Annotated in this window: 56 protein-coding genes and 3 tRNA genes (2 of these 59 running past the window's edge); 29 read left to right on the forward strand and 30 right to left on the reverse strand. The window is 71.7% G+C overall.

The features are described 5' to 3' along the window. A protein-coding gene (locus NZH93_RS39855) for an SDR family NAD(P)-dependent oxidoreductase (protein WP_259628501.1) crosses the window boundary here: on the forward strand, nt 1-698 show its 3' portion. Its footprint begins 91 nt before the window's first position; 698 of the gene's 789 nt are visible here — the last part of the coding sequence; its start codon lies beyond the left edge, outside the window; its stop codon occupies nt 696-698. Here NZH93_RS39855 and NZH93_RS39860 read toward each other — a convergent pair. Then, complete coding sequence (locus tag NZH93_RS39860; protein WP_259628502.1) at nt 695-1,675, reverse strand: chymotrypsin family serine protease; 981 nt, start codon at nt 1,673-1,675, stop codon at nt 695-697. The genes NZH93_RS39855 and NZH93_RS39860 overlap by 4 nt on opposite strands. Nucleotides 1,676-1,767: 92 nt before the next feature. Beyond that, nucleotides 1,768-2,901, reverse strand: a complete 1,134-nt coding sequence (locus tag NZH93_RS39865; protein WP_259628503.1) for a UDP-N-acetylmuramate dehydrogenase — start codon at nt 2,899-2,901, stop codon at nt 1,768-1,770. Between NZH93_RS39865 and NZH93_RS39870 the strand changes: the two genes are divergently transcribed. The 8 genes from NZH93_RS39870 (at nt 2,888) to NZH93_RS39905 (ending at nt 10,032) form a co-directional block, all read left to right on the forward strand. After that, nucleotides 2,888-3,382 carry a DUF2505 domain-containing protein gene (locus tag NZH93_RS39870; protein WP_259628504.1) on the forward strand — a complete coding sequence of 165 codons (495 nt, stop codon included), beginning with the start codon at nt 2,888-2,890 and terminating at the stop codon, nt 3,380-3,382. The genes NZH93_RS39865 and NZH93_RS39870 overlap by 14 nt on opposite strands. After that, nucleotides 3,361-4,179 carry a class I SAM-dependent methyltransferase gene (locus NZH93_RS39875; protein ID WP_259628505.1) on the forward strand — a complete coding sequence of 273 codons (819 nt, stop codon included), beginning with the start codon at nt 3,361-3,363 and terminating at the stop codon, nt 4,177-4,179. The genes NZH93_RS39870 and NZH93_RS39875 overlap by 22 nt, the downstream gene beginning before the upstream one ends. Nucleotides 4,180-4,184: 5 nt before the next feature. Further along, complete coding sequence (locus NZH93_RS39880) at nt 4,185-4,919, forward strand: maleylpyruvate isomerase family mycothiol-dependent enzyme (protein ID WP_259628506.1); 735 nt, start codon at nt 4,185-4,187, stop codon at nt 4,917-4,919. Between the two features lie 19 nt (nt 4,920-4,938). Beyond that, on the forward strand, nt 4,939-5,814 hold the full coding sequence (purU, locus tag NZH93_RS39885; protein WP_259628507.1) for a formyltetrahydrofolate deformylase: 876 nt from the start codon (nt 4,939-4,941) through the stop codon (nt 5,812-5,814). A 108-nt stretch (nt 5,815-5,922) separates the two neighbouring features. Then, nucleotides 5,923-6,816 carry a hypothetical protein gene (locus NZH93_RS39890; protein ID WP_259628508.1) on the forward strand — a complete coding sequence of 298 codons (894 nt, stop codon included), beginning with the start codon at nt 5,923-5,925 and terminating at the stop codon, nt 6,814-6,816. An 11-nt stretch (nt 6,817-6,827) separates the two neighbouring features. Continuing rightward, on the forward strand, nt 6,828-8,177 hold the full coding sequence (locus NZH93_RS39895) for a neutral zinc metallopeptidase (protein ID WP_259628509.1): 1,350 nt from the start codon (nt 6,828-6,830) through the stop codon (nt 8,175-8,177). 39 nt (nt 8,178-8,216) lie between these two features. Continuing rightward, nucleotides 8,217-9,296: an LOG family protein gene (locus NZH93_RS39900; RefSeq protein WP_259628510.1), complete on the forward strand. Its 1,080-nt coding sequence runs from the start codon at nt 8,217-8,219 to the stop codon at nt 9,294-9,296. A 79-nt stretch (nt 9,297-9,375) separates the two neighbouring features. Then, entirely contained in the window at nt 9,376-10,032 is a 657-nt protein-coding gene (locus NZH93_RS39905) for a M15 family metallopeptidase (RefSeq protein ID WP_259628511.1), read from the forward strand. A gap of 4 nt (nt 10,033-10,036) precedes the next feature. Here the strand turns inward: NZH93_RS39905 and NZH93_RS39910 are convergent, their stop codons facing one another. Continuing rightward, the gene (locus tag NZH93_RS39910) at nt 10,037-10,594 is read right to left on the reverse strand and encodes a YbaK/EbsC family protein (RefSeq protein WP_259628512.1); all 558 of its coding nucleotides are present in this window, start codon (nt 10,592-10,594) and stop codon (nt 10,037-10,039) included. An 80-nt stretch (nt 10,595-10,674) separates the two neighbouring features. Here NZH93_RS39910 and NZH93_RS39915 point away from each other — a divergent pair, with 80 nt between their 5' ends. Further along, nucleotides 10,675-11,433 carry a MerR family transcriptional regulator gene (locus NZH93_RS39915; RefSeq protein ID WP_259628513.1) on the forward strand — a complete coding sequence of 253 codons (759 nt, stop codon included), beginning with the start codon at nt 10,675-10,677 and terminating at the stop codon, nt 11,431-11,433. 29 nt (nt 11,434-11,462) lie between these two features. Here the strand turns inward: NZH93_RS39915 and NZH93_RS39920 are convergent, their stop codons facing one another. From NZH93_RS39920 to NZH93_RS39940, 5 genes are all read right to left on the reverse strand, one after another. After that, entirely contained in the window at nt 11,463-12,011 is a 549-nt protein-coding gene (locus tag NZH93_RS39920) for a type 1 glutamine amidotransferase domain-containing protein (RefSeq protein WP_259628514.1), read from the reverse strand. Between the two features lie 28 nt (nt 12,012-12,039). Next, nucleotides 12,040-12,744: an alpha/beta fold hydrolase gene (locus tag NZH93_RS39925; RefSeq protein WP_259628515.1), complete on the reverse strand. Its 705-nt coding sequence runs from the start codon at nt 12,742-12,744 to the stop codon at nt 12,040-12,042. After that, entirely contained in the window at nt 12,741-13,064 is a 324-nt protein-coding gene (locus NZH93_RS39930) for a DUF2516 family protein (RefSeq protein ID WP_259628516.1), read from the reverse strand. The genes NZH93_RS39925 and NZH93_RS39930 overlap by 4 nt, the downstream gene beginning before the upstream one ends. A gap of 358 nt (nt 13,065-13,422) precedes the next feature. After that, complete coding sequence (locus tag NZH93_RS39935) at nt 13,423-14,112, reverse strand: hypothetical protein (protein WP_259628517.1); 690 nt, start codon at nt 14,110-14,112, stop codon at nt 13,423-13,425. 5 nt (nt 14,113-14,117) lie between these two features. Continuing rightward, a complete protein-coding gene (locus tag NZH93_RS39940; RefSeq protein ID WP_259628518.1) occupies nt 14,118-14,522 on the reverse strand; it encodes a helix-turn-helix domain-containing protein in 405 nt (134 codons plus the stop codon). 125 nt (nt 14,523-14,647) lie between these two features. Between NZH93_RS39940 and tgmC the strand changes: the two genes are divergently transcribed. Then, nucleotides 14,648-15,793 (forward strand): ATP-grasp peptide maturase system methyltransferase, encoded by a 1,146-nt coding sequence (tgmC, locus tag NZH93_RS39945; protein ID WP_259628519.1) that lies wholly within the window; start codon nt 14,648-14,650, stop codon nt 15,791-15,793. A gap of 17 nt (nt 15,794-15,810) precedes the next feature. Here tgmC and NZH93_RS39950 read toward each other — a convergent pair whose 3' ends face one another. After that, a complete protein-coding gene (locus tag NZH93_RS39950; RefSeq protein WP_259628520.1) occupies nt 15,811-16,206 on the reverse strand; it encodes a TFIIB-type zinc ribbon-containing protein in 396 nt (131 codons plus the stop codon). Between the two features lie 85 nt (nt 16,207-16,291). Between NZH93_RS39950 and NZH93_RS39955 the strand changes: the two genes are divergently transcribed. Beyond that, nucleotides 16,292-18,307 (forward strand): NACHT domain-containing protein, encoded by a 2,016-nt coding sequence (locus NZH93_RS39955; RefSeq protein ID WP_259628521.1) that lies wholly within the window; start codon nt 16,292-16,294, stop codon nt 18,305-18,307. Here the strand turns inward: NZH93_RS39955 and NZH93_RS39960 are convergent. Genes NZH93_RS39960 through NZH93_RS39970 form a run of 3 tightly spaced genes read right to left on the reverse strand, consistent with a single transcriptional unit; the run spans nt 18,276 to nt 21,753 of the window. Continuing rightward, nucleotides 18,276-20,561: an FtsX-like permease family protein gene (locus NZH93_RS39960; protein ID WP_259628522.1), complete on the reverse strand. Its 2,286-nt coding sequence runs from the start codon at nt 20,559-20,561 to the stop codon at nt 18,276-18,278. The genes NZH93_RS39955 and NZH93_RS39960 overlap by 32 nt on opposite strands. After that, nucleotides 20,558-21,232, reverse strand: a complete 675-nt coding sequence (locus NZH93_RS39965; protein ID WP_259628523.1) for an ABC transporter ATP-binding protein — start codon at nt 21,230-21,232, stop codon at nt 20,558-20,560. Before NZH93_RS39965 ends, NZH93_RS39960 begins: the two co-directional genes overlap by 4 nt. Continuing rightward, the gene (locus tag NZH93_RS39970; RefSeq protein ID WP_259628524.1) at nt 21,229-21,753 is read right to left on the reverse strand and encodes a PadR family transcriptional regulator; all 525 of its coding nucleotides are present in this window, start codon (nt 21,751-21,753) and stop codon (nt 21,229-21,231) included. Before NZH93_RS39970 ends, NZH93_RS39965 begins: the two co-directional genes overlap by 4 nt. A 201-nt stretch (nt 21,754-21,954) precedes the next feature. On the opposite strand from NZH93_RS39970, the gene NZH93_RS39975 reads away from it, so the two are divergent. Then, complete coding sequence (locus tag NZH93_RS39975; RefSeq protein WP_259628525.1) at nt 21,955-22,413, forward strand: CGNR zinc finger domain-containing protein; 459 nt, start codon at nt 21,955-21,957, stop codon at nt 22,411-22,413. 19 nt (nt 22,414-22,432) lie between these two features. Here the strand turns inward: NZH93_RS39975 and NZH93_RS39980 are convergent, their stop codons facing one another. Continuing rightward, nucleotides 22,433-23,686: a DUF445 domain-containing protein gene (locus NZH93_RS39980; protein ID WP_372506978.1), complete on the reverse strand. Its 1,254-nt coding sequence runs from the start codon at nt 23,684-23,686 to the stop codon at nt 22,433-22,435. 29 nt (nt 23,687-23,715) lie between these two features. Here NZH93_RS39980 and NZH93_RS39985 point away from each other — a divergent pair, with 29 nt between their 5' ends. The 4 genes from NZH93_RS39985 to NZH93_RS50305 all read left to right on the forward strand — a co-directional run bounded on the left by NZH93_RS39985 (nt 23,716) and on the right by NZH93_RS50305 (nt 28,292). Continuing rightward, nucleotides 23,716-24,891 carry a pyridoxal phosphate-dependent aminotransferase gene (locus NZH93_RS39985; protein ID WP_259628526.1) on the forward strand — a complete coding sequence of 392 codons (1,176 nt, stop codon included), beginning with the start codon at nt 23,716-23,718 and terminating at the stop codon, nt 24,889-24,891. Nucleotides 24,892-25,249: 358 nt separating this feature from the next. Beyond that, nucleotides 25,250-25,798: an RNA polymerase sigma factor gene (locus NZH93_RS39990; RefSeq protein ID WP_259628527.1), complete on the forward strand. Its 549-nt coding sequence runs from the start codon at nt 25,250-25,252 to the stop codon at nt 25,796-25,798. Further along, nucleotides 25,795-26,223, forward strand: a complete 429-nt coding sequence (locus NZH93_RS39995; RefSeq protein ID WP_259628528.1) for a hypothetical protein — start codon at nt 25,795-25,797, stop codon at nt 26,221-26,223. The genes NZH93_RS39990 and NZH93_RS39995 overlap by 4 nt, the downstream gene beginning before the upstream one ends. Next, complete coding sequence (locus NZH93_RS50305; RefSeq protein WP_308214296.1) at nt 26,220-28,292, forward strand: CHAT domain-containing protein; 2,073 nt, start codon at nt 26,220-26,222, stop codon at nt 28,290-28,292. The genes NZH93_RS39995 and NZH93_RS50305 overlap by 4 nt, the downstream gene beginning before the upstream one ends. Here NZH93_RS50305 and NZH93_RS40005 read toward each other — a convergent pair. Beyond that, nucleotides 28,270-29,400, reverse strand: coding sequence for a S8 family peptidase (locus NZH93_RS40005; protein WP_308214297.1), 1,131 nt, complete (start codon nt 29,398-29,400; stop codon nt 28,270-28,272). The genes NZH93_RS50305 and NZH93_RS40005 overlap by 23 nt on opposite strands. A 246-nt stretch (nt 29,401-29,646) precedes the next feature. Here NZH93_RS40005 and NZH93_RS40010 point away from each other — a divergent pair, with 246 nt between their 5' ends. Further along, entirely contained in the window at nt 29,647-30,519 is an 873-nt protein-coding gene (locus tag NZH93_RS40010; protein WP_259628529.1) for a hypothetical protein, read from the forward strand. A gap of 381 nt (nt 30,520-30,900) precedes the next feature. Here NZH93_RS40010 and yczR read toward each other — a convergent pair whose 3' ends face one another. Continuing rightward, complete coding sequence (gene yczR, locus NZH93_RS40015; RefSeq protein ID WP_259628530.1) at nt 30,901-32,361, reverse strand: MocR-like transcription factor YczR; 1,461 nt, start codon at nt 32,359-32,361, stop codon at nt 30,901-30,903. 61 nt (nt 32,362-32,422) lie between these two features. Between yczR and yczE the strand changes: the two genes are divergently transcribed. Further along, on the forward strand, nt 32,423-33,082 hold the full coding sequence (gene yczE / locus NZH93_RS40020) for a membrane protein YczE (RefSeq protein ID WP_259628531.1): 660 nt from the start codon (nt 32,423-32,425) through the stop codon (nt 33,080-33,082). On the opposite strand, the gene NZH93_RS40025 is transcribed toward yczE, so the two are convergent. Beyond that, the gene (locus NZH93_RS40025) at nt 33,054-33,587 is read right to left on the reverse strand and encodes a Clp protease N-terminal domain-containing protein (protein ID WP_259628532.1); all 534 of its coding nucleotides are present in this window, start codon (nt 33,585-33,587) and stop codon (nt 33,054-33,056) included. The genes yczE and NZH93_RS40025 overlap by 29 nt on opposite strands. Beyond that, entirely contained in the window at nt 33,587-33,799 is a 213-nt protein-coding gene (locus NZH93_RS40030) for a helix-turn-helix domain-containing protein (RefSeq protein ID WP_259628533.1), read from the reverse strand. The genes NZH93_RS40025 and NZH93_RS40030 overlap by 1 nt, the downstream gene beginning before the upstream one ends. A 62-nt stretch (nt 33,800-33,861) precedes the next feature. On the opposite strand from NZH93_RS40030, the gene NZH93_RS40035 reads away from it, so the two are divergent. After that, a complete protein-coding gene (locus tag NZH93_RS40035; protein ID WP_259628534.1) occupies nt 33,862-34,587 on the forward strand; it encodes a protein phosphatase 2C domain-containing protein in 726 nt (241 codons plus the stop codon). A gap of 178 nt (nt 34,588-34,765) precedes the next feature. On the opposite strand, the gene NZH93_RS40040 is transcribed toward NZH93_RS40035, so the two are convergent. The 4 genes from NZH93_RS40040 to NZH93_RS40055 all read right to left on the reverse strand — a co-directional run bounded on the left by NZH93_RS40040 (nt 34,766) and on the right by NZH93_RS40055 (nt 35,504). After that, nucleotides 34,766-34,839 (reverse strand) — tRNA-Phe (locus NZH93_RS40040). A gap of 33 nt (nt 34,840-34,872) precedes the next feature. Continuing rightward, nucleotides 34,873-34,946 (reverse strand) — tRNA-Asp (locus NZH93_RS40045). Nucleotides 34,947-34,997: 51 nt separating this feature from the next. After that, nucleotides 34,998-35,070, reverse strand: a tRNA-Glu gene (locus NZH93_RS40050). Between the two features lie 188 nt (nt 35,071-35,258). Next, nucleotides 35,259-35,504, reverse strand: a complete 246-nt coding sequence (locus tag NZH93_RS40055) for a hypothetical protein (RefSeq protein WP_259628535.1) — start codon at nt 35,502-35,504, stop codon at nt 35,259-35,261. Nucleotides 35,505-35,655: 151 nt separating this feature from the next. On the opposite strand from NZH93_RS40055, the gene NZH93_RS40060 reads away from it, so the two are divergent. The 4 genes from NZH93_RS40060 to NZH93_RS40075 all read left to right on the forward strand — a co-directional run bounded on the left by NZH93_RS40060 (nt 35,656) and on the right by NZH93_RS40075 (nt 39,036). Continuing rightward, nucleotides 35,656-35,904 carry a hypothetical protein gene (locus tag NZH93_RS40060; RefSeq protein WP_259628536.1) on the forward strand — a complete coding sequence of 83 codons (249 nt, stop codon included), beginning with the start codon at nt 35,656-35,658 and terminating at the stop codon, nt 35,902-35,904. Nucleotides 35,905-36,038: 134 nt separating this feature from the next. Further along, entirely contained in the window at nt 36,039-36,248 is a 210-nt protein-coding gene (locus NZH93_RS40065) for a heavy-metal-associated domain-containing protein (protein ID WP_259628537.1), read from the forward strand. A 7-nt stretch (nt 36,249-36,255) separates the two neighbouring features. Next, the gene (locus NZH93_RS40070; protein WP_259628538.1) at nt 36,256-38,496 is read left to right on the forward strand and encodes a heavy metal translocating P-type ATPase; all 2,241 of its coding nucleotides are present in this window, start codon (nt 36,256-36,258) and stop codon (nt 38,494-38,496) included. A 210-nt stretch (nt 38,497-38,706) separates the two neighbouring features. Continuing rightward, a complete protein-coding gene (locus NZH93_RS40075) occupies nt 38,707-39,036 on the forward strand; it encodes a hypothetical protein (protein ID WP_259628539.1) in 330 nt (109 codons plus the stop codon). Between the two features lie 64 nt (nt 39,037-39,100). Here the strand turns inward: NZH93_RS40075 and NZH93_RS40080 are convergent, their stop codons facing one another. Beyond that, nucleotides 39,101-39,304, reverse strand: coding sequence for a cold-shock protein (locus NZH93_RS40080; protein WP_106186934.1), 204 nt, complete (start codon nt 39,302-39,304; stop codon nt 39,101-39,103). Between the two features lie 387 nt (nt 39,305-39,691). Between NZH93_RS40080 and NZH93_RS40085 the strand changes: the two genes are divergently transcribed. Next, nucleotides 39,692-40,867: a L,D-transpeptidase gene (locus NZH93_RS40085; protein WP_372506979.1), complete on the forward strand. Its 1,176-nt coding sequence runs from the start codon at nt 39,692-39,694 to the stop codon at nt 40,865-40,867. A 186-nt stretch (nt 40,868-41,053) separates the two neighbouring features. Here NZH93_RS40085 and NZH93_RS40090 read toward each other — a convergent pair whose 3' ends face one another. Together NZH93_RS40090 and NZH93_RS40095 are read right to left on the reverse strand one after the other, a co-directional pair. Next, the gene (locus NZH93_RS40090; RefSeq protein ID WP_259628541.1) at nt 41,054-41,869 is read right to left on the reverse strand and encodes a glutamate ABC transporter substrate-binding protein; all 816 of its coding nucleotides are present in this window, start codon (nt 41,867-41,869) and stop codon (nt 41,054-41,056) included. A 200-nt stretch (nt 41,870-42,069) separates the two neighbouring features. Further along, complete coding sequence (locus NZH93_RS40095) at nt 42,070-42,894, reverse strand: oxygenase MpaB family protein (RefSeq protein ID WP_259628542.1); 825 nt, start codon at nt 42,892-42,894, stop codon at nt 42,070-42,072. 52 nt (nt 42,895-42,946) lie between these two features. On the opposite strand from NZH93_RS40095, the gene NZH93_RS40100 reads away from it, so the two are divergent. Further along, nucleotides 42,947-43,357: a PPOX class F420-dependent oxidoreductase gene (locus NZH93_RS40100; RefSeq protein ID WP_259628543.1), complete on the forward strand. Its 411-nt coding sequence runs from the start codon at nt 42,947-42,949 to the stop codon at nt 43,355-43,357. Between the two features lie 3 nt (nt 43,358-43,360). Further along, the gene (locus tag NZH93_RS40105) at nt 43,361-45,226 is read left to right on the forward strand and encodes a hypothetical protein (protein WP_259628544.1); all 1,866 of its coding nucleotides are present in this window, start codon (nt 43,361-43,363) and stop codon (nt 45,224-45,226) included. A gap of 36 nt (nt 45,227-45,262) precedes the next feature. Here the strand turns inward: NZH93_RS40105 and NZH93_RS40110 are convergent, their stop codons facing one another. From NZH93_RS40110 to NZH93_RS40120, 3 genes are read right to left on the reverse strand one after another with little or no spacing between them, the layout of a single operon-like run. After that, nucleotides 45,263-46,402 carry a WXG100-like domain-containing protein gene (locus NZH93_RS40110; protein WP_259628545.1) on the reverse strand — a complete coding sequence of 380 codons (1,140 nt, stop codon included), beginning with the start codon at nt 46,400-46,402 and terminating at the stop codon, nt 45,263-45,265. A gap of 8 nt (nt 46,403-46,410) precedes the next feature. Continuing rightward, nucleotides 46,411-46,722 (reverse strand): WXG100 family type VII secretion target, encoded by a 312-nt coding sequence (locus tag NZH93_RS40115; protein WP_259628546.1) that lies wholly within the window; start codon nt 46,720-46,722, stop codon nt 46,411-46,413. Next, a complete protein-coding gene (locus NZH93_RS40120) occupies nt 46,719-47,201 on the reverse strand; it encodes a YbaB/EbfC family nucleoid-associated protein (RefSeq protein WP_259628547.1) in 483 nt (160 codons plus the stop codon). Before NZH93_RS40120 ends, NZH93_RS40115 begins: the two co-directional genes overlap by 4 nt. Before the next feature lie 157 nt (nt 47,202-47,358). On the opposite strand from NZH93_RS40120, the gene NZH93_RS40125 reads away from it, so the two are divergent. Beyond that, nucleotides 47,359-47,871: a hypothetical protein gene (locus NZH93_RS40125; RefSeq protein ID WP_259628548.1), complete on the forward strand. Its 513-nt coding sequence runs from the start codon at nt 47,359-47,361 to the stop codon at nt 47,869-47,871. 147 nt (nt 47,872-48,018) lie between these two features. On the opposite strand, the gene NZH93_RS40130 is transcribed toward NZH93_RS40125, so the two are convergent. The 3 genes from NZH93_RS40130 to NZH93_RS40140 are packed head-to-tail and all read right to left on the reverse strand — an operon-like array spanning nt 48,019 to nt 55,603. Further along, nucleotides 48,019-52,848, reverse strand: coding sequence for a DNA repair ATPase (locus NZH93_RS40130; protein ID WP_259628549.1), 4,830 nt, complete (start codon nt 52,846-52,848; stop codon nt 48,019-48,021). Between the two features lie 7 nt (nt 52,849-52,855). Continuing rightward, nucleotides 52,856-54,991, reverse strand: a complete 2,136-nt coding sequence (locus tag NZH93_RS40135) for a flotillin family protein (RefSeq protein WP_259628550.1) — start codon at nt 54,989-54,991, stop codon at nt 52,856-52,858. 12 nt (nt 54,992-55,003) lie between these two features. Then, nucleotides 55,004-55,603, reverse strand: a complete 600-nt coding sequence (locus tag NZH93_RS40140; protein ID WP_259628551.1) for a hypothetical protein — start codon at nt 55,601-55,603, stop codon at nt 55,004-55,006. A 123-nt stretch (nt 55,604-55,726) separates the two neighbouring features. On the opposite strand from NZH93_RS40140, the gene NZH93_RS40145 reads away from it, so the two are divergent. Further along, nucleotides 55,727-55,932, forward strand: partial view of a CobW family GTP-binding protein gene (locus NZH93_RS40145; RefSeq protein ID WP_259628552.1) — the start only. Its footprint extends 775 nt past the window's final position; 206 of the gene's 981 nt are visible here — the first part of the coding sequence; the start codon lies at nt 55,727-55,729; its stop codon lies off the right edge, out of view.

The raw sequence follows: 55,932 nt of genomic DNA on the forward strand, positions 1-55,932 counted from the left end.
GTGCGGGAATCGGGGAAGCGACCGCTCGCAAGCTCGCGGCCGAGGGATTCCACGTGGTGCTCGGAGCCCGCCGACTGGATCGCCTCCAGCGTATCGCGGATGAGGTCGAGGGGACCGCTGTCGAACTCGACGTGACGGACGCCGACTCCGTCGCCGCGTTCCTCGACCGGGTCCCCGAGGCGAACGTGCTGGTCAACAACGCGGGCGGTGCCCGCGGCATGGCCGGTGTGCTCGACTACCCGGAGGACGACTACCGCTGGATGTGGGAGACGAACGTCCTCGGCACGCTCCGGATGACCAAGGGCCTGCTGCCCAAGCTGATCGCCTCGGGTGACGGCCACGTGGTCACCGTGACCTCGATCGCCGCGTTCGAGGTCTACGACAACGGCTCCGGCTACACCTCCGCCAAGCACGCCCAGTCCGCCCTGCACCGCAGCCTCCGCGGCGAACTGCTCGGCCAGCCCGTCCGGTTCACCGAGATCCTGCCCGGCATGGTCGAGACGGACTTCTCCGTCCTCCGCTTCGACGGCGACACCGACCGCGCCGCGGGCGTCTACCGGGGCATGACCCCCCTGACCGCGGACGACGTGGCCGACACCATCGCCTACGCCGTGACCCGCCCCTCGCACGTCAACCTGGACCAGATCGTGCTCCGCCCGAGGGACCAGGCCAACGCCACGCGCGTCCACCGGACCTAGACCAACAGGTCAACGTCCAGTTGATCCAGCACGTGGTCGATCGGGTTCGCGAACCCGATCGACCCGCTGGGGTTGCCCGCGCAGTACAGCCCGACGACGTGGTTGGTGTCGTCCAGCAGCACCGCGCCGGAGTCGCCGTGGTCGCCGAAGCGGTGGCCGGGCGCGGCCTGGACGCGGACCTGGTCGCGCAGGGTGCGGACGCCCAGGTCGTTGCCGAAGTCGAGCACCACCGTCGCGTCCGTGGACGCCACGAAGGCGTCGGTGAGGCCGGTGGTGCGGCCGCGCTTGCGGATCGCCGTGCCGACGACGGCCGCGGCCCGGCCGCGCACCGGGCCCAGGCCGACGACCTCGGCCCGGCAGTCGAGGTGGCTGCTGAGCAGCAGGGCGGCGCCGTCGACCGAGCCGGACAGCGCGGCGCGGGCGAGCGTGCCGATGCGGTCGTCCCACGGGTGGCCGCCGTCCACGACGCTCGGGTGCGCCATCGCGTCGCCGACGGCCCACGCGTCGTCGACGCAGGCGACGTGGAACGAGGTCAGGGCCATCACCCTGGGGCTGGCCGCGCGCGGTGTCACGAGCGCGCCGAGGGTGCCGACGACGGAGTAGTCGCCGGGCACGGCGACGTCCGGCGGCACGAACCGGATCGCCCGGCACGGGCCGAAGCCGATGCCGCCGACCAGGCACTGGTGCCGCTCGGCCCCGTGGACGCCGTCCGACCACGCCAGTGCCCGGTGCGGCACGAACGCGTCCTCGACCACGTCGGTGGGAACGCCGCCGTACTGGACGGGGATGGCGTAGCGCTGGCTGTGGTGCTTCACGCCGACGTAGACGACGATCGCCGCGCGCCCGGTCGGCTTGCCGCCGGTGGTCTTCTCGCCGATGTCGACGCCGACCACACCTGGTCGGGCCAGCAGTTCGTCCTCGACGCGTCTCTTGATCGGCCGGATCTCCGCACGCACGTGCTCGTCCAGGTAGGTCATGTCGACCTCCGTGAAGTGCTCACCTCAATGAAACACGCATGGTGAGGATCTGGTCACGCAAGGTCACCCATTCGGCCGTCGGCAGTAGAGGACTAGAACTCGCAGCCGACCAGCACGGGCTCCGGGTGCAGCTCGACGCCGAAGGCCACCCGGACGCCGTCGCGCACCTCCCGAGCGAGTTCCAGCAGGTCCTCGGTGGTGGCGCCGCCGCGGTTCGTGAGCGCGAGCGTGTGCTTCGTGGACAGCCCGACCCGGCCGCCGGGACCGGCGTGGCCCTTGCCGAACCCGGCCCGCTCGATCAGCCACGCGGCCGACAGCTTCGAGTAGCCCGCGCCTGCCGGGTAGACCGGCACGTCGACGTGCGGCCCCATCCGCTCGGCGATCCTGATCAGCGCGCCGGCCAGCGTCGAGTCGTCGACCAGCGGGTTCGTGAAGAACGAGCCCGCGCTCCACGTGTCGTGGTCGGCGGCGTCCAGGACCATGCCCTTGCCGCGCCGCAGCTCCAGGACGGCCTGGCGGGCCGCGTCGACCGGCACCCGGTCGCCCTGCGCGACACCGAGGACCCGCGCCAGCTCGGCGTACCGGATCGGCGCGGACAGGCCGCCCGCCGTGAGCGCGAAGCGGGCGCGCAGCACGACCGCGCGGTCCGTGCCCTTCAGCACGCTCGTGCGGTACGCGAGGCCCAGCGAGTCGGCCGAGCGGTGGTGGACGCTCCCGTCCCGCCGCCGGTCCATCAGGTCGACCGAGGTCAGCACCTGGGAGATCTCGACGCCGTACGCGCCGACGTTCTGCACGGGGGTCGCGCCGACCAGGCCGGGGATCCCGGACAGGCACTCCAGCCCGCCGAGGCCCTGCGCGACGGCTTCGGCGACGACGGAGTCCCAGTCCTCGCCCGCCTCGACGGTGAACTGCACCAGCCCGTCGCCGAGCGGGTCGGCGCGGCGGCCGGTCGTGGCCACCCGCACCACGGTCCCGGCGAAGCCCGCCTCGGCGACGACGAGGTTCGACCCGCCGCCGAGCAGCAGCAGCGGCTCACCGGCGGCGTCGGCCGTGCGCACGGCTTCGACCAGGTCAGCGGCGGTGGTGGCCTCCAGGAACGTCGCGGCCGGGCCACCGAGCCGTAGCGTGGTGCGCTCGGCGAGCGGCACAGCGGTGCGCGCCTGGGCACTGGACAGCGGGGTGGTCACAACCGTCAACGGTAACCTCCGCGCCATGGCACGCCGCATCGAGCACCACACCACGTCCACGTGGCCCGTGCAGGACGTCTTCCAGGCGCTGGTCGACGAAAGGTACCTGCGCGACCGGCTCGCCGTCCTCGGCGGCACGGACGCGCAGCTCGTGTCGTTCAGCTCGGCGAACGGGAAGACGTCCTACCAGCTCAAGCAGGGCGTGCCCGCCGAGCACCTGCCGTCGGTCGCGAAGAGCCTGCTCGGCGGCGACCTGGTGATCCACCGCACCGAGGTGTGGACCGCGGCGGGCACGACCGGCACGGTCGAGGTGACGCTCAACGGCGTGCCCGGCAGGCTGGACGGCACGATCGTGCTCGCCGGGGACGCGGGCGGCAGCAGGACGACCCTCACCGGCCAGGTCAAGGTCAGCATCCCGCTCATGGGCGGGAAGCTGGAGGCGATGATCGCCGAACAGGTCTCCGCGCTGCTCGACAAGGAAAACGAGTTCACCACCGAATGGCTCGCAAACCGCGGCTAGCCGCCGGCCGGGCGCGCACGCTCGGCCTGCCCACCAGGGGCACCACCAACCCGAACCGGCTGCGGCGGGTCGACCGCTGGATGGTCGGCACGCCGCTCGTCGTCGACGCACTGACCGCCGCCGACGACCCGCTCGTGGTCGACCTCGGGTACGGCGCCACGCCCGTGACCACGGTCGAGATGGCCGCGCGGCTGCGGGCCGTGCGCGCCGACGTGCGGGTGCTCGGCCTGGAGCTGGACGCCGACCGGGTCGCCGCCGGGGAGGCCGCCGCCGACCCGCCGCGGCTGGAGTTCCGCCGCGGCGGGTTCGAGCTGGCCGGGGCCAGGCCGGTGCTGCTGCGCGCGTTCAACGTGCTGCGGCAGTACACCGAGGAGCAGGCGAACGAGGCGTGGACGACGATGCTCGGCCGCCTCGCGCCGGGCGGGCTGCTGGTCGAGGGCACGTGCGACGAGATCGGCAGGCGCTGCTCGTGGGTCGCGCTGACCGCCGACGGGCCGCTGACGTTCACGCTCGCCTGCCTGCCCGCCGACCTGGAGACCCCCGGCGACCTCGCCGAGCGGCTGCCCAAGTCGCTGATCCACCGCAACGTCGACGGCGAGCGCGTGCACCGGCTGCTGGCCGACCTGGACGCGTGCTGGGCGACCGCCGCCCCGTTCGCCCCCTTCGGTCCGCGGGCCCGCTGGGTCGAGGCCGTGCGGCTGCTCGCGGCCCGCGGCTGGCCGGTGCTCGACACCCGGAAACGCTGGCGGCTCGGGGAGATCACGGTGCCGTGGGACGCCGTCAGCCCCCTAAGCTGATCAGGGTGGAGCACCGCGAGTTCATCGACCACTACACCGCCCAGGCCCGCGCCCTGCGGGCCGCCGCCGTCGAGGCGGGGCCGTCGGCTCCGGTCGACACGTGTCCCCTGTGGACCGTCCACGACCTGGTCCGGCACATCGCCGGGGTGAACGCGTGGGCGGTGGCCGCGCTGCGCTCCGAGTCCGTCGACGAGCGCCCGGACTGGCCGGGTGCGCCGGACGAGTGGGACGACCTGCTGGCGTGGTGGGACGAGCGGGCGCGGGAGCTGGCGGACGAGCTGCGCGCCATCGACCCGGCGACGCCGCGGTGGACCCTCATCGGCACCGAGACCGCGGGCTTCTGGGCCCGCAGGCAGGCGCACGAGGCCGCCATCCACCGGCTCGACGCCGAGCACGCGCGGTCGAGCGCCGACGTGCCGGAGCTGCTGTTCACGCCGGAGTTCGCCGCCGACGGGGTCGACGAGTTCCTGACCCGGATGACGGTCATCGCCTCCCGCCGCAAGCCCGTGGAGCGCGCGGGCGTCCTCGTGCTGCACGCCGCCGACGCCGGACGGGCCTGGGAGGTGCGGCTGGTGCCGGGCGAGGCGCCCGCCGTCGGACCGGTCACCGGGTCCGGCGCGCACGCCGACGCGACCGTCGCGGGAACGGCGGACTCGCTGTTCCGCGCGGTGTGGGGCAGGCCGAGCGGCGCGGTCGTCACGGGCGACACCGCACTCCTGGACGCGCTGCCCAGGGTGTGATCCTGGATACTCCTACCCCGTGCCCCAGCCTGAACGCCGCTACGTCATCACCTTCGGGTGCCCCGACCGGACGGGCATCGTCGCCCGGATCTCGTCGTTCCTCGCCGACAACGGCGGCTGGATCGTGGAGGCGGCCTACCACACCGACCCGGACACGGGCTGGTTCTTCACGCGCCAGGAGGTGCGGGCGGACTCGCTGCCGTTCGGCGTGAGCGAGCTGCGCACCCGGTTCACCGAGATCGCGCGGGAGCTGGGCGGCACCACGAGCTGGCGGATCACCGACACCGGCGAGCGCAAGCGCGTCGTCATCCTGGTGTCGAAGGAGGGCCACTGCCTCTACGACCTGCTCGGCCGGGTCGCCGCGGGCGAGCTGGACGCCGACGTGTCGGCCGTCATCGGCAACCACGCCGACCTCGCGGGCATCACCAGGGCGCACGGCATCCCGTTCCACCACGTGCCGTTCCCGGCGAACGACCCCGAGGGCAAGCAGGCGGCGTTCCGGCAGCTCCGGCAGCTCGTGGACGCCAACGAGCCGCACGCCGTCGTGCTGGCCAGGTTCATGCAGATCCTGCCGCCGGAGCTGTGCGCGGACTGGATCGGCAGGGCGGTCAACATCCACCACAGCTTCCTGCCGTCGTTCGTCGGCGCCCGCCCGTACCACCAGGCGCACCGCCGCGGCGTGAAGCTGGTCGGCGCGACCTGCCACTACGTGACGGCGGACCTGGACGCGGGGCCGATCATCGAGCAGGACGTGATCCGGGTCGACCACGGCGACTCCATCGGCGACATGGTCCGAAAAGGACGGGACGTCGAGAAGGCCGTGCTGGCAAGGGGATTGCGGTGGCACCTGGAGGACAGGGTGCTGGTGCACGGGAACCAGACCGTCATCTTCTGAGAGCGCGGGTCCGGGGTTCGCCGGAATTCGGTTGAACCGATGTCCCGCCGGATGCGTGTACGAGTCGCAACACCGAATCCCGGCTCGTGACACCACTCGGAGAACCCCATGCCGCGCAAGCACGTCTGGCCCCTCGCCGCCCTCCTCGCGGCGGGAACGATCGCGCTGTCCGCCTGCGGTGGCACCACCGGCGGCACCGCCGCGCCCGCCCCCGCCCAGTCGCAGGACTCCGAGGGCGGGAACGCCAAGGACGCGACGCTGCTCTCCGGCACCGCCCGGTCGAACAAGGCGGACGAGAAGGCGGGTGACATGGCACCCCCGGAAGCCCCGACCGAGGTCAAGGAGAAGTGGGTCTCGCTGCGCGCCTCCGCGGCGGGCGAGCTGGACCCCGTGGTGGTCAACGGTTCCGGGTTCACGCTCTACCGGTTCGACAAGGACACCGCCGAGCCGTCGAAGGCCACCTGCAACGGCGACTGCGCCAAGACGTGGCCGCCGGTGACGGTCGCCAAGGGCGGCAAGGTGTTCATCGCGGGCGTCAAGCAGGACGCCGTCGGGTTCGTGAAGCGCGACGACGGCAGCATCCAGGTCACGTTGAAGGGCTGGCCGCTCTACCGGTTCGCCAAGGACGTCAACCCCGGCGACACGCTCGGCCAGGGCGTCGGCGGCACGTGGTTCGGCATCACCCCGGACGGCAAGAAGGCGGGCCCGACCGAGAAGCCCGTCCCGCCGACCGCCGCTCCCGGCGCCAAGCCCGCGCAGTCCGCGACCCTGTTCAGCGGCAAGAACTTCGACGACACCACCGGCACCAACTTCGCCACCGGCATCGCCACCCCCGGCTGCAACGACCTGCGCGGCGGCTTCCTGTCGCTGACCATCAGCGGCTCCGCGAAGATCTGGTCCGAGGTCGGCTGCAAGGGCAAGTCCGCGGTCGTGACCGACGACGTGGCGGACGTGACCCCGCTCGGCTTCCCGGCAGGCGTCAAGTCCGTCTTCCTGGGCTGAGGCACCCCGTCGTGAAGGCACTGGTGGTCGCGGCGGTCTCCGCCGCGCTGCTCGCCGGGTGCGCGCAGAGCGTGCCCGGCCGGGCGGGCGAGTCGTCGAGGCTCGACCCGCTCAAGGTGGCCGGGCTCGCGATCACCACGGGTGACAGCGGTCCGCGGCCGGGTGCGCCCGCCGCGGGCCGCGAGGCCCGCAACTCCGACGGCGGGGCGATCGACCGGCTCGCCACGAGCGCCGTCGCCGACATCGAGGGCTACTGGGCGTCCCAGTTCCCCGACCGGTTCGACCTCGACTTCGAGCCCGTGCGGCAACTCGTGTCCTACGACTCGCGCGGCCCGAACCTGCGGCTGTGCGGCACGGACACCCAGGGCCTGGTGAACGCGTTCTACTGCTCCGGCGAGGACGTCGTCGCCTGGGACCGCGGCGAGCTGCTGCCGTCGTTCGACGCGATCTCGGCGGTCGCCGTGCTGGCCCACGAGATGGGCCACGCGGTGCAGTTCCGGCTCGGCGCGGGCGGGAACGCGCCGTCGATCGTCAAGGAGCAGCAGGCCGACTGCTACGCGGGCAACTACTTCCGCTGGGTCGCGGAGGGGAACTCCGAGCGCTTCCAGCTCTCCACCGGCCCCGGCCTCAACCAGATCCTCACGACCCTGTTCGCCATCAGGGACTCCGCGGGCAGCGCGTTCGACGCGCAGGGCGCGCACGGGACGGCGTTCGACCGCGTGACCGCGTTCGGGTTCGGCTTCGCCGAGGACCCGCAGCGCTGCGCGCGGATCGACCTGGAGGAGATCGGCAAGCGCAGCACGCAGGACGTGTTCGACGAGCAGGACGGCGACATCGGCTTCGGCGTGGGCAACCTGCGCGTCGACGACCGGCAGGCGCTGCTGGACCTGAAGAACAGCCTCGCGGCCGCCTTCCCCGGCTCCCGGGTCGCGTGGAACGGCACGTGCGCCACCACTTCGCCCGCCAGCTACTGCGCGGGCGGCTCGGTGGGCATCGACCTCCAGGCGCTGGTGCGGGTGGGCCGGATCGGCGACTTCGCCGCGTTCGGCGCGGTCGCCTCCCGGTACGCGGTCGCCGTGCAGGAATCGATGGGCCTGTCGGTCGAGGGGGTCGTCGCGGGCCAGCGCACCGCGTGCCTCACCGGCCTGTGGGCGTCGACGATCGTCCGCTCCCGCAAGGCTCCGCTGGAGCTGTCGCCCGGCGACCTGGACGAGGCGGTCGTGGAGCTGCTGTCGCGCGACAGCCTCATCGCGGGTGACGCGAGGGGCACGACCATTCCGTCCGGTTTCGCACGGGTCGAGGCGTTCCGCGACGGTTTCCTGACCGGTTCGGCCGAGTCCTGCACGACCCGTTACCGCTAACCACCCGGTTCCCGGTCTGCGCCGCCGTACGATTCCGCGGTGCGAACCGAGATCAGCGATCTGGAGCAGTTGCGCGCCACGGCCGACCTGCGCGGCGCGGTGCTCACCGGGCTCGACCTGACGGGCGAGGACGTGCGCGGTCCGCTGGACGGCGCCCTCTTCCTCGGCTGCCTGCTGTCCCCGGCGTTGCAGCGGCGGGCGGAGGCCGCCGGGGCGCTGACGTTCCCGGCCATCCCGGACGTGCCGTACGACGTGTACCGGACCCGGCTCTACACGGCGTCCGAGCTGTTCGACGGCTTCGACCCCGCGCGCCCCGCGTCGTACACCGACACGCTGGACGCGCGGGTCTACCGGCACAGCAGGCGCGTCGGCAAGCACCCCGACCCGCTGCACGCGCTGGCCGAGCGGCTGCACGACCACGCGATCACCGAGGCGCTGGACGAGGTGCTGACCGGGAAGCCCGTGGCCGTGATGGGCGGGCACGCGCTGGCCCGCGACTCGGCCGGGTACCGCTCGGCGGTGGACCTCGGCGTCGCGCTCGGCAGAGCGGGTCTGACGGTGCTGACCGGCGGTGGGCCGGGCGCGATGGAGGCCGTGCCGCTGGGCGTCCGGCTGGCCGACCGCGGTGACGTGGACGACGTGCTCGCCCGGATCGCCGCGGCTCCGGGGTTCGGCGGTGACGACGAGAGCATCGGCCGGTGGCTGGCGGCGTTCCCGACCGACCTGCCCACCGGCCCCGTACCCCGCACCATCGGCATCCCGACCTGGTTCTACGGCCACGAGCCGCCCAACCCCGCCTGCGAGCTGCACGCGAAGTACTTCGCGAACTCGGTGCGGGAGGAGGGGCTGCTGACCGTCGCGACCGGCGGGATCGTGTACACGCCGGGGAAGGCCGGGACGGTGCAGGAGGTGTTCCAGGACTTCTGCCAGAACTACTACGGGAGCGTGGGCCCGGCCGCGCCGATGGTGTTCCTGGGGAAGGACTTCTGGCTGAACGAGGTCCCCGCGGCCCCGCTGGTGCAGCGGTTGGCGCGCGGCCGGGACGCCGAGCGGTGGATCGTCGTCACGGACGACGTGGAAGAGGCACTGGCGATGCTCCAGTCGTACCAGGCCGGGTGAATCCGCCTCCGCGCACAGCCGATTGCCAGGTTCGCCGGTCACAATCACCGTTTTCCCGACGAGCACCGCAGGTGACACCGTGACCGAAGTCGTACTGCTGTCCCACCCGAGGGTCGCCGACCTCCCCGCGCGGGAGTGCGGGGAGCCCCTGGTGGACCTCCGCACGATCGGCGAGCTGGCGCTGGACGACCGGCAGGCCGACCCGGCCGGGGCCTACGTGCACCTCCGGGCCGGGGTGGTCGAACGGCTGCTCGTGGCACAGGGGCACCTGCCCGTCGGGCTGCGGCTGCTGATCGTGGAGGCCTACCGGCCGCTGTGGTTGCAGGAGCGGTACTTCTCGGAGTACGCGGGCGTGCTGCGGGCGGACAACCCCTCGTGGAGCGAGGCCGAGGTGCGGGTCGCCGCGAGCAGGTACATCTCGCCGCCCGAGATCGCGCCGCACGTCAGCGGGGCCGCCGTCGACCTGACGTTGTGCAGCGAGTCCGGCGAGGAGGTCTTCATGGGGACCGACGTGAACGCGTCCCCCGAGGAGAGCCTGAACGCCTGCTACACGGACGCGCCGGGGATCTCGCCGCTGGCCAGGTACAACCGGCGGCTGCTCGGGCACGCCCTGCGGACCGCCGGGTTGGTCAACTACCCGACCGAGTGGTGGCACTGGTCGTACGGCGACCGGTACTGGGCCATGCACACGGGCGCGCCCGCCGCGGTCTACGGCCCGCAGGACCTGCGGCTCTGACCGGTCAGGGGCCGACGGGCCGGGACAGGCCCTCCAGGACCTCGGCCCCCGGCAGCTTCACCAGGACGTCACCGGGCACCAGCAGCTTGCTCCCCCGGATGCCGCTGCCGATCACCAGTTCGGGCGCGGCGGCCACCGAGGGCGCGAGCAGGACGGGCCAGTCGGCGGGCACGCCGACCGGGGTGATCCCGCCGTACTCCATGCCGGTGGACGACACGGCGTCGTCCATGGGCGCGAAGGAGGCCCGCCGGGCGTCCAGGCGCCGCCGGATGACCCCGTTCACGTCGGCCCGCTCGGTCGCCATCACCATGCAGGCCGCGTAGCGGGTCGTGTCGCCGCGGCGTCCGGCCACGACCACGCAGTTGGCCGAGGCCGACAGCGGCGTCCCGTAGTGGGCGCAGAACTCGGCAGTGTCCGCCAGCTCGGGGTCGATCTCCGCCACCGCGCACCTCGCGGCGTCGGACGGGTCCAACGCGCGCAGCGCGGTGGCCACGGGATCGGCGACCAGGTCGAGCCGGTCGAGCACGGGAACGAGCGTCAGAGAGCCGGCGATGGTCCACATGCCGCCCATCTTGCCAAACGACGCTTGACCTTGACGTTGCGTCAACATCTACCGTTGGTCGGGCAAGGGAGGACACGGACATGGCCTGGTCGATCGCCGAGGTCGCACGGATGTCGAAGGTGACTTCGCGGACGTTGCGGCACTACGACGCCATCGGCCTGCTCACGCCCGCGTGGACCGGGGGCAACGGGTACCGGTACTACGAGCGCGAGCAGGTGCTCCGGTTGCAGCAGATCCTGCTGCTGCGGGAGCTGGGGCTGGGGTTGGAGACCGTCGGCGAGGTGCTCGACGGGCGGCACCGGACCGTTGACGTGCTGCGCAACCACGAACGGTGGCTGCGGGCCGAGCAGGAGCGGCTGGCGCTGCTGGCCACGACCGTGTCGAAGACGATCGAGGAGCTGGAAGGGGGTGACAACATGAAGATGGAGGAGCTGTTCGAGGGCTTCGACGCCGATCGGCAGGCCCGCTACGAGGAGGAACTGGTCGAGCGGTTCGGCGACGGTGCGCGGGAGCACATCGCCGAGAGCAAGTCGAAGATGAAGAACTGGGACAAGGCCGCGGCGGACAGGTTCATGGCCGAGTGGCAGGAGATCGCCACGGCGTTCGCGGCGCTGTTCGACGCGAAGGTGGCGGCCGACGCGCCCGAGGCGCTGGAGGTGACCGACCGCCACTACCGCTGGATCTGCCTGAGCTGGACGCCCAACCGGGAGTCCTACACGGGCCTCGGCCAGTTGTACGTCGACGCGCCCGACTTCAAGTCGCAGTTCGACGCGCACGGCGAGGGGTTCGCCGAGTACGTCCGCGACGCCATCGCGGCGTACGCGCTGGCACGGCTGTAGCAGGTCACCGGGAACCGCGGTCCCGGTGATCAGCCCAGGTCGAACGCCTTCAGCGCCTCCCGGTTGAACGCCTCGAGGTCGCCGGGGTTGCGGCTGGTGACGAGCGTCCAGCCGTTCATCACGCACACCTGGACCTCCAGGTCCTCCCAGGAGCCACCCGCGTTGCGGATGTCGGTCTTGAGGCTGGGGAACGAAGTCAGCATCTTGCCCCGGACGACGTCCGCCTCGACCAGCAGCCACGGGCCGTGGCAGATCGCGGCGACGGGCTTGCCCGCGGCCACGTGCTCCTGCACGATCCGCACGGCGTCGGGCTCCAGGCGCAGCAGGTCCGAGTTGGCCACGCCGCCGGGGATCACCAGTGCGTCGTAGTCGCTGTCCACGGCGTCGGCGAACGCCACGTCGACGTCGAACGTGTCGGCGGGCGTCAGGTGGTTGAAGCCCTGGACGGTGCCGAGCTTCGGCCCGAGCAGCCGCGGCACCCCGCCCGCCTTCTCGACGTGCTGCCACGGGTCCGTGAGCTCGATCTGCTCGATGCCCTCGTCGGCCACCAGGAAAGCGATCTTCTTCTGTTCAGCCATGGCCTCCGGATACCCGAACGACCTGGCCTCACACACCGACGAAGTCGACCAGCAGCTTGCGCAGCTCACGCCGGTGCGTGACGAGCGGGGTCCGCGACGGGAACACCTCGACCACGCCGTTCGGGAACGCGGCGGCGGTCGCCTTCGCGACCGACTCGGGGTGCAGCGGGTCGTCGGTCGCGGCCACGACCAGCACCGGGAGGGTCACGCGGGCCAGCACACCGGGGTCGGCCACGCTCACCTGGCGCGGCAGCGCGGCGACGGCGGCGCTGAGCCGCCGGAACGCCGCGGCACGGGCCTGGAGGTAGTCGCCCGCCTCGACACCTTCGGGGAGTTCGACGGCGCTGACCAGGTCGTCCACGGTCTGCGCGGGCCGGGGCCGGTCGAGGGTCGCGGGCAGCAGGAGCGCGACCCGCTCGAACGCGTCCGGCCGGGCGGCGAGCAGCGCCACGAGCGCACCCGCGCCGAGCGAAACACCGATCGCACGGGTCGCGCCGACCTCGCGGGCCACAGCCCACAGGTCACCTGCGATCCGCGAGTACGTCCAGTAGCCGTCCGGCGCGTCGGCGGCGCCGCTGTGCGAGGGGAGCGTCACGACGACGCGGGTTCCGGGCAGCCCGGAAGCGGGGATGCGGGCCTCACCGGCGGTCGCGCCGAGCCCGTGGACGATCAGCGTGGTCGGCTCACCACCGCCGAACGCCTGCCAGCGCAAACCGCTGGGCAGCGGGTTCACCAGCGGGGACCGCGCTGGATCTCGATCAGCTTGGGCCGCACGTCCACCACGTACACCATCACCGCGACGACACCGGCCAGCCAGAACATCCCACCGGGGCTGCTGAGCTGGAACACCATCAGCACGAACGCGCCACCACCGGTGATGCCGAGCCACGCGGGCTTCGTCAACCTCTCGGCGGCGGTGAAGGCGTCGGCACGCTGCGTCACGGCGTGCGCGAACGCGTACACACCCATGATCAGCGCGGCCCAGCCCACCGCGTAGAGGATCCAGGCGTCCAGGTACAGGGGGTTGAACTGGGGCACCCTAGAAAACAACACGGGTCCCAGAGTACGTGCTGTATCAAGGCCGCGACTCCGTCGCGGCGGCTCGGCCGCCTGTAGTCGGCAGTTCGTGCCCCGATTTTTTCGAGCCGAGCAGAGACTCGACCACACGGCCGCTCCTCCGGAGACGGCGGCTCGGCCGCCTGAAGTCGGCAGTTCGTGCCCCGATTTTTTCGAGCCGAGCAGAGACTTCGTCCCCGCCCGGCTCGAAAAAATGGTGACCCGACCTACCGACGCGGCCTCGCGTGGTGGGTGTTCACGTCTGACCGTGGTGAACGACCCGGGTGCAAGGCGGTGTTCACGTCCGGCTGTGGTGCCGGACGTGAACGACCCGCTTGCGTGGTGGGTGTTGGTGTTACTTGGTGGTGCTGGTGGGCGACTTGCGCGCGGTGGTGGTGCGGGGGGTGGTCGACGGCTTGGTCGCGGTGGTCGCGGGCTTGCTGGGGGCGGTGCGGTTCGCGGCCTTGCGGGTGGTGCTGCGGACCTCGTGCGCCACCTCGCCGCCGACCTCCTCGACCGTCTCGGCGAGCGCCTCGCTGGCGTCGTCGATGGCGACAGCGGCCTTCTCGCCGACCGAGCGGGTGCGGCGGGTGACCTTGCCCAGGACGTCGTCCGCGAGTTCGCGGGCGTCGGAGGCGGCGGACTCGGCGCGCTTCTGCGCGGCCTCGACGACCTCCTCGACCTGGGCGGTGGCCTTCTTGACCTGCGGCTGGGCGCGCAGCTTCTCCAGCGTCGCCTCGCCCTGCTCGGCCAGGTAGGTGTAGAGGTGCAGCGCGGACTGGGTGTAGGCGTCGACCAGCTTGCGCAGCTCGGCGGGCTCCAGCTTCTCGCGGAGGCCTGCGACCTCGTTGGGCAGCTCGTCGACCGCGGACTTCGCGGCCACGGTGCGCTCGTCGATGGTGTGCTTGGCCTTGTTCAGCGCTTCGATGACGGCCTTGGTGGCCAGGTCACCAGCGCCGAGCGCGGCGAGCAGCGGGGTGCGCGCGGCGGCAGCGGCCTGCTCGCCCGCCTTGCGCAGTTCATCCTGGGTGGGAAGGTTCGGCATGGAGATCACTCCTCGGGTTGACTACCGTCCACATCGGACTTCGATTGCTTGGCGGCGTTCTCCCGCCGGAAAGACTCGTAAACGTCGAGCAGCACCTGCTTCTGCCGCTCGGTGAGCTCTGGTGCGACGGCGATGGCGTCGGCCAGCGCGCCGCCTTCTCGCTGTTGCAGGATCCCGGCCTCGACGTAGAGCGCCTCGGCGGAGATCCGCAGACCCTTGGCGATCTGCTGGAGGATCTCCGCGCTCGGCTTGCGCAGGCCCCGCTCGATCTGGCTGAGGTACGGGTTGGAGACACCGGCGAGCTTCGACAGCTCCCGCAACGAGATCTTCGCGTTGCTGCGCTGCTGCTTGATGTAGTCGCCGATGTCACGACCGAGGTCGGCGACCGCCTTGTCGATGGACTTGTCCACTTCCGGGATCTCCTTCCGCTCGGCTCGAGAACGACGTTACGCGCGAGTGCTAGCAGTTGCAAGCGGGCTGCTAGCAAATCCCCCGTGGCCTCCACCACACCGGTAAAGTCGTGGTGGGAGCCCACATGCACGAGACCGTGAACGACCCCGCAGCGTTGCGGGCACGACTCGCCGACGACCTGATCACCGGTGGCGCGGCGAGAGATCCGCGCTGGCTGCGGGCGTTCCGCGAGGTGGACCGGCACGCGTTCCTGCCCCGGTTCTTCCGCCAGCTCACCGACGGGCGGTGGGGGCCGGTGGACGCCGAGGACCCGGACTGGCTCCCGCTCGTCTACCGCGACCGGGTCTGCGTGACCCAACTGGACGGCGACGACGGCGCGTGGGGGCGAGCGCTCGGCGACGGTGCCGTCCACGGGGTACCCACCTGCTCGTCGAGCATGCCGACGATCATGGCGATCATGCTGGAGGCCCTGGAGGTCGAGCGGGGGCACGCCGTGCTGGAGATCGGCGCGGGCACCGGCTACAACGCCGCGCTGCTCTGCCACGCGCTCGGCGACGACCGCGTGACCACCGTCGACGTCGACCCCGGCGTGCTCGCCAGGGCCCGCGACCACCTGGCGGCGGCGGGCTTCCGGCCGACCTGCGTCGCGGGCGACGGTGAACTGGGGTGGCCCGAACGGGCGCCGTACGACCGGGTGCTGTGCACCTGCGCGGTGTCGCGGGTCCCGACCGCGTGGCTCGCCCAGACCCGGCGAGGCGGCCTCGTCGTGACGACGCTCAACCGGTCGATCGGCGCGGGACTGGTGCGGCTGGTGTCGGACGGCCGCGGCGGCGGGCGCGGGCGGGTGCTGGTGGAGGACGGCCGGTTCATGCCGCTGCGGGCCCACGCCCAGGGCTGGGCGCCCGACCTGCTCGCGCTCGCCCGCGAAGCCCCCGCCGACGAGCGCGGCCGAACGGCGCTGGACCCGGACCTGGTGGTCGACCCCGGCAGCCCGTTCGAGTTCTTCGCCGGGCTCGTGCTCCCGGACGTCGTGGTGGGCCACGGGGACCGCCACCGCGTCCACCTCGCGCACCCCGACGGCTCGTGGGCCCGGTTGCGCACCGGGTCCCCGCGCGTCGAGCAGGGCGGTCCGCGCAGGCTGTGGCAGATCGCTGAGGAGGGCTACCGGCAGTGGCTGGGCCTGGGCAGACCGCGCCGCGAGAGCTTCGCGTTCACGGTCGACCAGGACGGCCAGCGGTTCCACCTGGGCGAGCTGGACTGGCCGGTGTAGCCGCGGCAAGGGCGCCGCTAGTCGAGCAACTCCTCCAGGAAGCTGCGCCTGCGGGGCGGCGGGTAGTAGCCCGGCTGCGGGTACCCGTACCCCGGAGCGGGATAACCGGGCGGCGGCGTGCCGGGCGGCGGCTGGTACGGCGGCGGGACTCCCGCGGGCTGCGTGGAGTGCGCGGGCGGCGCGGGCTGCGGAGCGGGCGGTGGAACCGCTGTGGGATCGGGGTTCTCGTGCGGCAGCGGCAGCGGGATGTGCGCGGGCGGCGGGGCGGCGGCGTAGTGCTCGCGTTCGGCGGCCACGATCTGCTCCAGCTCGCCGCCGTCGAGGAAAACACCCCGGCAGCGCTCGCACTGCTCGATGTGGACGCCTCCCCGGTTGATGGTCCGCATCAGGTCCTGGCACTTGGGACAGATCACCAGTCGAGCGTACGCAGCGACGACACAGTTGACACCAGCGTGCCCGTGTCGACACCTGGCGTGACGGGTGAGTCATGATGCCGGGGTGTCCAGACTTCGCCAACGGGCTGTCCTCACGGGGTGCGCGGTCGCCGCGCTGCTCGCACTGGTCGGTCTGTTCGCCACCGGTGCGGGCGTGGACCCGCACCTCTGGCTGGGCGGGCTGGCGGTCGCGTTCCTCGTCTTCCTCGCCGTGCTCGACCCGTGGCTGCACCGCCGCCGCGCCGCGGGCCTCGCGACCGAGCAGAACCTCGACGCCGCCGCGAAAGCGCTCGCGACGGCGCTGCACCTCCAGTGGGCCGAGGAGTGCACGGCGCGCAAGTTGACCGAGCGCGGCGACCTGCTGGACCTGCACTGGACGGCCACCGAGCTGGACGTCAGCGACCGGCCCGCCGCGCCGTCCGGGCACAGCGACGGCGTGGTCGGCGCGTTCGAACGCCAGCCGCACCACCGGATCGTCGTGATCGGCGAACCCGGCAGCGGCAAGAGCACCGTCGCGATGCTGCTCACGATCGGCCTGCTGGACCGCTATCTCGACGGCGCGGTGCCGGTGCTGCTGCCGCTGTCGACGTGGGACCCCGCGGTCGAGGACGTGCGCACGTGGATGACCCGCAGGCTCTACGAGGACCACCCCGCGCTGCGCAACACCGAGCTGTACGGCAGCTACGCGGCGGACCTGCTCGTCGAGCAGCGCCGGGTGTTCCCAATCCTGGACGGGCTGGACGAGATCCCCGACGCCCGGCGCGCCGACGCGATGGAGCGGATCAACCGGGCGTTCCCGGTGAAGTCGCCGCTGGTGATCACCAGCCGGATCGACGAGTTCGTGGACACCGTGTCGCGGGTCGGCGCGGTTCCGGGCGCGGACGTCGTGGAGCTGCACCCGTTGGACCAGGAGGAGGTCACGGCCTACCTGCGCGCGGGCGCCGACCCGGTGAAGGCCGCGAGCTGGGAGCCGATCTTCCTGCACCTGCGGGCCGAACCGGACGGCCACCTGGCCGAGGTGCTGTCGGTGCCGCTGATGGTGTGGCTCGCGAGCACCGTCTACGGCACCGGCGTCGGCGAGCCGTCCGAACTGCTCGACCGGACGAGGTTCGCGGACCACAAGGCGATCGAGGACCACCTGGTGGACAGCCTGGTGGAGCGGGTGTTCGGCAACGTCGACACGGCCTACCAGGCGCACGCGAGCCAGGCGTGGCCCCGCGACCAGGCCCGCCGGTGGCTGGGTTTCCTGGCGCGGCAGATGCGCAGGCAGGGCGTCCGCGAACTGGCGTGGTGGGACCTGCGGCGGTCGGTCGGCAACGTGTGGCTCGCGGTGCTCGGCGCGCTGGCCGTCGGCTCGATCGGCGGCTTCGGCGTCGGCTGGCTGATGGCGTACGCGGGCACCCCGAAGATCGCGCCGCTCACCGGGCTCATCGCCGGGGCGGTGGTCGCGGTCGCCGCGCTCACCGCGTCCGGCAGGACGTTCCGCGCCCGGACGGCGAAACCCCGCCTCGGGGTGTGGCGCAGCCTGGTCGTGACGAGCGGCACCATCGGCACGGCCACCGGTCTCGCGTTCGGCGCCCTGTACGGCCTGTCGGCGGGACTGGTCGTGGGACTCGGCCTGGCGGTGGCGACCGCGCTGCGGTTCGCCACCGCCAGTTCCGCCGAGCTGACCCACCCGTCGAGCCCGCAGTGGACCATGTCCCGCGACCGCGTCGCCGTGTGGACCGGTTCCCTGGTTCTGGGCGTGGTCTTCGGCGCGGCGGCGGCCATGGTGTTCGGCGTGAACCAGACCGGCATGATCGGCCTCGGCCTGTCGTCCGGTCTGCTGCTGGGGTTCGCGCTGTCCGTGCTGCACCTGCGCTGGTGGTGGTTCACCGTGGCGCGGATCTGGCTGGCCGCGCGGATGAACCTGCCGTGGGAGCTGATGGTGTTCCTCGACGACGCCCGCAAGCTCGGCGTGCTGCGCCAAGCGGGCGCCTGCTACCAGTTCCGCCACGCGCTGGTGCAGGACCGCCTGGCCGACAAACCGCTCCCACGGCGGATCCAGCTCATTCCACGCGCAACCCCGTCGCCCCGGTAGCCCTCCGCACCGCGGGCAGCGTGCACAGGGTCACGACCAGCACCATCCCCGCGACCGTCGCGGCCAGCACCCCGATCCCGGTCGGGTCGAGGCGCAGCGGGAGGATCGTCGCCCGCTGGAACAGCAGGCCCATCCCCGACCCGAGCACCACCGCGACCACGACGGCGAGCACCAGCGGCACGGCGTTCTGCCACAGCAGCGACCACGCCAGCGTGCTGCGCGGCACCCCTCCGGCCGCGAGCACCGCCAACGGCCGCCGCCGCGTTCGCACCTGCTCCAACGCCAGCACCAGCAGGCTCGCCCCCGCGAGCGCCACCACGAGCAGCGTCCCGGCGAGGAACAGCCTCCGCAGGGTCCGGTAGTCCGCGGCGTCCCGCTCGGGGTCCGGGGGAACGGAGATCCTGGATATCGAGTGCCGCCCGAGCGGGCCGAGCGCGGTGATCGCGCGGTCGAGCGCGTCCGGCACGGACAGGTCCAGCGCCACGTCGAGCTTGCCGGAGGTGCGGCCGACGTCCACCCCCCGGAGCGCGCCGGGGGTGACGAGGACCTGTCCCACCAGCCCCGACTGCGACAACGGGACGTCGAGCATCTCGGGCAGGGTCCACCGACCGCTCACCAGCCTCAGGTCCGACGGGTCGAGGACGTCGACCTGGTCACCGGGTCCCGGCACGTCCGCGACGGGCCCGGCGGCCCGGAACGCGTCGCCGTCCTGGCAGTGGTCGAACCGCGCGACCGTGCGCAGGGACGCGCACGACCCGATGACCACGGTGGACGGCTTGGGCTGTCCCGCGGGCTGGATGGTGAAGCTCCGCGTGGCCGTGACCGAGCGGACCCCGGCGGTCCCGCGGACGTCGTCGGCGATCTCGTCGGTCCGCGCGCCCGCGGGGTCGGGCAGGTAGATCACGAGCGCCTCGCGGTCGTCGCTCTGGTACGGCCGGTTCATGACGCTCGCCTCCTGGCCGACCATGACCGTCTGGAGCGCGATGCCGCCCGCGAGCACGACGGCGACTCCGCCTACGACCCTCGCGGCCGACCCGCTGTCCATCTGGAGCCTGCGCACGGCGAGCTGCCACGACGGCGGACCGCCCCGCAGCCGCCTGACGGCCTTCTCGACGACCCACGGCAGCACCAGGGGGATCCCCAGCAGCAGCAACGCGAGCGCGACGAGCGTCAACTCGGAGCGCAACAGGGCCGACTGGTCGACGAACGACCCGATCCTGGTCAGCAGCAGGCCCGCACCGAGCAGGATCGGCGCGAACCGCCACCACAGCCGTCGCCGCGGGGGTTCGGACTGGCGCACCACGCCGAGCGGGTCGACGACGCTGCCGCGTTGGGTGACCAGCGCGGTCGCGACCGACAGCGCGGGCACGACCAGCACCACCAGCAGGGCCAGCAGCGGCCGCGGTGTCAGGTCGCCGGCGAACGCGCTCACCCCGAACAGCTCGACGCGTTCCACGAACGCCCGCAGCAGCAGGAAGAACCCCGCGCCGAGCACCAGGCCCACGACGGATCCGGCGAGCGCGTCCCCGGTGGCGATCCGGCGGACCTGGCGGGAGCTCGCGCCGAGCAGCCGCAGCGCGGCCAGCCTGCGTTCGCGCTCCGGGCCGGCGAGCCGAGTGCCGATCGTGACGAAGACCAGCACCGGCAACAGCAGCACGACCACGCCGACCAGGCCGATCGCCCAGAACCAGACGTTCCTCGAAGTCCACACGCTGCTGAAGCCGAACGTGTAGTACGCGGTCCGCTCGGTCTGCTCGATCGTGGAGTCGCCCGCGATGTAGAGCAGGTGGTTCGGCCCGATCAGACCTTCCTGGGAGATGGTCCCGACGACCCGCTGCGGGAACCTCGGCCGCAGCAGCTCGCCCTTCGGCGAGGCCAGCAGGTCGGCGAGCGCGGGCGAGACCACGATCTCCCCGTCACCAGGAATCCGTTGCAGGCCGGGCGGGATCGGGGCGCGCGGCCCACCGGGCCAGACGTAGCTGCCCATGATCTCCTCGCCGTCGAAGCGCTCCGGCGTGTAGGCGCGGTAGAGCGGGTCCACCCCCGGTGGCCGTTCCCCGCTCTGCACGACCCGTGACGCGTCCTGCCGTTCCTGCCGTTCCGAGATCGCGGTCGGCATGGCGGTGCCGACGAACAGCACCGCCACGCCGAGGCCGACGCTGACACCGGTCAGCGCGATCCGCCGCCACGACGACCGGCCACCGCCGAACGCGATGCGGACGCCGAGCGCGAGGTCGTTCACCCAGCCCTTCACCCGGCGTGCTCCACGAGCCGGGACCGGCCGTCGCGGACGACGACCTCGCGGTCGGCGTACGCGGCGACGCGCGGTTCGTGGGTCACCAGGACGACGGCCGCGGAGGTCGCGCGGGCGGCGGCGAGGAACAGGGTCATCACGCGTTCGCCGTTGAGCGAGTCGAGCGCGCCCGTCGGCTCGTCGGCGAAGATCACCTTCGGTGCGGTGACCAGCGCGCGGGCGACCGCGACCCGCTGGCCCTGGCCGCCGGACGTCTCGCCGGGCCGCTTCGCGGCGACGTCGGCGACCTCCAGCTTCTCCAGCCAGTCGGTCGCGCGGCTCTCCGCGTCCCGCCGCTTGACCCCGGCCAGGCGGAGCGGCAGCGCGACGTTCTCGACGCACGACAGCTCAGGCACGAGTTGGCCGAACTGGAAGACGAAGCCGAACTCGGTGCGGCGCAGTTCGCTGCGCTTGCCGTCGGGGAGCGAGCCGAGGTCGACGCCGCGGTAGTGCACGCTGCCCGCGTCGGGCGTCAGGATGCCCGCGAGGCAGTGCAGCAGCGTGGACTTGCCGGAGCCCGACGGGCCCATGATCGCGACGATCTCGCCCGCGTCGACGGTCAGCCCGGCCCCCGCGAGGGCGGGGGTGGGGCCGAACGCCTTGTGCAGGTCGGTGGCGGACAGCAGGGTCATCGACCGACCTGCTTCGCGAGCTCGTCGAGGCGGGCCGTGGTGAGTTCTAGCCAGCGCAGGTCGGCTTCGAGGTGGAACAGGGCGTAGTCGCAGATCAGCTTGTCGGCGAGGTCGCCGTCGGTCTTGCGACGGGTCAGCTCGCGCATCGCGTTCAGGTGGGCCGCGCGCTGGGTGTCCAGCACGTCCGCGGCCTCGCGGCCGGACAGCAGCGCCAGCACGACCTTCGTGTACAGCGTGTTCTGGAGGTACGGCTCGGGCTTCTCCGGTGTGCCCAGCCAGTTCTCGACGTCGGTGACGCCCGCGTCGGTGATCGCGTAGCGCTTCCGGTCCGGCCCCGAGCCGGACTCGACGCCCGCCTCCTGCACGAGTCCGTTGCGCAGCAGGCGGGACAGCGTTGTGTACACCTGCCCGTAGTGCAGGGGGCGGTCCTGGCCGAACTGGTCGTCGTAGGCCTTCTTCAGGTCGTAGCCGTGGCCGGGGCCGCGTTCGAGCAGACCGAGAAGGGCGTGTCCGAGTGACATGTCGGCGACTATACACACGACGTATACACACGGTGCATACCTGCCCCTCGGCGGCACGAACCAACCGGTTGACGCACGTTGTCGGCTCGAACGGCACATCGCCGCCGGGTTGCCGGCTACAGTGGAGAGGTGACTGGTCTGGCAGCCGGCTGGGATCACGCGAGCTCCGCGCACGATCGAGCCGGCGATGCGGAACACGATGTGGAACTGCTGCTCGCCTTCCTCAACACCCGTGACCTGGAACTCGGCACCGACGTGTTGGACGGCGCGGCCTCGTGGCGGGCCTGGGTCGCCGAAAGACGCCTGGGCCACGTGGACGACCTGGCGACGGTCCGTTCGGCCCGGATCGCGCTCCGCTCCGCCCTCGGTGAACGCGCCGCGGCGAAGCCGTTCTCCGGCACCGTCCGGATCGAGTTGAGCCAGGGCGTGCCGATGATCGCGACCACGGACGCGCTCGGCGCCGTGCTCGCGGCGGCCGCGCGGGTCGCGCTGCTGGGGTCGTGGGAACGGGTGAAGGTCTGCCAGGCGGAGACCTGCCAGGCCGCGTTCTTCGACCGCTCCCGCAACCGCTCGCGGACGTGGTGCTCGATGCAGGTGTGCGGGAACCGCGAGAAGGCCCGGCTCTGGCGCGAGCGCACCAGAGCCCTGAGCGCCTCCTAGCCTTTCGGGGCCGCCGCGCCTAGGTGACGAGCTGGCTGATGGTGTAGATCACCAGGCCCGCCAGCGCGCCCACGACGGTGCCGTTGATGCGGATGAACTGGAGGTCGCGGCCGACCTGCAACTCGATCTTGCGCGAGGTCTCCTCGGCGTCCCAGCGCTCGACCGTGTCGGTGATCAGCGTGGTGATCTCGGCCCGGTAGTTCGTCACGACGTACGCCGCGGCGCCCTCCAGCCAGCCGTCGACCTTCTCGCGCATGGCGTCGTCGTCCACCATCCGGTTCCCGAACGACAGCAGCCCTTCGCGCACGCGCCTGCGCAGCTCGCTCGACGGGTCCTCGGCGGCGTCGAGCAGCATCTTCTTCGCCGCGCCCCACGCGGAGCCGATGAAGTGCTGCACGTCCGGGTGCTCGACGAGCTGGTTCTTGACCGTCTCCGCCCGTTCCATCGTGACCGGGTCGTGCTGGAGGTCGTGCGAGAACTCGATCATGAACTGGTCGAGCGCCAGCCGCATCGGGTGGTTGAGGTCGGTCTTCACCGCCCACGCGAAGTTCAGCAGCTCGGTGTACGCCTTGTCGCCCAGCAGCGTGTCGACGAACTTCGGCGACCACGTCGGGGCCCGCTCGGACACGACCTGGAGGACCTTGTCGTGGTTGTTGTTCACCCAGTCGTACGTGCGGTCGATCACCAGGTCGACGAACTTGTGGTGCGCCCCGTCGGTCAGCACCTGCCCGAGCAGCTTGCCAAGCGGCGGCCCCCACGGCTTCTCCACCAGCCGCCGCACGATCCCCTGGTCGATCACCGCCTGCACGTCCTCGTCGCGCAGCACCGTCACGGCGCCCTTGACGATGTTCGACACCTCGGACGTCACGCGCTCGGCGTTCACCGGCTCGGACAGCCACGTCCCGACCCGGCGGCTGATGCCGATCCGCCGCAGCTTGTCGCGCACCACGTCCTCGGCCAGGAAGTTCGTGCCGACGAAGTCACCCAGCGCGCCGCCGAACATGTCCTTGCGGGTCGGGATGATCGCCGTGTGCGGGATCGGCAGCCCAAGCGGCCGCCGGAACAGCGCCGTCACCGCGAACCAGTCGGCCAGCGCGCCGACCATGCCCGCTTCGGCGGCGGCCCGCACGTAGCTCCACGCGTCCCCGTCGCCCTCCAGGAACAGCGCGACGAGGAACACCACCGTCGCCGCCACGAAGAAGCCGGTGGCGACCAGTTTCATCCTGCGCAGGTCTCGCCGCTTGACCTGGTCGGCTGCCGTCAGTTGCTCCACCACACCATTGTCCGTGAAGATTCGACGTTGTGCGGGTACCAGCGCTAGTCCCCAGATTGCGGCCGTTCACCTCGACGATCTTCGCGGAGATGACGGCCTTGGCCCAACGCACCGGCGCGGTGAACCTGGGCCAGGGTTTCCCGGACACGGACGGGCCGGTGAGCATGCTGGAAACGGCCAAGAAGTCGATCGACGACGGCCTCAACCAGTACCCGCCCGGCCCCGGCACGCCCGCGTTGCGCCAGGCCGTCTCGGACCACCGGAAGCGCTACGGCACCACGTACGACCCGGACACGGAAGTGCTGGTCACGGTGGGTGCCACCGAGGCCATCGCGGCCACCCTGCTGGCACTGGTGGAGCCCGGCGACGAGGTGGTCCTGTTCGAGCCGTACTACGACTCGTACGCCGCCTCGGTGGCCATGGCGGGCGCCACGAGGAGGACGGTCGGCCTCGTCGAGGACCCCACGACCGGCAGGTTCGGCCTTGACGTGGACGGCCTCCGCGCCGCGATCGGCCCGCGCACGCGCGCGGTGCTGGTCAACACCCCGCACAACCCGACCGGCACCGTCTTCACCAGGGCCGAACTGGAAGCCGTCGCGGCGCTCTGCGTCGAGCACGACCTGCTGGCCATCACCGACGAGGTCTACGAGCACCTGGTCTTCGACGCCCACGAGCACGTCCCGCTGGCCACCCTGCCGGGCATGGCGGAGCGCACGGTCACCATCTCCAGCGCGGGCAAGACCTTCAACTGCACCGGCTGGAAGATCGGCTGGCTCTGCTCCACCCCGGAGCTGGTCGCGGCGGTGAAGGCCGCGAAGCAGTTCCTCACCTTCGTCGGCGGAGCCCCGTTCCAACCGGCCGTGGCCCACGCCCTGAACCACGAACTGGCCTGGGTGGAAGCCCTCCGCACCTCACTGGCCACCAAGCGCTCCCGCCTCTCGGAGGGCCTCGCGGAAGCCGGCTTCGCGGTCCGCCCGAGCGAGGGCACGTACTTCATCACCGCCGACGTACGCCCCCTCGGCTTCACCGACGGCGCAGAACTCTGCCGCGCGCTACCGGAACGGATCGGCGTGGCAGGCGTACCGGTCCAGGTCTTCACCGACCACCCCGACCAGTGGAAACACCTGGTCAGGTTCGCGTTCTGCAAGAAGGACGAAGTCCTGGACGAGGCCCTGCGCAGACTGCACAAACTCACCCCCGGCTAGCCCGTCCCGCCACCAGCCAGCCCACCACCGCCAGCGGCCGAACCCACGACCGCCCACCACCGCCGCCAGCCCTACCCACCACCGACCAGCAGCCCCACCCACCGCTGCCCGACGACCGGACCCACCACCCACCGGCAGCCGGCCGCCCTCGAAGGACGGCACCCACACTCCCCCCGTCCCCCCGATCCGAAGCGCCCTCATCGTTGATCTTGGTTTGTCAAGGCATCTTTCCCGCCTTGACAAACCAAGATCAACGATCGAGACAATCAGCGAGCGGGGTGACGCCCCACCCACCCAAAACACCACACGATCGAGCGAGTATCGGAGCCAAACCGGACCACCGGCCTTCCAACCCGCCATGCGCGACCTGACGAACGCCGAACTCGTGGCCCACGCCAAGCTCCACAGCGATCCCGCCTGGCAGGAGATAGTCCGCCGCCACCTCCCCCTCCTGTGGTCCACCGCGAGGTCGGCGGGCCTGCGGGAGGCGGACGCGGCGGACGTCTGCCAGTTCACCTGGCTGACGCTCGCCGAGAACCTCCACCGGATCCGCACGCCCGCCAAGCTCTCCGGCTGGCTCATCACCACCGCGCGGCACGAGGCCCTGCGGGTGCGGAAGGTTCGCGGCCGGGAACTCCCGGTCGACCTCTGGGGGCCGCCGGAACCGGACTTCCCCAGCCCGGAGGAACTGGTCCTCGCGGACGAGCGGGCGAGGCGGCTCTGGCGGGCGTTCGCCGGCCTCACCGACCAGTGCCGGGACATCCTCCGGCTGGTCGCCTACGCCCCGGACCTCACCTACCAGGACGTCGCCGAGGCACTCGGCATGCCCGTCAACAACCTGGGCTCGACCCGCAGCCGCTGCCTGGCCGTCCTGCGCCGCCGAGTGGAAGCGGAGGCACGGGTGTGACCGACGACCTGCTGGGCGACCTCAAGTCCCTCCTGGACCGGGTGGACCCGACCCCGACCCGCCTGTCCGCGCCACCCGCGTTCCCGCCTCCCGGCGACCACGTCCCGCTCGACTGGTGCTCCGACTCCGCCGTGGCCACCCCGACGGGCATGCGCGGCGCCGGCACCTCCCGCTCCCTGCGCTTCACCAGCGACCACACCACCATCGACCTCCGCCTGGACACGGACCTCGGCGTCCGAGCCCTGGGCCTGGTGCACCCGCCCCGAGGCGGCTCCGTCCTCATCTCGTGGCCCGACGGCGGGTCCACCAGCGGCATCGACACCGTCGGCTGGTTCCGCGCCGATCCGCTGCCCGCCGGTCCGCTGCGCTTCGTCGTCCGCCAGCCCGGCCTGCCCGACCTGAGCACCGGCTGGTTCGTCCAGTGACCCTGCACGCCGAGTGCCTGGAACAGGTGGAGCTGGGCCGTCTGCCCGCGGCGAGGAAACTGGCCCTGCGAGGTCTTCGGCAGGCCGCCGACGCCCGCGAGGGTGCCGGGTTCCGCCTGGTGCTGGCCTGGATCGAGCTGGACCGCGGCCGACCGGCGGCCAGCGCGGAGCACCTCGACGCGGCCGTCCCCCACCTGACCGGCAACGACCTGGCCCGAGCACGCTGCCTGCGCGGGCTGCACCTGTGCCAGACAGCGGACCCGCGCCTCGCGGCGGCCCACCTGACCGGGGTCGTCCGCGACCTGAAGCGGTACGGCGACGCCCGGTGGCTGGCCAACGCGCTGATCGGCCGGGGCATCGCCCGCGCCCACTCCCTCCGGCTCGCCGGCGCGGACGCCGACTTCACCTCCGCCCGAACCACCCTGCTGGGCATCGGCGAACCGGACCGGGCCGCGATGTGCCTGCACAACAGGGGTTTCGTGGCGAAACTCGCGGGTGACCTCCCCACCGCGCTCCGGCACTACGAGCAGGCGGCCCAGGACGGCCTCGCGACGACGCGGCGTCCGGAAGCACTGGTCGACCGCGCCGAAGCGCTGCTGGCCGCGGGTCTCGTGCGCGAGGCGAGGACCGTCCTCGCCCCGGCGATCACCCTGCTCGACCGCTGCGACCGGGGTTCACGCCTGCCGGACGCCGTCCTGCTGGCGGCCCGGTGCGCGTTGGCGGACAACGACTTCCACCAGGCGCGGGCGCTCGCCGACCGGGTGCCCGGCTGCGCCGCCAGAGCGGTGTCCCTGCGCGCGCGGCTGGCGACCGGCGAACACCCGGCGGTCCGCCGCACGGCCGCCGAGTGCGACCGCCGGGGCGCGCACGAGGACGCCGCCGAACTCCGCCTGGCGGCGGGCGTCCCGCTCGACGTCCGCCGCGGCACGTCCCGCTTGAGGGCGCTCGGCGCGCTCGACACCGCCCGGCGCGCCACCACCCGCCGCCGGGCCGCGGCGGCGTGCCGGGCGGGCCTGGCCCTGTCCGACCCCACGACCTGGCCGGGCACCGAGCTGCGGGGCATCGCGCTCGGCCACGCACTCGCCAACGGCGACGCCAGGTCGGTGCTGCGCTGGTCGCGGACGGCCGTCCCCGGTGCGGCTCCCGCGTCCGCGCGGTCCGCCGAACTCCGCCTGGCCCGCGCCGGGGACGACCACCGGCGGGTGGTGGCCCTGGAGCGCGAGATCCGCCGCCTGGCGGTGGCCACCCGCCCGACGCCGCCCGCCCCCACCTCGGCGACGACCCGGCTCGCGTTCGTCCGGCACGGCGGTGACCTGCACGCCGTCACGGCCGTCGCCAACCGCTTCCGCCTGCACCGGGTCAGCCCGCTGGACGACCACGTCGACGCGCTCCGCCTGGCCGTGGAAGCCGACCGCCCGGCCGCCGTCGCGCACGCCGCCGGAGCGCTGGAGGCCCTGCTGCCCCCGACCGGCGACGGCCCGATCACCATCACCGGTTCACCTCCCGGTCTGCCCTGGGCGGCCCTGCCGTCCTACCGCGGCCGCGCGATCTCCCTCGACGGCGCGGTTCCGCCGAACCCGAGGCCGCCGCGCGGCGGCGCGTGGATCGCGGGCCCGGCGCTGGTCCACGCGACCCGCGAGGTGGCCGCCCTCCACCGCCTCCACGGCGGCGTGATCCGGACCGGTCGTTCGGCCACTGTGGACGGCGCGCTGCGGGCGATGGACGGGACGGACGTCGTCCACGTCGCCGCGCACGGCCGGTCCCGCGGCCTGTTCTCCGCACTGCAACTGGCGGACGGCGAATTGCACGAGCACGACCTGGGTCGGCTGCGCCGCCCCCCGCGGATCGTCGTCCTGTCCGCCTGCGACTCCGGGCTGGCCGCCGCGTTCCTGCGCCACGGCGCCGAAGCCGTCATCGCCTGCGCGCTCGCCGTCCCGGACGACCGCACGCCCGCGCTCATGGCGACCGTCCACGCCGGACTGCGCACCGGGCTGGACGCGGCGGGCGCGCTCGCCAGGGCCCAGGTCGCCCACGACGACCGGGCCTTCACCTGCTTCGGATCGGGCTGAACTCCGCTGCGGCCTCGTCGCGGGCCTGCCGCGGGGTCCGCCCCTCGCGGACGAGGTGCGCCACGCGGGCCGCGACCCGCGGCGCGGCGAAGGACGTGCCGCTCCACCGCGCGTACCCGTACTCCCGGCTCTCCGTTCCCACGGGCGCTCCGAGCGACGGCACCAGCCGCACGTGGCTGCTGACCACGTCCACCCCTGGCGCGACGGCGTCGACCCACGGCCCGTGGTTGGAGAAGGAGGCGTCCGCCCCCACGGCGAGCACCTCCGGCAGCGCCGCGGGCCACAGCGGTCGGGAGGTGCCGCCGTTGCCCGCGGCGGCCACCACGGCGGCGTCGGGGAACGCGCTGATCTCGCTGCGCAGCAGCGGCGGGCAGCGGTCGTCGACGGTGTGGCAGCCCGCCGTGAGCACGACGACGTGCAGGCGTTCCCCGTGCTCAGCGGCCTGCGCGCGGATCCGCCGGAGCCCGGTGGCGACGGTGACGTCGTCGCTCAGGCCCAGCGACGAGAGCACGCGGTGGTGGCGGATGACGACACCGGGCGCGTGCTGGAGGAGCACCCCCGCGACGAACGTGCCGTGGCCCGCCTGGCGGTCCTGGCCCGCGCGCCCGTCGGCGTCGAGCACCTCCGGCGAGTGGCCCCACTCGGCGAACCAGCGCCTGCCCGCGAACCACGGGTGCGGGTCGAGACCGGTGTCGAGGACGGCGGCGGTGACGTCCCAGCGCTCGCGGCGCGGCGGCTCCGGCGGCTCGGCGCCGGTCGGCACGGGCCGAGCCGTGCCGATCATGATCGGGCTCCCGACGTGCACGTTGTTGGGCGCGTAGCCGTGGTCCTGCGCGATCCGGACGCACTGGCCGCGCTCGTCCGGACGCAGCCTGATCCGGGCCACCCCCAGGTCACGGGGCTCGTCGACCCGGTCGATCCAGCGGCCGAGCCGGTCCACCGCGCGTGGCAGTTCGTCCGGGAAGACCAGTAGTTCGCCCGAACGGACCAAGCACTCGGCGGGGCCGCCGCTGTCGTGCAGGACGAGGTCGGGACGTTCGGACCGCCACCCGCCGACCAGTTCCGCGAGTGAGGTGACCTGCGCACTTCCGTCGAGTTCGGGGTCCACGGTGGACACCATCGCCGATGGCGGGACCGTCCACAGCGGACAGGGGGAGTCATCACCCGAACTCGTGAAGAGCGACGGAAAGTGTTCACCCGGCTCAGCGACTACCCGGACAGCCGCACCGCGCCGCCCTTCCGAGTGGTTCCGCCCGTCAACCTTCGAAAACGGCGTCACCAGTGCTAGACATAGCACAGTGTCAGCCCCGAAAACCGGTTGTGGTTCGCGGTGACCCGGACGGTGGTGATTTCCGTGGCAGGAGCAGATGCGGTGCGCGGCACCGGGTCTCTGCTGGTGCGGGCGCTCGCCGTCGGCGGGCTCACGGCCGCCGCCTGGTTCTTCGGCGGCGCCGTCGCGTCCGCGACCCCGGCCGACGCGCTGCCGGACGCCGCGAGCATCTCCGAGTTCGTGCACGCCACCATCTCCGAGCACCGCGAGTCCCTTGAGGACGCGCGGCCGGAGGTGCCCGTGATCCGCGAGCAGTGGACCACGGCGCTCAGCACGGCACCCGTCGCCCTCGACTTCCTCGACCCCACCCGCGTTCCCGCGGAGGTCGAGGAGGAGTTCCTCGACGTGCCGTGGCCGCAGGAGGACGCCGAGTTCGGCGAGGCCGCCTCACCCGTGTACTCGGGCGGCGTCGTCAACAGCGGCACCCAACGCTCGGGCACGGTCTCGAACACGATGCCCGAGGAGCTGTACACGGCGAAGGTGACCGCCAAGGCGGCCGCGAAGCTCGCCGCCGCTCCCGCCCCCGCGCCGGTCGAAGTGGCCGTTCCCGCGGTGGAGGAAGTGGCCGTGGCGGTCGTCGACGCCCCGAGGTGGGGCGTCGAGGCGATCACCACGTCCGCCCCGGTGGTCGAGGCCGACACCCCCGCGGCCAGCGGCCTCGAGTGGGAGGTGCCGCGGCCCGCCGCGCCCGTCCCCACGCCGCAGCCCGCCCAGTCCCCGACCGCGCCCTCCGCGTCGTCCAACTCGCACGACAACTCCGGTGGCGCCCGTGGTGGCCTCGCCGTGACGACCGCCCAGTCCTCGCCGCACCAGCCGTCCGTGTGGACGGCCGCGCGGCGCGACGACGGGCGAACGCCCGGCAGTGTCCAGGGCCTGCCGAGTTCCTCACCAGACTGACCAGGGCACGACTGTGCCCTGACCATGCCCGTTGACCGGCGTTCTACCCGGTCCCGTGGCCGTACTCCTCCTCCAGCCGCACCCAGGTTGTGCGTGTCCTCGGCGTTCGCGCCGCAGCGACCGCACGCCCGCCCAGGCTTCCCGACCTGCCGACCGCGCCCCAGCAGGTCGGGTTGGCCCAGGTGCCGCACTGCCCCGCGACACCAGGGCCTCACCCCGGAACCTGCGGCAGGGGACGTTCCGCCCCGAACGTCCCCGCCGCAGGTCCACGGGAACTGCCACCGACATCCCGGCACATCGAGGGGCTGTGCCGGAACGATCGGCAGGCAGGCGCCGGTCGGTCCCCGCCGCGAACGCGGCGGGGACCTCGACCCCCTGACCTCAGGCCACCGGAACGGCCAGGTCCCCGTCCACCGCCGCCGTGGACCCCGCGACCAGGTCGGCCACTGCCCCCAGGCGCCGCGCCGCCTCCCGCAGGACGTCGACGGGCAGCCCGTACGGCAGCCGCAGCCAGCGCTCCAGCCCTCCCTGCGCCGCGAACCGCGACCCCGGCACGAGCCGGAGCCCGTGGCTCTGCGCCACGACCGCGATCTGCGTGCTGATCGGGGCGTCCAGCTCGCACCACAGGACGAGCCCGCCTCCCGGTCGGCGGAACGTCCACCTCGGGCAGTGCTCGCGGACGCTCTCCACGAGGACGTCCCGCTGCACGACCAGTTCGGCGCGACGAGCGCGCAGCACGGACTCCGGGTCGGTCAGCAGCTCGGCCATCACGAGCTGCTCGTACACCGCCGTGCCGAGGTCGATCGCCGTCCGCGCCGACACGAGCCGGTGCACGACGTCCGGCCGGGCCCGGATCCACCCGACCCGCATGCCTCCCCAGTGCGACTTGCTCGCCGACCCGATGGTCACCACCAGCTCGTCCGCGTACGCGGCCATCGGCCGCGGGGCGTCGGCCGGGTCGCCGTCCAGGTCCAGGTCCACCAGCGACTCGTCGATGATCGCGGGCGTGCGGGCTCGCCGCAGCAGTTCCCCGAGCCGGGCCCGGCCCTGGTCGTCCAGCCGGTGCCCGGTCGGGTTGTGGAAGTCCAGGACCAGGTACGCGACCCGCGGTGCGGCCTGCCGCAACGCGGCCGCGATGCCCGCGAGGTCCCACCCGTCCGGCAGGAGCGGGACCGGCACGGGGATCGCCGACACCGACCGGATGGCGTCCAGCGCATTGGGGTAGCTGGGCTGCTCGACCAGCACGCGGTCGCCGGGGCCGGTGAACAGCCGCAGCGCCAGCGCGATGGCGTGCTGGGCGCCGCTGGTGATGACGATGTGCTCCGGCGAGGTCGGCAGCCCCCTCGCCGTGTAGCGGTCCGCGATCCTCCGCCGCAGGTCGAGCACGCCGTGCTCGTGGTAGCCGTGGCCCGCGAGGTGTTCGGGCATCCTCAGCCGCACGGCCTCCATCGCCGCCGCCATGGCGGGCACGGCGGGTGGCGCGGCCCGTGCCAGGTCGATCTGGCTCCGGCTCGACGGCGCCAGGTCGACCGCCGGGCTCAGCGCGCCGGTGGGCAGCGTGATCCACGAGCCCGCGCCGCGGCGGCTGGCCACGACGCCGTCCTCGCGGAGCTGGTCGAGCGCCGCGGTGATCATCGTCCGGCTCACCGGCAGCACGTCCGCGATCTCGCGCTCGGACGGCAGCCGCGTGCCGGCGGGCAACTGGCCCTCCAGGACCAGCATCCGAATCCCGGACGCCAGGTCGGCAGCGCCCTGCCGGGCCCCTCTCCGGCGCCAGTCACCCAGCAACCGGGCCAGCCGCTGCCCTGATATGCGTCCACCTAGCGGGATTCCCTGGTCCATGAGGCCAATTATTGTCGATTGGCCCTGGAATACAAGGCCAATCAGAACGCAGGATGACCACATGACCGCCCCACGCCTTGCCGCGCTCACGGCCGCCCCGATCACGGCCGCTCCCGTCCGACGCCTGACCCAGCTCGTCGTCGGCCTGTGCCTCTACGGCGCGTCGATGGCGCTCCAGATCCGCGGTGCGCTCGGCCTGTCCCCGTGGGACGTCCTGCACGAGGGCCTGACCAAGCGCACCGGCCTCAGCTTCGGCACGATCACGATCATCGTCGGAATCCTGGTCCTGCTCTGCTGGATCCCGCTCAGACAACGCCCCGGCGTCGGGACGGTCGGCAACGTCCTGGTGATCGGCGTGGCCGTCGACGTCACCCTCGCGGTGCTGCCCGCCCCCGCCGAGCTGATCCCCCGGATCGCGCTGCTGACCTCGGGCGTCGTCCTCAACGCGCTGGCCGCCGCCATCTACCTCGGCGCCCGCCTCGGCTCCGGCCCCCGCGACGGCCTGAGCACCGGTTTCTGCGCCCGCACCGGGGCGTCGCTCAGGCTGGTCCGCACCGTCGTCGAGGTGGCGGTGCTGACCAGCGGCTGGCTGCTGGGCGGCACCCTGGGCATCGGCACCGTCCTGTACGCCCTGGCGATCGGACCGCTCACCCAGGCGTTCCTCCCCCGACTCACCTGGGTCGAGGACTCGCTCAGCCCTGACCCGCGACCAGCTTCCTGACCTCCGCGTACGTCACGCCCTTCGAGGCCAGCACCTCGGCGGCGAGCCCTCCTCCCGCCAGCAGCGCGAGCACGAGGTGCTCGTTGCCGAGGTAGTTGTGCCCCAGGTCCCTCGCCTCCAGGAGGCTGCGCTCCAGCGTCTTCTTCAACGCGGGTTCGAACGGCTTGTGCTCCCCGAACAGCCACCGCTTCTTGCGCGTGACCATCGTGGCCAGCGCCCCCTCGCCCAGCGACTGCTCGATGCTGTCGACGATCTGGTCGACGTCGATCCCCAGCCCGCGCAACGCCTCCGTGTCCGCCTCGCTCAGCCCGCCCTTGCGCCGGGCCGCGCGCAGCGCGTCCTCGACCTCCTCGCGGGACAGCTCGAACCCGGCGAGCACCGGCGTTCCCAGCAGCGCCAGCAGCATGTGCGTGCGCCCGACCTCGGAGGCGGACTCCTGCTCCGCTTCCTTCACCGCGTCGCGCACCGCCTGCCGCGCGTCCCTCGTGAACCGCTCCCCGATCATCAGCCCCGCCCTCCGTGCTTCTTGTGCACCGCCTGCCGGGTGACCCCCAGCTCCGCCGCGATCTCCTGCCATGACCAACCCCGCACGCGGGCGTTCCGGACCTGCACCGCTTCGAGCTGCTCCAACAACCGCCGCAACGCGCTCACGGCCCGCAACCCGACCTTCGGATCCTGATCACCCGCTGCCGAGGCCAACTCCGTAGCCTTCGTCATGACGTCAACGTAGGTTGACACTTGGGTTTTGTCAACCCAAGTTGACGCATACGGTGGGTCGGGTGATCCGCACAGCCGAGCGCGCCGCACCGGGCCACCTCTCCGAGGACCGCGTCTTCACCACCGCGAACGCGGTCGTCGTCCTCGACGGCGTCACCTCGACCAGACCCCCGGACAACAACGGCGCCTGGTACGCCCAAACCCTCGGCGAAGAACTGCTGAACCTCCTGACCAGCGACGACGACCTGGCAGACCTCCTGGCCACGGCCATCACCCGCATCGTCGCCCGCCACGACCTGACCCCCGGCGACTCCCCTGCCAGCACCGTCGCCATCACCAGGTGGACCCACGAGAAGATCGACACGCTCGTCCTGGCCGACAGCCCGATCATCACCTTCGGCAGGACCACCACCGTGATCGCCGACACCCGCCTCGCAGCCCTGCGCCCCATCACCAGGGACCAGGTCCCGCTCCTCCGCAACCGCCCCCACGGCTACTGGGTAGCCGAAGCAGACCCAACGGCGGCCCACCAGGCAAAACGCAAAACCCTACCCAGGGCGGACGTGGAAAAGGTGATCATCGCCACCGACGGCGTCTCCTGCGCCGTGGACGACTACCAAATCTTCGAATCCTGGCAATCAGTCCTCGACCTCATCACCGCGGACGGCCCAGAAGCAGTTCTAGACCAAATCAGAGCCGCGGAACTCTCAGATCCCACCCACACCAGATGGCCAAGACCAAAAACCCACGACGACCAAGCCCTGGCCCTAATCGACTTCACCGCATAAAAAACCCACAGTGATCAACACCACAACAAACCGCACACACGAATAACCCAAACCACACGGGGGGTGCAGGGGGGCGAAGCCCGCCCTGCCTTGGGGTCTGGGGCGAGAGCCCCAGGGGCGCACAGAACGAGACAGCCCCATCTGCGATTTCCGCAGATGGGGCTGTCCCGATGTCGAGTGGCCAGGGGCGGGGTCGAACCGCCGACCTACCGCTTTTCAGGCGGTCGCTCGTACCAACTGAGCTACCTGGCCATGTAGCGGCCGGGGTGTTACCGAACGCTATAGCGACCCAGACGGGACTCGAACCCGCGACCTTCGCCGTGACAGGGCGACGCGCTAACCAACTGCGCCACTGGGCCTTGCTCTTGCTTTTCGTGCAGTCTAGCTTGTCACTTTTCTAGCCTAACACGTGCCCCCAACGGGATTCGAACCCGTGCTACCGCCTTGAAAGGGCGGGGTCCTAGGCCGCTAGACGATGGGGACCTTGCAACTTCCGGCAGCCCTTGTGCGGGCCACCCTCTGTCTCGGGCCCTCCAACTGCTGTCCGTTGGAAGCTCCGTAAGCATAGGACACGAGTGCCCATTACTCCAAAACGGGGGTCCTACTTAGAGGCTGATCTGCGGAAATCGGCTCCGACGGGTGCCGACACACCCGTCGGAGGTCCGCTTCGGCTACCTCTGGACCGGCGAGGGGCCTCCGTCCTCGCCCGGCGACAGGCCGAGCATGTCGAGCAGGAGCCGGCAGTCCTCGGTGCCCAAGGCCCCGCGGGCCACCGCCAGCCGTGCTCGGTGGACTTGATCGTCGGAGATCCTCGAAGGTTCTCCGGTTCGTTGGGCGGGGACGCCGCCCGCTGCCTGCCTCGACAAACCGTCGTCCTGCGTCCACAGGAACTGGCGGACTTCTAGGGACCCGCTCATGACACCCTCCCCGACTTGAGGTTGGCGCGAGGCTAAGCGACCTCGGTCGGGCGCCGCAGCCCCCCGGAGAGTGATTCCCCCGCGACTCAGTGTCACTCCCCGTAGGTGCCCACGCGGGATCGGCCGTGAACGGGCGGGGAAAGATGGGCGTATGACTGAGGTGGAGCCGGACCCCGAGTCCGCGTCGAACTCTTCCCCGCAGGACCCGCAGGCGGCCCCGTTCGACCCGCAGGCGGTCTTCGCGGCGCTGTCGATCACGAACATGGAGGCGGACGTCGAGGCCTTGCTGAACGACCGGATGGGCCAGCTCGACGAGATGCTCGACGGGCTGGACCAGCTCGTCGCCCGCATCGAGGGCGAGGTGAACCAGTTCGAGAAGGGCGTCGACCCTCCACAGTAGACTGGAATGGTCACGCCCAGTTCCCGTTCGACCACGGTGAGTGCGCTGGTGATCAGCCGCACCCTGTCTCGCAGTTACCCCCTGGGGGTATGCTGATCCCAGCGTCTCACGACCGAACGAGAGGACCACGGCACATGTCCGTCACCGCCACCTTCACCGTCTCCGGGATGACCTGCGGGCACTGCGTCAGCTCGGTCACCGAGGAGCTCACCGAGCTCGACGGCGTCACCGACGTCGCGGTCGTCCTCGACAGCGGCGCGGTGACCGTCACCAGCGACCGCGAACTGGGCCAGGACGAGGTGAAGGCCGCGGTGACCGAGGCCGGCTACCAGTTGGTCGGCTGACCGGGCCATGACGACCACGGAGTCCAGGCCCCACGACCGCGTCGAGCTGGTCATCGGCGGCATGACGTGCGCGTCCTGCGCGAACCGGATCGAGCGCAAGCTCAACAAGCTCGACGGCGTGACCGCGTCGGTCAACTACGCCACCGAGAAGGCGAGCGTGGCGTTCCCGGTCGGGATGCGCGTCGAGGACCTGGTCTCCACCGTCGAGGCGGCGGGCTACGAGGCCACCGCCCCGCGCCCGGAGCGGGCCGAGGGAACCGACGACGAGCGCGGCGGCGACCTCGGGCTCCGCCTGGTGATCGCGGCGCTCCTCGGGGTGCCGGTCATCGCGCTGTCGATGGTCCCGGCGTTCCAGTTCCCGGTGTGGCAGTGGGTTTCGCTCGCGCTGGCGAGCACGGTGGTGTGGGTGTGCGGCTGGCCGTTCCACCGGGCCGCCGCGGTGAACCTGCGCCACGGCGCGACCACCATGGACACGCTGGTGTCGATGGGCGTGGTCGTCGCGTACCTGTGGTCGGTCTACGCGCTGGTGTTCGGCAGCGCGGGCATGATCGGCATGGTGCACGAGTTCAGCCTCGTGCCGCGGCCGTCGACCTCCGGTGACATCTACCTGGAGGTCGCGGTCGGCGTGACCGTGTTCCTGCTGCTGGGCCGCTGGCTCGAAGCCCGGTCCAAGCGCAGCGCGGGCGCGGCGCTGCGGGCACTGCTCGCGTTGGGGGCCAAGGAGGTCGCGGTCCTGCGGGACGGCGTCGAGGTGCGGGTCCCCGTCGCGTCACTGCGGGTCGGCGAGCGCTTCGTGGTCCGGCCCGGCGAGCGGGTCGCGACGGACGGCGTGGTCGTCGACGGCAGTTCGGCGGTCGACCGGTCGATGGTGACCGGCGAGTCCGTGCCCGTGGAGGTCGGCGCGGGCGACGGCGTCGTCGGCGGGACGGTCAACGCGGGCGGCAGGCTGGTCGTGCGGGCCACGAAGGTCGGCGCGGACACCCAGTTGGCCCGGATGGCGGCGCTCGTGGAGCAGGCGCAGGCGGGCAAGGCCGAGGTGCAGCGGCTGGCCGACCGCATCTCGTCGGTGTTCGTGCCGGTGGTGCTGGGCCTCGCGCTGGTGACGCTGGCGACCTGGCTGCTGGTCGGGCGCCCGGTGGAGTTCGCCGTGACGGCCGCGGTGGCCGTGCTGGTCATCGCCTGCCCGTGCGCGCTCGGCCTGGCGACGCCGACGGCGCTGCTGGTCGGCACCGGCCGGGGCGCGCAGCTCGGCATCCTGGTCAAGGGCCCCGAGGTGCTGGAGTCGACCCGCCGCGTCGACACGGTCGTGCTGGACAAGACGGGCACCGTGACGGCCGGGAAGCTCTCGCTGGTCGACGTGGTCCCGGCAGCCGGGGTCGAGCGGGCGGACCTGCTGCGGGTCGCGGGGGCCGTGGAGAACGGCTCGGAGCACCCGATCGCCGCCGCGATCGTGCGCGGCGCGGGCGCCGAGGTCGGGGCGCTGCCCGACGTCACCGGCTTCCGCAACCGCGAAGGCCTCGGCGTCACGGCGGAGCTGGACGGCCGCGAGGTCGTCGTCGGCAGGCCGCGGCTGCTGGCCGAACTCGGCGTGCCGCTGCCCGCCGAGCTGCGGAGCGCCGCCGACGCGGCGGAGCAGGCCGGTCGCACGGTCGTCGCGGTCGCCGTGGACGGCGAGGCGCACGGGCTGCTCGCGGTGACGGACACGGTGAAGCCGACCAGTGCCGCGGCGGTGCGCGAGCTGCGCGCGCTGGGGCTGCGGCCGGTGCTGCTCACGGGCGACAACGCCGTGGTGGCGCGGGCGGTCGCGGCCGAGGTCGGCATCGACGCGGCGGACGTGGTCGCGGACGTGCTGCCGTCGGAGAAGGTCGACGCGGTGCGGCGGCTCCAGGCCGAGGGCCGGGTCGTGGCGATGGTCGGCGACGGCGTGAACGACGCGCCCGCGCTGGCGGTGGCGGACCTGGGGCTGGCGATGGGGACCGGCAGCGACGTGGCCATCGAAGCGGGCGACCTGACGCTGGTGCGGGGTGACCTCCTGGTGGTCGCGGACGCGATCCGCTTGTCCCGCAGGACTCTCGGCATCATCAAGGGAAATCTTTTCTGGGCGTTCGCCTACAACGTTGCCGGTTTGCCGTTGGCGGCGCTGGGATTGCTGAATCCCATGCTCGCGGGGGCCGCGATGGCTTTCTCCAGCGTGTTCGTCGTGACGAACAGCTTGAGGCTGAAGCGGTTCCACCCCCGCGCCCGCTGAAGAATTCGGCTCCACCCCCTCCCCGTGACACCGTGTGCGTGCAACAATCCGAATTGCTGACACACCCCCGGTCAGCACCTGTGGAGATCCCCTCCGGCCCCCGCGTTCCTCCCCCTGGCGCGGGGGCCTCTCCATGCGAACTCGCGGTTATTGCCTGTGACCGGGGTCACACTTTTATGGGCGCCGCAATCCAACCGTTACCCTTGCCCGGTGCCCCTACCGTCCCTTGGTCGTTCGAAGTCCGGCCGTCATCGTCCGCCCCAGCAAGAGGTGCTGGAGGACGACCTGGCGCCCGAGGTCGACACCGACGATGAGCTGACGTCCTACCTCGCCGCACTGGCGCCGGAGACCACCGACACCGAGACCACGGCGTCCGGCACCAGCTTCGGCACCGCGCAGGTCTACCAGTTGCGCCTGACCCTGATGGACAACGAGCAGCTCAAGGAGCTGGCCGCGGAGCGCCAGACGTCCCCGCAGGCGCTCGCCACCGAGTGGGTCATGCAGCGGCTCCAGTGGGAAGCGCGCCAGCGCGGCTTCTGACCCCGTACCGACGAAGAGCCCCCCACCGGGATCCGGTGGGGGGCTCTTCGCTGGTACGACCGACTCAGATCGCCCGGACGTTCTGGGCCTGCGGGCCCTTCTGCCCCTGGCCGACCTCGAACTCGACGCGCTGGTTCTCGTCCAGGGAGCGGAAGCCGTTGCCCTGGATCTCCGAGTAGTGGACGAAGACGTCGGCGCCGCCGTTGTCCTGGGCGATGAAGCCGAAGCCCTTTTCGGAGTTGAACCACTTGACAGTGCCCTGTGCCATGTACCTGCCTCCATCGCAGGAAAGCTTGAGGTTGCACCATGCAACCCCCGGCCGTCCCGGGGGCATCTCCTCCGCTTGCCTCAACGAGAAGAGGGTCCGCCCGCGTGCTGTTCCGCGAGCGTGAGACACGAACACAGAAACCACGGCCTGCGAGGTCAGGGTATCGCTTGGGAGGGCTGAAGACTACAGCCCGAAGCGACCAAACCGGGCCGTCCGCGAGCACCCGCGGACCACCTGGTAAAGGGCCGCTCCACCCCCGCCGGGCCGATCTTGCGGTGATCGACACCGCCATCGAGACCTGCGTGACCGGGATCACAATCGTTCCAGGACAACGCCGCTGCGCCGCGACACGTCACAGTCCACGTCGAGCGTGGTTGAGGGGGAGCGGTGGGGTTGAACAAGAGCCTGGCGGCAGCGGTGGCGCTGGCCGTCGGAGTGCTCGTGGCGGGGTGCGGCAGCGGCGGGGAGGCGGCGAGCCCGACCGCCGTCGAGCAGCAGGCGAAGAACGTCGCCGTGCAGGCGCCGATGACCGTCAGCACGACGCCCGCCAACGGCAGCGAGGGCGTGAGCCCGGCCGGGCCGTTCCAGGTCGCGGTGACCGAGGGCAAGCTCGTGTCCGTCGCCCTGACCAACGCCGAGGGCAAGCAGGTCGCGGGGGCGCCCGCCGCCGACGGCGCGAGCTGGGTGGTGAGCGAACCGCTCGGGTACGGCAAGACCTACACGTGGACCGGGACCGCCGTCGGCAAGGACGGCAAGGAGGCGCCGATCACCGGCGCGTTCACGACCGTGACGCCCACGGGGCACATCAGCGGCAGCTTCAACGTCGGCGACGACCAGACGTACGGCATCGCGATGCCGGTGGCGATCGAGTTCTCCGCGCCCGTCACGGACCGGGCGTCCGTGCAGAAGGCGCTGAAGATCGAGACGTCCGTGCCCACCGAGGGCGCGTGGGCGTGGCTGAGCGACACCGAGGTGCACTGGCGGCCCAAGGCCTACTGGACCCCCGGCACCACGGTGAAGGTGAACGCGAACCTGTACGGCGTACCGCACGGCGACGGCGCGTACGGCAGCCAGGACGTGAGCGTGCACTTCACGATCGGCCGCGCCCTCATCGCGACCGCCGACACCCAGACCCACCGGTTCGTCGTCACCAAGGACGGACAGCAGTTGTTCGACTTCCCGGCCAGCTACGGCCTGGAATCCGACCCCGGCCGGGTCAGCCGCAGCGGCATCCACGTGGTGATCTCGAAGTCGGCCGAGGTGTCGATGACGAACCAGCGGTACAACTACGAGAACGTCAAGGTCCCGTGGGGCGTGCAGATCTCGTACAACGGCGAGTACGTGCACGGGTACGAGGGATCGCGGTACGCGCAGGGCAGCGAGAACGTGTCCCACGGCTGCGCGAACCTGGCCCCGGAGAACGCGAAGCTGTACTTCGACGAGGTCATCCCCGGCGACCCGGTGAACGTGGTCGGATCGAGCGTCGCACTCTCGGAAGAAGACCGCACGTACTACGACTGGACCCTCGACTGGAACGCTTGGGTGACCAAGGGAGCTGTGTAAATGGCCGCGACTCCGTCGCGGCGGCTCGGCCGCCTGTAGTCGGCAGTTCGTGCCCCGATTTTTTCGAGTCGGGTAGAGACTTCGTCCCCACCCGACTCGAAAAAATGGTGACCCGACCTACCGACGCGGCCTCGCGTGGTGGCCGGCAGGCGGGTATGTCGTTGGGGCTTGGGTGTCTGGCTGGGGTTATTGCTGGTTGACCTTTGGGGGGTCTGGGACTTCGATGCCTGATTGGCCGATGTTGCGTTGGAAGGACTTGACCCATTCGCCTGAGGTGATCATCTTGTCGATGGCGCCGTTGATGCGGTCGCGGCCCTGGGTGTCGTCCTTCGGCAGGCCCACGCCGTACTTCTCGGTGCTGAACTTGGGGCCCACGACCTTGAGGAGTTCGGGGTTGGCTGCGGCGAAGCCCGCGAGGATGATCTCGTCGGTGGTGACGGCGTCGACGTTGCCCGCCAGCAGGGCGGTGACGCAGTCGGAGTACTGGCCGTACTCGACGAGCTTCACGCCCTGCGCGAACTCGTCCACGACCTTCTGCGCCGACGTGGACCCCGTGACGGAGCACAGGTTCTTGCCGTCGAGCTTGTCCGGCCCGGTGATCCCCTCCTCGGTGTACCGGACGAGCACGCCCTGGCCGGTCTCGAAGTAGGGGCCCGCGAAGGCCACCTGCTGCTTGCGCTTGTCGGTGATCGAGTAGGTGGCGACGACGAAGTCGACCGCACCTGACATGATCATCTTCTCGCGGTCGGCCGACCGCGCCTCGGTCCAGGTGATCTTCTTCTCGTCGACGCCCAACTGGGAGGCGATGTACTTCGCCACGTCGACGTCGAAGCCGACGAACTTGCCGTCGATCCGGCGCTGGGCGAGACCCGGCTGGTCGAAGCGGATGCCGATGGTCAGGGAGCCGTCGTCGGCCCGGCCCTCCAACGTGCCCTCCGCGGCGCCTCCACAGGCGGCGAGCAGGGCCACCGAGACGGCTATGGGCAGCATTCGACGCAACATGCGTGGTGAACCTTTCCTCGAACCGTGACGGGCAGGGCGTCAACCGAGGGATTTACGGGAGCGGTCGCCATCGACCCGACCTCGGGATTCGCGTCCCCCATGCTACGTACGCGATAAGGGCGACCTATGCGACGAGCGTCGCACTCCCCCGTTTCACTAGGCCGTTCGGGTGATGGACGACTGTGATGTCCGCCAAATCCCTATGGCAGGAGTGCGCGTCGGGGATAGGCGGACCACCCGAGCCGGTGGACCGCCCGGTTCACGTGACCGGTCGGGACGCGCCACCGGAGGAGCCCCGGAACGGCCTTCGCGCCGCCGCGCAGGACCCGCAGGAGCGCCGTGGCCCTCGCCGCCGGGTACGGCCGGTGTCCGTACAGCTCGACGGCCCAGTCGGGCAGCAGCGAGTACGCCAGGTGCCCGAGGAGTGGCTCGTACGCGCCGAGCCCCCAGCGCAGCGCGCCGCGCACCGGGGGCCGGTGCAGGAAGCGGTAGACCACGTCGGCGTCGGCGGACCGGCGCAGCTCCGGTCGGACCTCGGCCAGGTAGTCCGCCATCGCGGACACCGATCCCGGCACCTCGTCGGCGTGCAGCCCGACGAGCGTCGCGCTCCACCGCTGCTCCGCGAGGTAGAGGTCCTCCTGCTCGGTGGTCAGCCGGTACCCGGCCCGACGCACGACGGTGAGGAACGAGTGCACCTCGGCGCAGTGCACCCAGCGCAGCAGCTCGGGCTCGTCGACGCGGAACGCCGCCCCGGTCTCGGGGTCCTCGCCCCGCAACGACCTGTGCACCGCGCGCACCCTGGAGGCGGCGGCCTCGACCTCCTCGGCGGTGCCGTACGTCGACACGCCCACGAAGCTCGCCGTCCGCGACAGCCGCCCCAGCGGGTCCTGCTGGAAGTTCGAGTTCTGCACGACACCCGCCGCCGCGCGCGGGTGCAGCGCTTGCAGGTAGAGGCTGGAGATCCCCGCCACCCACATCGCCGGATCGGCGTGGAGCTGCCAGGTCACCGAGTTCGGTGTCGCCACGATTTCATCGTGTCACAGGCGAACGCCACCGCGTCACGACATGATGTGCCCCATGGACCTGGATCAGGCGCGGGAGATCATCCGCAAGCAGCACCGGGCGGTCCTCGCGGCCATGCGCTCGGACGGCACCCCGCAGATGTCCCCCGTGCTGGCGGCCGTGGACGAGCAGGGACGTGTGCTGGTCAGCACCCGCGAGACCGCGTACAAGACGCGGCAGCTCCGCAACGACCCCCGCGTGTGGCTGTGCGTGCTGCCCGACGAGTTCTACGGCACCTGGATCCAGGTCGGCGGCACCGCGGAGGTCGTGCCGCTGCCCGAGGCGATGGACGGGCTGGTCGAGTACTACCGGCAGGCCTCTGGCGAGCACCCGGACTGGGACGAGTACCGGGCGTCGATGGTGTCCGAGAAGCGCGTGCTGATCCGCGTGACCCTGCACACCGCCGGACCGGACAGGACTGGCTGACCGGTGCTGCTCACCAGGCTCCTGCTGCTGGTCGCGCTCGCGGTCCACCTGCTCTACGCGGCACTGCCGCTGCCGTTGCTGACGACCGAGCGGTCGGACGCCCTCGTCCCGGCGGTCCTGGCGGTGGCGCCGTTGTTCGCGCTGGCGTGGCTCGCGTCGAAGTACCGCCACCAGCCGCACCGCTGGGCCGTGGTGTCGCTGGTCGTCGCCGCCATGCAGTCGCTCGGCGCCACGGCAGCGATCGTCATGCACCTCCGGCCCACCGAACTCCCCCCGGCGCTGAACCTGGTCGTGTGCCTCGCGTTGTGGCTCCCGTCCACGCTGTTCGCTTGGCTCGCCGGACGCGCGCTGCTCGCCCGACCCGCCGAAGTGCTCGGAACCTCGCCGTACCAGGTGAACTTCCCGCTCCGGGCCGTCGAGAAGGCCTCCGCCAACGCCGATTCCGTGGTCGTGACCGACCGGGCCGTGGAGATCTGGCTCCAGCGGGCCTCTTCCGAGCCGATGGAACTCGCCCCCGGCCAGAAGCGCGGCCGCGTGCCGTGGAAAACCTTGCCGCTCAACGACATCACGGCCGCCGCCGTGCGCTCGGCGGTGCCCGGCGAAGCCCCGTGGGCGGTGCTGCGCCACGGTCCGAGCCAGTCGGTGCCCGCGGGTGAGGTGGCCGTCGTGCGGTTCGGCGGCGTGGACCAGGTGCTGCCGGTGGAGGACCCCGCGAAGTTCGCCGAGCTGATCCGCGCCCGGACCGGGCGGGTGCTGCCGTCGCGCGTGGACCAGCCCGCGCGGGTGCTGGGCGCCCACGTCGCCGAGGTGCTGCCCGCCCCGGAGCCGGAAGGACCGAAGGTCCACCCGACGCGCGGGCCGGACGACCCGCTGCCGACCGGGCCGGGACTGGCCGTCCGCTGGCTGGTCGCCGCGCCGCTGGCGCTCATCGGCGTCGCGGGCCTGCCGCTCGCGCTGCTCCTGTCCACCGGGGCCACCGCGGGTTTCCTGGCGTGGATCGGCGTGGCCGTCGTGGCCTGGCTCGGCAACGTCCGGGTGCCGCGGGTCTGGGGGCGGGTGGCGTTCCTGCCGGTCCCGGTGACCCTGATGTGGCTGGTGGTCGAGAAGCAGTGGCTGTTCGCACTGGCGCTCGTGCTGTGCCCGGTGCTCGGACGGCTCGCGGGCGCGGTGTTCACGAACTGGCGCGGCACCGACCTCGGTGCCAGCGGCGTCGAGGTGCCGTTCAAGCTCCTCACCGGTGAACGGCTGCACCTCCAGGAGGACCGCCTGGTGCTCGAGCCGGAGGGCAAGGGCGAGCTGCCGTACGCGCTGTGGCTGGCCGACGTCGACCTCGTGCAGTGCGGCGTGCGAGCGGCACCGGAGGTCGGCGACTGGTACGCGCCCGGCGGCCACCGCAGGTCGGTGTTCGACTCGACCTGGCTGCGGATCGTGGCCGGACCGCAGCAGTGGCTCGTGCCGACCCGCGACCTGCGGCTCGTCGCCGAACTGGTCAGGGCACGGGCGACGACCGCCGCGCCCGCGCCGCCGGACGACCTGGACCTCGCGGGCTGGTACCGGCTGCGCGCGTGGGCGGTGTCGAAGACGGACGGCGGCATCCTGAAGCTCGGGTTGAGGAAGAACGGCATCGGCTGGCGGCTGTTCGCCGCCGCGGCCGCCGGGAGCTTCGCGTTCCTGCTCGTGCCGATGGCCCCGATGCGCATCCCCGGACTGGTCGCCGCGGTGCTCGCGGTGGCCGCCCTGGCCGACTGGGCCCGCCTCCGGCCGGGTTTGCGCAGGGCCGAGCACCACTCGTTGCCGCCGGGGAGCCCGAACTGGGGCGAGGTCCGGGCGGACCACGCCCCGGTCCTCGCCTACCAGCCCTGGGTCTAGCCCTCTGCCGTGCGACCGCACGGCAGAGGGGCGCGGTCACCGCTTCGGCGGGTCGGGGAGGTCGAGGTTCCCGACCATCCGGGGCGGGTTCGCCGAGGTCTTGACCTCGTAGTCGTCGTCGTGCGCGTCGTTGACGTTGTTCGGCCCGCCGTCACCGGGGATGTGCTGGGCCTTGCCCGAACCCCAGCCCGCGTTGTACGGGTTGCCGTCGACGTTGGCCCGCACCGTCGACCCGTCGGCCGTGGTGAACGTGTGCCCCTGCGTGTTGTGGCCCGCCGTGGCCCCGTCCGGCGAGGTGCCGGTGGCCCAGGTGCCCGCCAACCCCTCGTGCCGGTTCGACATGCCGCCGACCGCGCCGCCGACGCTGCCGGAGAGCGCGCCGGACGTGGCGGCGTTGAGCGTGTCCTCCAAGCCGAACTTGCCGTGCGCGAAGTTGTTCAGGATGTTGCCGCCCGCGCCGCCGATCGCGCCCTCGACCGCGCCACGACCCGCCGCCTGGACGAAGTTGCTCGTCGTCGTGCCGATGCCCTTGGACACGGCCCCGACCGTCCCGCCCGCGATCCCGGCCGCCACACCGGCGATCCCGGCGTCCAGCGTCTTGCCCGCGTCCCAGCTCTTGCGGTTGCCCGCCAGCGCCTGGCCGCCCTGGATCGCCAGGTCCACGCCGACGTTGATGGCCACGTTAATGGCGATCTGCTTGATCAGCTCGCGGAAGAACATCTGCACGGTGATCCTGGTCGCCGCCTGGGCGATCGGGACGCCCGCGGTGCTCGCGCCGAACGTGGCGACCGCCGACGCGATCATGGCCGCGATCTGGGCGGCCAGGATGATCAGCGCCGCGATGATGCTGAGCTTCGTGTACTCGATGTTCAGCGCGGCGTCGTCGCAGCCGGACGCGAGGTCCGTGCAGAGCTGTTGCAGGTTGACGAGGTACGCGTCGCCCTCGACGAACTGCTTCCAGTACGCCTCGAACGCCTCCGACGTCTCACCGGTCATGCAGCCGAGCGCGGCCGTGGAGGCGCCGTTGCCCTCCTGGACGACCTCGCCCACCGCCGTGGCGGCCTGCGTCCACGCCTCGCTGAGCCTGCGCAGGGCGGTCTCGTCGCCCTCCGGCCAGTCCGCGCCGACGACGATCGGGACCAGCCACTCGACCGCGCCCGGAATCTCGATGCCCATGCTTCCCCCTAGCCCTGCGCGCCGAACGACCGGGCGTTGCCCTGGTCGACCTGTTCCCAGGTCGTGGCGGTCTCGTCCAACTCGGTGCGGATCTTGTGGATGGCGTCGGCGATGCCGGGAAAAGCGGCGCGGGCCGTGTCCGCGGCGGGCGAGTAGCCCTGGGAGAACTTCTGGCCGACCTCGTCACCGCCCCAGCACGTGCCCTCGGCGTCCATGACCGACCGCAGGGCGGCCCACGCGTCCGCGAGCTTGTCGCCGGTCGTGGAGAACTTCGGCGACGCCGACCGCAGCGCCGTCGGATCGACCTCGAAACCGGTCACCAGTCGTTCCTCTCCATCATCGAGTCGCGCGGCTCGTCGTCGTCCGGCTTCTTCGGCGGCGTCAGCGGCGGGGCCGCGGGCGTGGGCAGCAGGTCCTTCAGCGACGGCGCGCCGGGGAACAGGTCCGGCAGGTCGGGCACGTCCTGCTGGAACGGCGCCATGGCCGCCTCGGCCTGGCCGCGGGCGTCGACCGCGGCCTCCTGGATGACCCGCACGACGGACTGGGCGAGCTTCTCCGGCGTGTTGCGCTCGAAGGCGTTCGGCGCGAACCGCACGTCCGTCACGATGCCCGCCGCGTTGACGACCACGTGCACGAGACCGTCGGGCGACGTCGCGGAACCGGTCTTCGCCACCGCTTCCGCCTGCGCCTCGCGCAGCGCCGCCGTCTGGCGTTCGAGGTTGGCCAGCATGGAGTCGACCTGGGTGCGCAGGGTCGCGTTCCGGGCTTCGAGCGCGGCGCGCTGAGCGGGATCGTTCATGGAGGCCTCTCTCACGTGGCGTACGGGCGTTCGTCCGATTGTCACGCAAGGAGAATTCCGCCACACTCCGATTGGCCCAATCGGTAACACCTCCGGCCGCCGGGACGATTCCACGTGGCGCCGCGGGCGTGGAATCGGTGGGGCGGGTGCATCCGGGATGATCAGTGGCAGACGCCGCGTCCTCGCCGTCGCGGGGACAGCGCTGATCGGTGGCGCGCTGATCGGTACGCTCCTGCTGTCCGGCGGGCCGAAACCCGTCGACGTGCGACAGGTGCAGAGCAGCTTCGGCCCGGAACCCGTGCTCAGCGCCACCTACACCACCAGCGTCCTCGGCGTCGGCCCGACGACCACCCCACCACCGGCCCCGGCCCCACCACCCCCACCGGTGGAGTCCACGCAGACGCGGACCGCGGAGCGAACACCCCCTTCGAGCCCGACCAAGCGAACCGACCCGCCCCGCCACCTGCCCCCGTGGCTGGAGGACCTGGGCGGCTGCGACGACGACTACGACACCGACGGCGTGTGCGTGCCGTGGCTGCTCCCGATCCTGGCGGACCAGTGCGACTGGCTGCACGAGCACGGATCGCGGCACATCGAGGTCCACGGCGAGGACCGGCACGCGCTCGACCACAACCAGGACGGCATCGCCTGCGGCACCGGAGACCGCTAACCCGCCCGCACCGGGACCACCCGCACGACCCACGACCCCCAGAGGTCCCCCGCCCAGGGGACCCCCGATTTTCACGTTACCGGGCAGGTCCGACAATTTTCGTGCAGACCAACCCCATGATGATCTTGAAACACCACCCAGCCCTGGTCAGGGCCCCGCCAACCGGTCGATCGCCGTACCCACGCGGTCCGCGAGCAAACCCACCGCCCCGACCGCGCGACTCATCGGGTCGTCCGTCGAGCCACCCAGCGCCTGCGCCCGCCGGTAGGCCGCCTTCACCTCGGCCCACCTCGCGGCCTGCTCGGCGGTCAGGGTGCCGCGCAGCTCGCCCAGCTTCAGCAGGTTCGCCTCCGCGCCGGAGGTGAGGGTCTGCGCCTCGCCGACGTAGTGGTCGTCGATGACGGCGGCCAACTCCTCGTCGTTCATCACCGGCACGATGCGCTCGGCCAGCTTGTTCATGTTCCGGTACGACCCCTGGAGCTGGAACGGCGGCTCGGTGCGCGACGCGTCGGACTGCGCGGCGGACGCGATGTAGGCCTGGTTGTTGGCGAGCACGACCTCCTGCGCGCGGATCAGCTTGCGCAGCACCGAGAGCACCTGTTCCAGCTCGACCGACGAGTACGGGTGCGCGAGTTGGTCCGGGCGGACGCCGTCGTCGCCGCGAGCCAGGCGCACCAGCAGTTCGACGTCCTTGCGGTCCCTCGTGGACAGTTGGGCCAGCACGGGGTTCGAGGTGAGCGAGTTCTCGACGTAGCTCAGCGCGAACAGGTCCTCGCGGCCGGACAGCACGTCGCCGAGGTTCCACACGTCGGCGCGGTTGGCCAGCATGTCCGGGATGCGGAAGCGCTTGCCGGACTCGGTGTACGGGTTGCCCGCCATGCAGACCGCGAACCGCTTGCCGCGCAGGTCGTACGTGCGCGTCCCGCCGTCCCACACGCCCTCCATCCGCCGCTGCGCGTCGCACAGGGAGATGAACTTCTGCAACAGCTCGGGCGAGGTGTGCTGGATGTCGTCCAGGTACAGCAGGACGTTGTTGCCCATCTCCAGCGCGAACGAGACCTTCTCGATCTCCTGCCGGGCGGTCGCGTTCGGCGCCTCGGCCGGGTCGACGGACGTGACGTCGTGGCCGAGCGACGGGCCGTTGACCTTGACGAAGATGAGCCCGAGCCGGTTCGCGACGTACTCCATGAGCGTCGTCTTGCCGTAGCCGGGCGGGGAGATGAGCAGCAGCAGGCCCATCTGGTCGGTGCGCTTGGCGTCACCGGCCGCGCCGAGCTGCTTGGCCAGGTTGTCGCCGATCAGCGGCAGGTACACCTCGTCCAGCAGGCGGTTGCGGACGAACGCGCTCATCACCTTCGGCTGGAACTCCTCAAGGCGCAGCTCCTTCTTCCGGCGCGCCACCAGGTCGTTGCGGTGCCTCAGGAACGACCGGAACGCCGGGATCCGCTCGGTGCGGAACGCGCTGGTCCTGGCCAGCAGCTCGTCGACCCGGAACTCCAGCTTCCGGTCCACGATCCGCTGGTGGCTGCCGAGCAGGCCGTCGACGACGCCGGTCAGCTCGGCCGACGACTCGTGCCGGGGCAGGTCACGGCACAGCTCCAGCGCGACCGCTTCCGGCAGGTCGGGCGAGGTCTCGCCGACGCTGGCCAGGAACGACCCCAGCCACGCCTCGACGAGCTGGCGGCGTTCGGGCAGGTCGACGGACCGCAGGTCCTCGTCGAACTCCTGGCGGGTGCCGAGCGCGCGGTGGAACCGCTCCAGCAGCGCCCGCGCGGCGGCGCTGGTCGCGAAGCCGAGCGGTGCGCTGGACAGCTCCTCGAACAGGTAGTCGCCCGCGAACGGGTCCCCGACGGCGGTCGACATCTCCTGCGCCAGCGCCTCGATCGCCGGTGAGCGGCCGAACACCGAGCGGGCGCGGGCGAGCGACGTCGACCGGCGGGTCCAGCTCGCCTTCAGCTCGTCGTCGGCCTCGAACGCCCAGAAGAGCTGCGCGGCGGCACGGGCCGCCGGTGGGAAGCGGAGCACGCCCGCGCCCGCGTGCAGGCGCAGCAGCACCTCCAGGATCCGGGCGGCGTCGTGGTCGTGCACGCCGCGCTCGTACCCCTCGTCGTAGCGGGATTCCGCGGTGCGCCGGACGACGTCGAGCAGGTCGACCTCGTGCAGCGCCTCGAGGTTCTCCGTCTCGGCGAGGATCGACGCGGCCAGGTGCTCGGCGCGGTAGACGTCGGCCGACTCGGACACCAGGAGCTGGTCCCAGAACGGTTTGGTGGCGGCGAAAGCCGGGTCCGTGACGGGTTCGCGGAAGTCCGTGCCGGTGATGGCGAACGACATCCGGCCGTCCTGCGGCACCAGCGTGAGGTCCATCGCCTGGGTGTTCACCGCGAACCGGTGCTTGCCCAGCCTGATGGTCTCGCCGCCGTCGGTGAACAGGTCGAGCCGGTCGCGCAGCGAGCGCCCGGCTTCCTGCCGGGCGGCGAGCAGCCTGCCCTCCAGCTCCTCCGCGCGCACCTGGTCGCCGAGGTCCCGCAGGTCCGACACGACGCTGCGGAGCTTCGCGACCATCGGGTCGGACACGAAGTAGGTGTTGACGTCGTCGAGCGACGCGAGCGTCCCGACCCGGCGGGTGACGCTGGCCAGGATGCGGTCGGCCGAGTCGACCAGCCGGTCCGACCGGCGGGCCCGCTCGTCCAGCAGGGCCTGCTTGCGCGAGGAGAACGCCTCGTAGACGTCGGTCCGCTTCGCGCCAAGCTCCGCCAGGAAGTCGTCGAAGTCGCTGAACCGCGACTCCAGGTTCTCCAGTTGCAGCAGCAGCCTGCCGAGCTGCTCGTCGCAGCGCTGCGGGGAGTCCGCGACGGCGAGCGCGCCGGTGATCGCCTGCCCCAGCAGCGCGAACTCGGCGGCGAACTCCGCCCGGCCCTCGGTGTCCAGCAGCCGTTTGCGGCGACCGTCCACAGTGGCCCGTGCGCGGTTGATCCCGCCGAGCACCTCGCCGATGCGCTCCAGGATGCCGGTCCGCACGGTGGCGTCGGCGATGTCCAGCGTGCCGACGACCTCGGTGAGGATCTCCAGGCCCTGCGACTGCTCGACCAGCCGTTCGGTCACGGGCTTGGCCTCGGCGACGGTCGTGATGGCGTCGGCCTTGGCGATCAGCTCGTCGATCTCGTTGTGGTAGCCGGTGAACGCGTCCGCGCGCTGGAGGTGCGCGACCGCCCGTTGTGCGGACGTGCCCAGTTCCTCGGCGAGGTCCGCGACCAGCACGTCGATCCGCGCGAGGTCGACGTACCGCAGCTCCCGCAGCGTGACGAGCCTGCCCTGCGCCTTGCGCAGGTCCGCGAGCCTGCGCACCCACGCGTCGGCCGACGTCGGCGTCTCGCCGCGCTGCTGCCGCACCAGCGACGCGACCTGCGTGCTCGCCTCCTCCAGCGCGGCGGCGGCCTGGTCGGTGAGCGCCTGCACGGTCTCGAACTCGTCCAGCACCTGCTCGGCCGTGGCCCGCACCTGCGACAGCGGTGTGCGCAGGTCGTGCAGCTCGGTCTCGCCGAGCCAGTGGTAGTGGTCGAACGCGCGCACGCACGCGGCGATCAGGCCCTCGAACACCGGCACCGACGGCGCCATCTCGCCGACCATCCGGGAGATGGACAGGCAGTCGGAGATGCCGCGCACCAGGTCCGCGTTGCCGACCCGGTCCAGCGGGCCGGTGCCGATGGGCTGCGCGGCGGCGTAGGTGTCCGACAGGTACGGCGTCTGCCACACCTGCATCGGGTGCACCCTGGTCGGTTCCTCGGACGCGGCGCGGAACACGACGAGCGTGCCGTCGTCGAACAGCGAGTAGCCGTGGCACGGGATGGGCGTCGCGACTTCCTTGCGGATCACGTTGTACGGCAGCAGGAGCGACCGGCCCTCGCTGCGCGCGTGGAAGACGTAGAGCACGTCCTCGCCGTTGGTGGAGCGGATGACGCGCTCGAACTCCAGGCTCTCCACGTCGGTGTCGAAGGTCTTGTTGACCCCCGTCTCCAGGTAGTAGCCGCCGGGGAAGATCAGCCCCTGGTCCTCGGGCAGCCGCTGGCACGCCTGGCCGATGCCGTCGAGCCGGACGACGCCCTTGGTGCGGGTGTTGAAGACCAGGTGCCGCCACGTCTTCTCGTTGTACGGCAAGATCCTCAGCAGGATCAGCGACCCGACCCGCGCGTACACGACGTCCGCGTCGGCCAGGCTCTGGAGCGGTTCGTCCACCGGCTCGTGGTAGACGCCCTCGCCGCTCTCGGTGTTGTTCTCCACCTTGACGGTGAGGTCGCCGCCGACGGCCTCGACGAACACCTCGTCCTCGATCGAGATGTGCGGGTGCCGTCCGAGCACGTGGTTCTCGCGGACCGTCGTGGTCCACTCGAAGTCGTGCGACGGCGGGAACACGTGGTCGCGTTCGCCCCGGTTGTCCACGTAGGACACCGAGCCGTCGGGCGCGACCTGCCAGCGCAGCACCCGGATGTCCTCGGTGCGCGCGCCGGTCTGGAAGATCGCCAGCACCTTGCTCTCCACCCGGCGGAGCTGGAGCAGCCGGGTGTCGCGGTAGTACCGGTACAGCTCGGCGAAGTCGCGCAGGAACTGGGGGTCGCGCAGCAGGCCGGGCAGGGCGTCGGGGCCCGCGTCCTCGAACCGGAACGCGTCGCCGTCACGGGTGAAGCGGTGCAGCGAGAACACGTCGTCCACGGTCGTCTCGGGCTTGAGCCCGATGAACACGTTGTAGCCGAACAGCATCAGGCCACCGACCTGGATGCAATCCCTGGGAACGCAGTTGTTGGCCGTGCGGACGCGTTCGGTGCCGATGAGCGCCAGCTCGGCGCTGCCGAACACCCGGAGGCGTTCGGCGTTCAGCTCCTCGGCCCGGCTCGCGAGCGCGGCGGCCTGGTCGGCCAGCCGCGCCCGCAGCACCTCGTACGTGCCCGCGTCCAGCCGCGTGGACTCCTGGGTCGCCGTCACCGCCGCGTCACTTCGCCGCGAGGGCGGCGACCGGTCGCTCGGCCAGCCCGAGCCGCTTCGCGGTGTCCAGCAGCTCCGTCAGCTTGCCGGAATCCGGGCCACCGCTGGAGATGAGCCGCATCAGCAGCGCGGAGACGGTGAGGTTCTGCACGTCGTTCGTGCCGAACGAGCCCAGCACCTTGGTGATGTCCTGGGTGAAGTCCGCCGACCCGTTGAGCCACGAACCGGCGAGGTTCTGCGCGACGTCCGAGTGCTCGACGAAGCCGTCGACGCTCTTGCCCATCGTGATCGCCCCGACCACCCGGTCGAAGAACATGCTCTCGCCGCCGACGATGTCGATGTCGGCCTTCTCCAGGCCCGCGGCCAGCACGAAGGCCTGCGACTCCGCGACCTTGCGCTGGACTTCGAGGCCGGAGAGGCGGATCTCCTTCTCGGCCTCCAGGCGCAGCCGGTACTCCTCGTGGCCGCGCGTCGCGTCGTCCAGCGCGTTCATCGCGGAAGCCTTGTCGGACAGGCCCTCCGCCTCGCCCTTGAGCTTCTCGCGGATCGCGGCGGCGATGACCATCGCCTTCTCCCGCTCGACCACGGCCTCCGCCATGCCCACCTTCTCGGCGCCCTCGGCCTCGGCGAGCTGCTTCTCCCGCGCCACGACCGCCTCGGCCAGACCGACCTTCTCGGTGCCCTCGGCGTGCGCGAGCTGCTTCTCCCGCGCCACGGCGGCTTCCGCGCGGCCGACCTTCTCGATCGCCTCGGCGTCCCGCTCGCGGACCTGCACCTGGGCCAGGCCCTCGGCCGCGGCGGCGGCCTGCGTACCCTCGGCGAGGCGGATCTTCGCGCGGGTGTCCAGCTCGGCCGTCTGCTGCCGCGCCTCGGCGAGCGTCAGCTCCTCGCGCGCCTTGTGCTTCGCGGTCTGCTCGGCGGCCTCGGCGGCCTTGATGTCCTTGACCAGGCCCTCCTGGGCCTCGGCCTCGGCGTGGATCACCGTGGTCTGGCGGAAGCGCTCGGCCTCCTCGACCGACCGGAGGCGCTTGATGCTCTCCTCCTGCTCGGCCACGGTCTTCTCGACCGCGATCCGCTCCCGGATCACCTCGGCGATGGTGCGCTTCTCGCCCTCCAGCTCCTTGTCCTTGGAGATGCTGGCCAGCGCGGTCTCCCGTTCGCGGCCGATCACCTCGAGCTGGCGGTCCTTCTCGATCCGCTCGGTCTCGATCGCGATGACGCGTTCGCGGTTCTTCTCCGCCACGGCGATCTCACGGGCCCGGTTCTGGTCCTGGATGCCGAGCTGCTCCTCGGTGCGGATGTGGGCGGTGCTGGCCTTGAGCCGCTCCTCCGACTGCACCTTCGCGGTCTCGGCCTCCTCGCGGGCGCACATCGTCTCGATCTCGCGCTTCTGCTTGGTCTCCGCGTCCGCCTGCCTGCGCTCCAGCTCGAGGATGGCCTCCCGCGCGTCGACGTTCTGGCGGGTGATCTCCTTCTCCTCGCTGCGCTGGAACTCGTTCGTCCGCACGTGCTCGATCGCCGTCAGCTCGGTGATCTTGCGGATGCCCTGCGCGTCCAGGATGTTCGCCGGGTCCAACTGGGACATCGGCGTCTGCTCGAGGAAGTCGATCGCCGCGTCCTCCAGGCTGTACCCGTTGAGGTCGGTGCCGATGACGCGGATGATCTGGTCGCGGAACTCGTCGCGCTTGGTGTAGAGGTCGACGAAGTCGAGCTGCTTGCCGACGGTCTTGAGCGCCTCGGAGAACTTTGCGTTGAACAGTTCCTGGAGCGTGTGCTCGTCGCTCGCGCGGGCGGTGCCGATGGCCTGGGCGACCTTGATGACGTCCTCGACGGTCTTGTTGACCCGCACGAAGAACGTGATGCGGATGTCCGCGCGGATGTTGTCCTGGCAGATCAGGCCCTCGTTGCCCGCGCGCTTGATCTCGATGGTCTTCACCGAGATGTCCATGATCTCGGCGCGGTGCAGCACCGGCAGCACGACGGCGCCGGTGAACGTCACGTCCACCTTGCGCACCTTCGAGACGATCAGCGCCTTGCCCTGCTCGATCTTGCGGAACAGGCGGCTGACCATGAACAGGAACACCAGCACGACCAGCACGACGACGGCGATGAGGATGCCGAATCCCGTGGTGATGACTTCCATTGCAGAGGCCCCCTAGAGGTTCGGGTCGAGCGGCGCGACCCAGAAGAACTCGCCGTCGCCGTCGTAGTCGAAGATCAGTGCGGTGCTGCCCGCGACCAGGAGGTCCTGGCCTGCTTGGCGCACCTGGACGACGGCGGACGAGCCGTCGGACGCCGTCACCTCGGCCTGGCCGAAGGTCTGCGTCACGGTGCCGGTGCGGATGACGCACGGCCTGCCGACGAAGTCGTTGCGGGAGGCCTGCCGCGGGTTCGGGAACAGCTTCCTCAACGGCCACGCCACCAGCCGCGTGAGCAGCACGCCGACGACCAGCGCGACCAGCAGCACGGCGATGCCGAGCGCGATCACGACCGGGGACGACAGGTCGAAACCGTTGAGCAGCACGGAGCCCCCGAGGCAGGCGAACCAGGAGAAAGCGGTCAACAGGGACAGCACGACGGTCACCGGCACGCCGTCGAGGCCGAGCCCGGCGAGCACGCCGTCGAAGCCGAAGACCCCGTCGTCGCCGTCGAGCACGCCGACGGCGGCCAGGAGCCAGTACAGGACGACCACTGCGAGGAGCACGCTGAGGAACGCCGTCGGGTAGCCGAACGCCGTGCCGATGAACTCCCCCATGCGCCTCCGTCGTCCGCGTCTCTTGGCCGGACTCTAACCGGCTGACCTCGGGGTTCGCAGGGTTTTCGGCAAACGTGCGGACTGCGACCAGTCGGTCACCCACCGCCGATCTAGCATGACGGGGTGGCCAAGCAGCAGATCCCGGTGATCGTCGTCGCGGGCTTCCTCGGCTCCGGGAAGACCACGCTGCTCAACCACCTGCTCGCCACGGCGGGCGGAACGAGGATCGGTGTCCTCGTCAACGACTTCGGCAGCATCAACGTCGACGCGATGACCGTCGCGAGCCAGGTCGACTCCACCATCTCGCTGAGCAACGGCTGCCTGTGCTG

Source organism: Umezawaea endophytica, from assembly GCF_025061645.1.
GTDB lineage: Bacteria > Actinomycetota > Actinomycetes > Mycobacteriales > Pseudonocardiaceae > Umezawaea > Umezawaea endophytica.

Coding starts and splice junctions, on each gene's coding strand:
- NZH93_RS40135 (WP_259628550.1), bottom strand. CDS start 54,991: ATGGAAGTCATCACCACGGGATTCGGCATCCTCATCGCCGTCGTCGTG.
- NZH93_RS39875 (WP_259628505.1), top strand. CDS start 3,361: ATGGCTCGCAAACCGCGGCTAGCCGCCGGCCGGGCGCGCACGCTCGGC.
- yczE (WP_259628531.1), top strand. CDS start 32,423: ATGACCGCCCCACGCCTTGCCGCGCTCACGGCCGCCCCGATCACGGCC.
- NZH93_RS40070 (WP_259628538.1), top strand. CDS start 36,256: ATGACGACCACGGAGTCCAGGCCCCACGACCGCGTCGAGCTGGTCATC.
- NZH93_RS40080 (WP_106186934.1), bottom strand. CDS start 39,304: ATGGCACAGGGCACTGTCAAGTGGTTCAACTCCGAAAAGGGCTTCGGC.
- NZH93_RS40125 (WP_259628548.1), top strand. CDS start 47,359: ATGATCAGTGGCAGACGCCGCGTCCTCGCCGTCGCGGGGACAGCGCTG.
- NZH93_RS39860 (WP_259628502.1), bottom strand. CDS start 1,675: ATGACCTACCTGGACGAGCACGTGCGTGCGGAGATCCGGCCGATCAAG.
- NZH93_RS39915 (WP_259628513.1), top strand. CDS start 10,675: ATGGCCTGGTCGATCGCCGAGGTCGCACGGATGTCGAAGGTGACTTCG.
- NZH93_RS40100 (WP_259628543.1), top strand. CDS start 42,947: ATGGACCTGGATCAGGCGCGGGAGATCATCCGCAAGCAGCACCGGGCG.
- NZH93_RS39910 (WP_259628512.1), bottom strand. CDS start 10,594: ATGTGGACCATCGCCGGCTCTCTGACGCTCGTTCCCGTGCTCGACCGG.
- NZH93_RS40120 (WP_259628547.1), bottom strand. CDS start 47,201: ATGAACGATCCCGCTCAGCGCGCCGCGCTCGAAGCCCGGAACGCGACC.
- NZH93_RS40065 (WP_259628537.1), top strand. CDS start 36,039: ATGTCCGTCACCGCCACCTTCACCGTCTCCGGGATGACCTGCGGGCAC.
- NZH93_RS39935 (WP_259628517.1), bottom strand. CDS start 14,112: ATGCCGAACCTTCCCACCCAGGATGAACTGCGCAAGGCGGGCGAGCAG.
- NZH93_RS39965 (WP_259628523.1), bottom strand. CDS start 21,232: ATGACCCTGCTGTCCGCCACCGACCTGCACAAGGCGTTCGGCCCCACC.
- NZH93_RS40090 (WP_259628541.1), bottom strand. CDS start 41,869: ATGTTGCGTCGAATGCTGCCCATAGCCGTCTCGGTGGCCCTGCTCGCC.
- NZH93_RS40030 (WP_259628533.1), bottom strand. CDS start 33,799: ATGACGAAGGCTACGGAGTTGGCCTCGGCAGCGGGTGATCAGGATCCG.
- NZH93_RS39970 (WP_259628524.1), bottom strand. CDS start 21,753: ATGTCACTCGGACACGCCCTTCTCGGTCTGCTCGAACGCGGCCCCGGC.
- NZH93_RS39870 (WP_259628504.1), top strand. CDS start 2,888: ATGGCACGCCGCATCGAGCACCACACCACGTCCACGTGGCCCGTGCAG.
- NZH93_RS40140 (WP_259628551.1), bottom strand. CDS start 55,603: ATGGGGGAGTTCATCGGCACGGCGTTCGGCTACCCGACGGCGTTCCTC.
- NZH93_RS39920 (WP_259628514.1), bottom strand. CDS start 12,011: ATGGCTGAACAGAAGAAGATCGCTTTCCTGGTGGCCGACGAGGGCATC.
- NZH93_RS39865 (WP_259628503.1), bottom strand. CDS start 2,901: ATGCGGCGTGCCATGGCGCGGAGGTTACCGTTGACGGTTGTGACCACC.
- NZH93_RS40060 (WP_259628536.1), top strand. CDS start 35,656: ATGACTGAGGTGGAGCCGGACCCCGAGTCCGCGTCGAACTCTTCCCCG.
- NZH93_RS39890 (WP_259628508.1), top strand. CDS start 5,923: ATGCCGCGCAAGCACGTCTGGCCCCTCGCCGCCCTCCTCGCGGCGGGA.
- NZH93_RS39990 (WP_259628527.1), top strand. CDS start 25,250: ATGCGCGACCTGACGAACGCCGAACTCGTGGCCCACGCCAAGCTCCAC.
- yczR (WP_259628530.1), bottom strand. CDS start 32,361: ATGGACCAGGGAATCCCGCTAGGTGGACGCATATCAGGGCAGCGGCTG.
- NZH93_RS40055 (WP_259628535.1), bottom strand. CDS start 35,504: ATGAGCGGGTCCCTAGAAGTCCGCCAGTTCCTGTGGACGCAGGACGAC.
- NZH93_RS40025 (WP_259628532.1), bottom strand. CDS start 33,587: ATGATCGGGGAGCGGTTCACGAGGGACGCGCGGCAGGCGGTGCGCGAC.
- NZH93_RS40110 (WP_259628545.1), bottom strand. CDS start 46,402: ATGGGCATCGAGATTCCGGGCGCGGTCGAGTGGCTGGTCCCGATCGTC.
- tgmC (WP_259628519.1), top strand. CDS start 14,648: ATGCACGAGACCGTGAACGACCCCGCAGCGTTGCGGGCACGACTCGCC.